The following is a 56,872-nucleotide window of genomic DNA, read 5'->3' on the forward strand; positions in this document are numbered from 1 at the left end:
GGCTGGTAGTAGGCGGTTTCGAAATGCAGGCAGGGGATGTGTTCCATCGCGCCCCAATAGCGGCCGTACAGCGTGTCGCCGGTGTGGACGAGCAGCGAGGATGCGAGCGGCTGGCCATCGCGCTCGGCGAGCACCAGCAGCAGGTTTTGCGGCATGGTACGGGCCAGGCGCAGCCAGAAATCCAGGTTCAGATAGGGCGAGGAGCGGTGCTCGGCGTAGGTGTTGCTGTAGCAGCGGTGGAAGAAGCGCCAGTCTTGCTCGGTCGTTTCGGCTCCGCGCAGCTGGCGCATGGCGATGCCGGCTTCCCTGACCTTGCGGCGCTCGGCGCGGATGTTCTTGCGTTTTTTGTGCTCCAGCGTATCCAGGAACTGGTCGAAGTGCTGGTAGTCCTGGTTCAGCCAGTGGAACTGCACGCCGGTGCGCAGCATGAAGCCCGCCTGGCGCAAGTGTTCCGCTTCCTCCTCCGTCGGGTAGAGGACGTGGGTCGAGGACATGCCGGCGGCGCCTTGTTGCTCGCAAAGGAAGGCCAACAAGGCGCTTCGCGCCGCTGCGTTGCGCGCCATCAGGCGCGGGCCGGTAACGGGCGTAAACGGGATGGCGGAGAGCAGCTTCGGGTAATACTCGATGCCGTTGCGGTGGTAGGCGTCGGCCCAGGCCCAGTCAAAAACATACTCGCCGTAGGAGTGGGATTTGACGTAGAGCGGCATGGCAGCGGCCAGGCTGCCGCCCTGCCAGACGGCCAGGAACTGCGGCTGCCATCCCGTATCAGCGCACGCGCTGCCCGATTCATGCAGGGCATGCAGGAAGGCGTGCGACAGGAAGGGATTGCCCGCCGCCAGCCGGTCCCATTCGGCTGGATCGACATCGGCAAGGGAAGAAAGGACGCTGGTACGGTATTCCATCGGGCCATTCTAGCGAATAACGGCCGAGCCCGTGTCACACCATGGGGTCACACCCCAAGTGTGACACGGGCTTGGCCGTACGCTGGGGCGGGGGCAATGTTAAAATCTTCGCCATCACCTTTGCCTTGCCGAGATATGCCGCATTCCTTCCACAACTTGTACAACCATGACTTTGCCCGGGTGGCGGTTGGCGTGCCGCGCTGCCGGGTGGCCGATCCGCAGTTCAATGCGGCCCAAACAATCGCCTTGGCGGAGGAGGCGGCGGCGAAGGGCGCGGTCCTCGTGGCTTTCCCGGAGCTGGGCCTGTCTGCCTACTCTTGCGATGATTTGTTCCACCAGCGCGCGTTGCTGGACGGGGCTCTGCAGGCGCTGGCTTCCGTGGTCGAGGCTTCGAGCCGCATTCCGACGGCGATGGTCGTGGGCGCGCCGCTGCGCGTGGACCATCAGCTGTTCAATTGCGCGGTCGTGGTGTCGGGCGGCGTGATTCGCGGCGTGGTGCCGAAATCCTATTTGCCGAATTACGGCGAATTCTACGAGGCGCGCCAGTTCAGCGCGGCCGATGAGGCGATTTCCACCGAAATCTCGCTGCTCGGCCAGCAGGTGCCTTTCGGCGCCAACCAGCTGTTCGAGCTCGAAAACCTGCCGCTGTTCAAATTCCATATCGAGATCTGCGAGGACGTCTGGGTCCCGATTCCGCCGTCGTCCTTTGCCGCATTGGCCGGAGCGACCGTGCTGGTCAACCTGTCCGCTTCCAATATCCTCGTCGGCAAGGCCGATTACCGCCGCCAGCTGGTCGGCCAGCAGTCGGCGCGCTGCATTGCGGCTTACCTGTATTCTTCGGCAGGCCGCGGCGAGTCGACCACCGACCTGGCCTGGGATGGCCAGGCGCTGATTTGCGAGAACGGCGAAATGCTGGCCGAGTCCGAGCGCTTCGCCGAAGAATCGCACATCATCTTTGCCGACGTCGACCTGGAGCGCCTGTCGCGCGAACGCATGCGCACCACCACGTTCGGCCATTCGACCCGCCGCCATAAGGTCGAAGTGGCGCAGTTCCGCATCGCGCGCTTTCCGGTCGAGCTGCCGTCGCAGCGCGTGCTGCCGCTGGAGCGCAACGTGGCGCGCTTCCCTTACGTGCCGTCCAACCCGCAACTGCGCGACAAGCGTTGCAACGAGGTCTATCATATCCAGGTCAGCGCGCTGGTGCAGCGCCTGTCCTCGTCCGGCATCAGGAAGGTGGTGATCGGCGTGTCGGGCGGCCTGGATTCAACCCACGCGCTGCTGGTCTGCGCCAAGGCCATGGACCACCTCGGCCTGCCGCGCACCAGTATCATCGCGGCCACGATGCCGGGCTTTGCCACCAGCAGCCGCACGCTGGACCAGGCGAGGGCGCTGATGCAGTTCGTCGGCTGCACTGCGATGGAAGTCGACATCAGGCCAAGCTGCATCCAGATGCTGAAGGACCTGGGCCACCCGTACAGCGAGGGCAAGGAACAATACGACATCACCTTCGAGAACGTGCAGGCCGGCGAACGCACCAACCACTTGTTCCGCATGGCGAACCACCATAACGGCATCGTGATCGGCACCGGCGACCTGAGCGAGCTGGCGCTGGGCTGGTGCACCTACGGCGTGGGCGACCATATGTCGCACTACAACGTGAATGCCAGCGTGCCCAAGACCCTGATCACCCACCTGGTGCGCTGGGTGGCCGAGAGCAAGCAGTTCGGCGACGTCAATTCAAGCGTGCTGCTGGCAGTGGTGAATACCGAAATCAGTCCGGAGCTGGTGCCTGGCAAGGCCGACGACGAAGCACCGGCGCAGATCACGCAGAACGTGATCGGCCCCTACGAGCTGCAGGACTTCAACCTGTACTACACGCTGCGCTTCGGTTTTTCGCCGGCCAAGGTAGCCTTCCTGGCTTACCACGCGTGGCGCGACCGCGATGCCGGACTGTGGCCGGAAGACGAGCACGTGGTGCGCAACCAGTACGAATTGAAAGACATCAAACACAACCTGGGCATCTTCCTCAAGCGCTTCTTCCAGACCTCCCAGTTCAAGCGCACCTGCGTGCCGAACGCGCCGAAAGTCGGATCGGGCGGCTCGCTGTCGCCGCGCGGCGACTGGCGCGCGCCAAGCGACTCGGAGGCTGCAGCCTGGCTGGAAAACCTGAAGACCGTGCCTGACGCTTAAAACCACTATAAGGAGAACGCAATGAAGCAAATTACCGCCATCATCAAGCCATTCAAGCTGGACGAGGTACGCGAATCGCTGGCCGAAGTGAACGTGACCGGGCTGACCGTGACCGAGGTAAAAGGCTTTGGCCGCCAGAAGGGCCACACCGAGCTGTATCGCGGCGCGGAATACGTGGTCGATTTCCTGCCGAAGGTGAAAGTGGAAGTGGTGGTGGACGACAGCGTGGTCGATACCGCTGTCGATGCGATCATCAAGGCGGCCCGCACCGGCAAGATCGGCGACGGCAAGATCTTCGTGCAGAACATCGAGCAGGTGATACGCATCCGTACCGGCGAAACCGGCGCTGACGCGGTTTGATCAGGCCGCAGATCTAACGACCTGCACGCAATCGCGGCCTGCGTGCTTGGCCGCGTACAAAGCCTGGTCGGCACGCGCCAGCAGCGTGTCCGGCCCGCTGTCTCCCGCCTCCAGGCAGGCAATGCCGATGCTCAGCTTGAGCGGCACGGCCCGGCCCTCATGCATAAGCTGCAGCGCCCTGGTGCCGGTGCGCAGGCGCTCCGCCACGACCTGCGCTTCGCTGATTCCTGTCGATGGGAGCACGATTGCAAATTCCTCGCCGCCCAGGCGGGCCGCCAGGTCGCTGCGCCTGCAGGCGGTGGCGCAATGGCGTCCGATGGCGATAATCGCCTGGTCGCCGGTGGGGTGGCCAAAGCTGTCGTTGATTGCCTTGAAGTGATCGATGTCGATCATCAGCAGCGAGAGCTTGTGCCCATAGCGCCGCGAGCGTTCGATTTCCATTTCCGTGCGCGCCATGAACTGGCGCCGGTTGGCGATGCCGGTCAGGAAATCGGTGGTCGCGATCTCGTGCAGTTCACGGTTGCGGTCCTCGATCGTTTTTTCCAGTTGCAGGCTTTCCATTTCCAGCGCTGCGGCCAGGGCCTCGAGCGAAGCGCGTGCATTGTCGCTCTCGATGCGGAACTGGGCTGCGATAACGAGGATGGCCAGGGCCCCGCGCAACAGCTCGCCGGCAACGACGTCTCCGCCCTGGACGGCCAGGGCGGCAAACAGCTGCCATGCAGTGTCGATGCCAAACAGCGCGCACAGCATGGCGCGGCCATTGCGCGGCGCATGGCGCGAAAGGAGCGCGATGGCTGCCAGCGGCAATGGAATGCGTATCGCCGCCGCGAGAACCAGGCGCGCGTGGTCGCTTGCATGGCCGGTCGAGGCGCAAAGGACGGCGGCCGCCAGCAGGAATGCGAGCCAAGGCTGGGGCTTGAGCAGGCATGGCGGCGGGGCAGGCATATAGCGCACGGCGCCGCGCAGCAGCAGCATGGCGTTGGCGGCGGCCAGCACGTTGGGCAGCACCACTGTCAGCGCCACAGGCAAGTCGCCGCGCATGCCGGCCAGTATCCATGCCAGGCCCTGGCAGATCGCCGCCAGGCTCCAGTTGGACCCGGCGGAACGGCCATCGCGTACCGCGTGCAGGCCGATGAAGGCGATGCCGAGTGCCAGGCAGGCAATGCCGAGGGTCAGTTGGCAAGTTCCGATGTGCAGGGTATTCATACTGCCTCCACCCGGTTGCGGCCGCCGTTCTTGGCGCGATACAGGGCAGCGTCGGCGCGAACCACCAGGCTGTCCATCGAGGCATCATGCGACTTGAGTGCGGTGATGCCGAAGCTGGCAGTAACCTGGTGCGGCACGCCGGACAGCGCGGGCGGGATGGCGCTGATGGCACGCCGCAGGCGCTCGGCCGCAAGCCGGGCCGCAATGGCGCTGGTTTCAGGCATCAGCAAGGCAAATTCTTCGCCGCCGAGGCGGCCGGGCAGGTCGACGTTGCGGGCATTGGACTGGCAGGCCTGGGCAATGACTTGCAGCAGCTTGTCGCCTGCCGCATGACCGAAGCGGTCGTTAATCTGCTTGAAGTGGTCGATATCGAGCAACAGCAGCGTGAGCGGCAGGTGGTAGCGGCGGGCCCGTTCGATTTCGTCGTTGCCGCGCTCCATGAAGTGACGGCGATTGGCGATGCCGGTCATGCTGTCGGTGGTCGCTTGCCGGGTCAGTTCCGCGGTGCGTTCGGCGACCACGGCCTTCAGTTTGTTGCGCTTGTCCTGCAGGCGGCCGGCGTGGGCCGCAAGCTCGTCGCGGATCTTTTCGCTCTCCAGCCGGAACTGGAAGGCGTTCACCAGCAGATGCAGGATGCCGCCCACCGAGACCATGACTGCAAACGAGGAGCCGCCGTCCAGAAAATTGTCGACGTGCTCGCCTGAAAGGAGGGCAGTGCCTAGACGCACCACGCTCCAGATGGTGGCCAGCGCCAGGATGTCGACCAGGTAGCGGGTGCCGGCCGGCAGGCCGGGCCGCCTGACCAGCATCAGCAAGGTCGCGCAGTAAAAGGCGGCGCGGCAGGCAGACACCAGCCCGATCCGGGCCTGCACGCTCGGCTGGCCGTAACTGAACCAGGCGAACGCTGCGGCGGCCGCACCGACGCAGAGGGCGTAATAACGGTCGCTGTAGCGTGCGCCGACCAGCATTGCCGTGCCGCGATGAATGAACACCAGGCTGACGACGGACAAGGCGTTGTCGGCGACGGTTCCAATGTAGCCGGGGAGTGTGGCGGAATTGGCAACAAGCAGCGCTGCGACACCGCCGGCCAGGGCGGACATGGCCCACTGGCCGCCGGGCGTGCCCGCCAGGGAGCGGCCGTGCAAGCCCCGGAAGGCGCAGGCAATCAGGATCGACAGGAAGCCGACCAGGCTCGTTGCAGTAGCGACATCAAAGGTAAACACGGACAGGCAAGCGCATCAAGAAAGTTGCGCAATTGTATCAGTTGTTACTTGATGGTAAGTTTTAACTTTCCAATTGAAAGTCTGTTGGCGATAGCCCTACGGCCGGCTGATCTTCAGGTCAAAGCGCCAGGCCAGCAGGCGCATCACGGTGATCAGGCCGGCACTGGACCACAGGGCGACGTCGTCCGAAACCTGGGTATATTGCAGCGCGATATAGAACCAGCAGCCGAAGAAGGCGCAGATCGCGTACGGTTTTCCATCGCGGAAGACCATCGGCACCTCGTTACAGATGATGTCGCGCAGCACGCCGCCGAAAATGCCCGTTACCACGCCCATCATCACGGCGACGAAAATCGGCATGTCGGCCGCAAGCGCTTGGGCCACGCTGGCAACCGCGAACAGGCCGAGGCCCACCGCGTCGGCTATCACGATCAGCCGTTCGGAAACGATATGGCGGATATGCTTGACGAAAGGCGCCGCCACCAGTGCCACCACGAACAGCAGGATCGTATATTCCTGGTGCGCTACCCAGAACAGCGGACGCTTGTCGAGCAGGATGTCGCGTACGGTACCGCCGCCGAAGGCGGTAATGAAGGCGACGATGAACACGCCGACAATGTCCATGCGCTTGCGGCGCGCTTCGATGAAGCCGGAGAATGCCCCAACCAGGATTGCTACGACCTCAATGATGGTGATCAGGGAAACGGCGGGGACTATTTTCATGAGGCGCAGATTAGCATCCTGATAGCAGAACCTGCAAGCCACGCATGCCGTGGCGCCGCCGCGGCGAAAGGAGGCCGGTCAGCGCTGGGGCGCGAGGGCGGAGCGCAGCAGCACCATGATGGCGCCTTCGCCGCCTTCTTCGGCGCGGGCCTGGCAGAAGGCGATTACGCCGTCGGTCTGCACCAGCCAGGAGTGGACCATGGATTTCAGCACCGGCTCGCCGCCGCGCGAGCCGAAGCCGCGGCCGTAGATCACGCACACGCAGCGGTAGTTGCGGCGTTTGGCCTTGAGGAGGAAATCGTCCACCGCCTGGCGCGCCTCGTCGCGGCGCTTGCCGTGCAGGTCCAGTTCATCCTGTACCGGCCAATGGCCCTTGCGCATCTTCTTCATCACGTCCGGGCCGATGCCGGGCGCGCTGTAGTTCAGCGAGGGATCTTCTTCCATGTAATGGTCGACGTCGAACATATCCGACAGCATCGACTCGCGCAGCACGGCTGCGTCGTCCGCCGCCTGCTCCTCGGCCGTCTGCGGCTTGCGCGGGCCGGATGGGGCAGGACGGCCCGAGGCGGCCGGGCCCTTGGAGGGCGGCGGCACATAGCGGTCGGACGGCTTCATCTTCTGCACGCCGGCCATGGAGGACTGGAACACGTTGGCAGCGGCGGCCGCGGCCTTTTCCTGCCTGGCACGCTCCTTCTGCTCGGCCGCGCGCTGCTCTTCCTGCTCCTTGAGCTGCTTGCCCAGTCCCTTCAGGTCGGCGAAGCTTTTCACTCTTGCGCTTCCAGGTAGCGTTGCGCGTCCAGCGCGGCCATGCAGCCGGTGCCGGCGGAAGTGATGGCCTGGCGGTAGATGTGGTCTTGCACGTCGCCGGCTGCAAACACGCCTGGCACGGAGGTGGCGGTGGCCATGCCTTCGGTGCCGGTGCGGGTCTTGATATAGCCATCCTTCATTTCCAGCTGGCCTTCGAAGATGCCGGTGTTCGGCTTGTGGCCGATGGCGATGAACAGGCCGTGCACTGCCACGTCGGACAAGCCGCCGTCATTGTGCTTGATGGTGATGGCGTTGACGCCGGACTGGTCGCCCTTCACTTCGTGCAGGGTGGAGTTCAGTTTCAGCTCGATCTTGCCTTCGGCTACCTTGGCCATCAGGCGGTCCACCAGGATAGGCTCGGCGCGGAACTTCTCGCGGCGGTGCACCAGGGTGACCTTGGTGGCGATGTTCGACAGGTACAGGGCTTCTTCAACGGCGGTATTGCCGCCGCCAACCACGGCCACTTCCTGGCCGCGGTAGAAGAAACCGTCGCAGGTGGCGCAGGCGGACACGCCGCGGCCCATGAATTCCTGCTCGGTCGGCAGGCCCAGGTACTGGGCCGAGGCGCCGGTGGCGATGATCAGGGTGTCGCAGGTGTAGGTGTTGCTGTCGCCCACCAGGCGGATCGGCTTTTCGTTCAGGTGGGTGGTGTGGATGTGGTCAAACACGATTTCGGTCTTGAAGCGCTCGGCGTGCTGCAGGAAGCGCTGCATCAGGTCCGGACCCTGGACGCCCATCGGGTCGGCCGGCCAGTTTTCCACGTCGGTGGTGGTCATCAGCTGGCCGCCTTGCTCGACGCCGGTCACCAGCATCGGATTCAGGTTGGCGCGCGCGGCGTAAATCGCGGCGCTGTAGCCTGCTGGACCGGAGCCGAGAATCAGGACTTTGGCGTGTTTGGTAGTAGTCATATGCGGATTCTTTACCTAGTTGGAGTGTCTGGTATATGGGTGCGGACAGGAATGCGACAAGTCCGGCCCCAAGCAAACCGAAATTATATGCGAAGCGTGCATTTCACATGTACCGTGGGGCCGTTTTACCTTGATATGCCTTAGAATAAGCGCAATTATGGAATTTTTGCCTCCAAGCAATGAGTAAGAAGAGTCAAAAGAGCCAGGAGACTTCTTCTGGTTACACTCGCAATGTCACCGAACGCCAGCCCTTACCCAATCGGCTGGTGCGACTGCTGTCGGAGGCCCGCTTTTTCGCGCTGTTTGTCGTCTGCGTTTATTTCATCCTGATCCTGGCCAGCTACAACCGGCTGGATCCGGGCTGGTCGCACAATAATGTGGTGCCCACGGTGTTCAACCTGGGCGGGCGCGGCGGCGCCTGGCTGTCCGATTTGATGCTGTTCATCTTCGGCTTCTCAGCCTGGTGGTGGTGCGTCTACATGCTGCGCGTGGTGTGGCAGGGCTATCGCCGCCTGACCCGCAAATTCGTGCTGGAGAAGGACGAAGATCCTGAACACAAGCAGGAAGGCCTGATCCGCGTGATCGGTTTCGGCCTGATGCTGGTGGGTTCGATGGGCCTGGAGTTCCTACGCCTCTACACGCTGAAAGTGCAGTTGCCGCGCGCGCCGGGCGGCGTGCTGGGTGAACTGATCGGACACGGCGCGCACGTGGGCCTGGGCTTTACCGGCGCCACGCTGCTGTTGCTGCTGTTGTTCGGCACCGGGTTCAGCCTGTTCTTCCACGTATCGTGGATGTCGGTGGCCGAGAAGATCGGGGAAGTCATCGAGATGGGCATCGACTGGGTCCGCGCCCGCATGGAAGACCGCGAGGATCGCCGCCAGGGCGACGTGGCCGTGGTCAAGCGCGAAGAAAAAGTGGTCAAGGAACGCGTCAAGCACGAGGAGAAGCATCCGAAGCCGGCCGACTTGCCGCCGGATGCGCCGCCGGCGCCTATCGTCAAGATCGAGCCGCAGATCACCCAGGTGGTGCAGTCCGAGCGCGTGATCAAGGAAAAGCAGGGCACCCTGTTCCAGGAAATCGAGAACACCACGCTGCCGCCATTGTCGCTGCTGGACGATGCGCCGCCGCAGCAGGAAACCGTGGCCGTGGAAACGCTGGAATTCACCAGCCGCCTGATCGAGAAAAAACTGTCCGACTTTGGCGTGGAAGCCAAGGTGGTAGCCGCCTATCCGGGTCCGGTCGTGACCCGCTACGAAATCGAGCCTGCCACCGGCGTGAAGGGCAGCCAGATCGTCAACCTGGCGCGCGACCTGGCGCGTTCGCTGTCCCTGACCTCGATCCGCGTGGTGGAAACCATCCCGGGCAAGAACTACATGGCGCTGGAGCTGCCGAATCCCAAGCGCCAGATCGTGCGCCTGACCGAAATCCTCGGCTCCAAGGTCTATAACGACAACCACTCGCCGCTGACCGTGGCGCTTGGCAAGGATATCGCCGGCAAGCCGGTGGTGGCCGACCTGGCCAAGATGCCGCACCTGCTGGTGGCCGGTACCACCGGTTCCGGCAAGTCGGTCGGCATCAACGCCACCATCCTGTCGCTCTTGTACAAGGCCGACCCGCACGACGTGCGCATGATCCTGATCGACCCGAAGATGCTGGAAATGTCGGTGTACGAAGGCATCCCGCACCTGCTGGCGCCGGTGGTTACCGATATGCGCCAGGCCGGCCACGCCCTGAACTGGGCGGTGAACGAGATGGAGCGCCGCTACAAGCTGATGTCGAAGCTGGGCGTGCGCAACCTGGCCGGCTACAACGCCAAGATTGCCGAGGCCGAGAAACGCGAAGAGAAGATCCCGAACCCGTTCTCGATCACGCCGGACGCGCCGGAACCGCTGGAAAAACTGCCAACCATCGTCATCATCATCGACGAGCTGGCCGACCTGATGATGGTGGTCGGCAAGAAGGTGGAAGAGCTGATCGCCCGCATCGCGCAGAAAGCGCGTGCGGCAGGCCTGCACTTGATTCTGGCAACCCAGCGCCCATCTGTAGACGTGATCACGGGCCTGATCAAGGCCAATATCCCGACGCGCATTGCGTTCCAGGTATCGTCCAAGATCGACTCGCGCACCATTCTGGACCAGATGGGCGCCGAAACCCTGCTGGGCATGGGCGACATGCTGTACATGCCGCCGGGTACAGGCTTGCCGATCCGCGTGCACGGCGCTTTCGTGTCGGACGATGAAGTGCACCGCGTCGTGAAGCATCTGAAAGCCCAGGGCGAGCCGAATTACATCGAGGGCATCCTGGAAGGCGGCACGCTGGAAGAAGGCGGCGGCGACGGCGCCGCGGCCGGTGCTGGCGGCGGCGGAGACAGCGAGGCCGATCCGATGTACGACCAGGCCGTGCAGGTCGTGCTGAAGCACCGCAAGGCATCGATTTCGCTGGTGCAGCGCCACCTGCGCATCGGCTACAACCGGGCGGCACGCCTGTTGGAACAGATGGAAAACAGCGGCGTTGTATCGGCCATGCAGTCGAACGGCAACCGCGAAATCATCGCACCTACCGCATCGGCGGAATAAGGATTCTTATGAAGTACACCAAGTTGATGGCGGCCCTGGCCGCCGGCCTGCTGTTCGCAGATGCCGCCAGCGCTGCGGCGCTGGACCAGTTCAAGTCTTTCGTGGCCAGCACCAAGGCAGCCAGGGGCGAATTCACGCAAAAGGTCGTGGCGCAAGGCAGCAAGGACAAGCTGTCCTCCGGCAGCTTCACCTTTGCCCGCCCGGGCAAGTTCATCTGGACCTACACCAAGCCTTACGACCAGGTGCTGCAGGCCGACGGCGAGCAGTTGTATATTTTCGACAAGGACCTGAACCAGGTTACCGTGCGCAAGCTGGGCGACGCTTTGGGTTCCTCGCCAGCCGCCATCCTGTTCGGCTCCAACGACCTGGAAAAGAACTTTGCCCTGGCCGAGGCGGGTTCGCGCGATGGCCTCGAATGGCTGAAAGCCACGCCCAAAGCCAAGGATGCCAGCTTCGAGCAGATCCAGATCGGCCTGAAAAACGGCGTGCCGGAAGCGATGGAACTGAAAGACAGCTTCGGCCAGACTTCCATCCTGTCGTTCAAGAAGTTTGAAAAAAATCCTGCGTTGAATGCAACGTCCTTTAAATTTGTCATGCCCAAGGGCGCCGACGTCATCAACAATTAGGGCATGATGACGCAAGACCTGTTCGCCCCGGAACCCACCCCGCCGCTGGCCGAAGCGCTGCGCCCGCATACCGTTGCGGACGTGATCGGCCAGAGCCATTTGCTGGGCGAGGGCAAGCCTTTGAACCTGCTGTTCAAGTCCGGCAAGCCGCATTCGATGATCCTGTGGGGGCCGCCGGGTGTGGGCAAGACCACGCTGGCGCGCTTGTCGGCGCGCGCCTTCGACTGCGAGTTCATCGCCATTTCGGCCGTGCTGGGCGGGGTCAAGGACATCCGCGCCGCCATCGAACAGGCGGAGCAATTCGTCGCCAATGGCAAGCAGACCATCCTGTTCATCGACGAAATCCACCGCTTCAACAAGGCGCAGCAGGATGCGCTGCTGCCGTATGTCGAATCCGGCCTGGTCACCCTGATCGGCGCCACCACCGAAAACCCCTCGTTCGAAGTCAACTCCGCACTGCTGTCGCGCGCCCAGGTCTATGTACTGAAGGCGCTGACGGAAGAGGAGATGCGCCAGCTGCTGGCGCGGGCGCGCGAACGCTCCATGCCGGACCTGGATTTCGACGAGTTGGCGATCGATACCCTGATCGGCTACGCCGACGGCGATGCGCGCCGCTTCCTGAACCTGCTGGAACAGACCAAGACCGCTGCCGCCACCGCGCGCACCAACAAGGTCACCGGCGAATTCGTGCAAAACGCGCTGACCTTGAATGCGCGCCGCTTCGACAAGGGCGGCGACAATTTTTACGACCAGATATCGGCCCTGCACAAGTCCGTGCGCGGTTCAAACCCGGACGGCGCCTTGTACTGGTTCTGCCGCATGATCGACGGCGGCGCCGATCCGCGCTACCTGGCGCGCCGCATCGTGCGCATGGCGTGGGAAGACATCGGCCTGGCCGACCCGCGCGCCTTGACCATGGTCAACGACGCAGCAGAAACCTATGAGCGGCTCGGCTCTCCGGAAGGGGAGCTGGCGCTGGCGCAGGCCGTGATTTACCTGGCGGTTGCGGCCAAGAGCAATGCCGGCTACAACGCCTATAACGCCGCGATGGCCTTCGTGCGCCGCGACAAATCGCGCGAAGTGCCGGTCCACCTGCGCAATGCGCCGACCAAGTTGATGAAGGAGCTGGGCTACGGCCACGAATACCGCTACGCCCACGACGAGCCGGACGCCTATGCCGCCGGCGAAACCTACCTGCCGGATGGCATGGCGGAACCGGGCTGGTACCAGCCGGTTCCACGCGGCCTGGAATCCAAGATTGCCGACAAGCTGGCCTTCCTGCGGAAACTGGACGAAGAAGCCCGCAAGGGTTAAGTGGCCGGTCTAGAGCGCAAGGGTGATGGTTTTACCTAGTTTGTCGCCTTTGCGGCCGAAGTACGTGATGTTGACGGTGCCCGGCGATGCCTCCATGCGCGCGAAGTTGTCGTCCGAATAAACCGGCGAGGTTCGCTTGATCTGGTAGTTGCCAGGTCCTGCGGTCTGGAATCCAGAAAAGTCGAACTGGTTTTCTTCCATGTGCGGGTAAGGCCAGTAGAACGAGGAAGAGACAATCTGGCTTATCTTCAATGTGGGCGACAGCTGTAGCTGGCAGGTAAAAGAACAGTGAACGTCGCCAGAGACGAAAGCTACCCGGCGTATGCTGTTCTTCTCGATGTGCTGCAAGATGCGGTCCCGGTCCGGTACGAAACCATCCCATTTGTCGTTCCTGTCCGATTTCATGTCGGGGATAAAAGGCACCGACGTGACAATGAACTTGTTGCGGCCCGACCCGTCGGAAAGCCAGTCAAGAAGCGCCTTCATCTGCTCATCCTTGATCATTCGGCGATTTGCCGTCGGTGTCGTGATTCGCTCAGTACGAACATCCATCACGAACCAATCGACGCAACCGTCCTGGAAGGTGTACCAGAAGTGTGTTGGCGTACCTTCTATGCGGCCTTCAGCATTGGATTCGAACAGCGGGCTATGGCTGCACTGGTATATCTGGTAAGCGTGGATGGCGTGCGGATAAAGGTTGATCCGGTCACTGGGCGAGGCATTGCTTGGCCAGTTGTTTTCGATTTCATGATCGTCCAGAATCATGTAGGTTGGTACACGCGACATCAGTTCACGAATCGAGTCCTGTGAAAATGCGGTCCGGTACCGGTCCAGGAAATCGTCGATTGCGCTTGCTGGATCGAGGAAACTCTTATCGTCGGCGTAAATCTGGTCACCTATCATCAACAAGGCATCGACGGGTTGAGGCTGTTTGGCGTCGTCAATCTGCGACAGAATGCTTCTGAAACATTTGTCGCCCCGGCTGTCAAAGATGGCGCCCCCGAACAGGCGCAACACGTAACGGCAAGACCCGACGATATATGACCGGGCGTGGTTGGCGGCTTGGCTGCCGCTATTGAAGACGCGGGGATCGGGCCATTGGAAGAGAGCGCCGTCCATGCGGGCCACATCGGTCAGTTCACTCTCGGCAAAGAACCATCCTGCCTGGTATTCATATGGCGTATTCCGCGCCAGGCCCTTCAGCGCAAATACGCCGGTCATGTCGAAATGTGGCTCGAGTTTGTTGAAAATCGGGTCGGACCATTGCTTGGCTCCCGGCTTGCGATAGCGCACCGCACCGAAGCAACGCCGTGGCTGGCCATTGTCCAGTTTCAAGTCTCCGCGTAACCAGATGCGTGACTCGGCTTCGCTGGTATAGCCCACGATGGGGCCAACTGTCGGCTGCGAAAGTTGCATTTCAACTCCTTTCGTGGCGGGCGTAGGAAAAATCCTACGTCATTATTGGCCTAAAAAAGAGGCAATATTCTCACGGATCGTAACGATGGCTTAAATTCTTGACATCGTAGGACGACTGTCCTACTCTTGTCGGCATGAACAAGCAGGCAATCAGCACCCGCGAACGCATCGTCGAAACGGCCGACCGGCTGTTCTATGAGCGCGGCTACGGCCACACCAGCTTCGCCGACATCGCGGCGGCGGTCGAGCTCTCACGCGGCAATTTCTACTATCACTTCAAGACGAAGGACGAGATCCTGGCGGCCGTGATCGAATTGCGCCGGCAGAAGACGCAAGCCATGCTCGATGCCTGGGCTGCGGAAACCACGCAGCCGGCGGCGCGCATCGGCCGCTTCATCGACATGATGGCGATGAACGCGCCATCGATCCGCCGCAATGGCTGCCCGGTCGGCACGCTGTGCACCGAACTGGCCAAGCTTGAACATCCCGCGCTGCCCCAGGCGAATGTCCTGTTCACGCTCTTCCGCGACTGGCTGCGCGTGCAATTCGCGCAACTGGGCAGGACGGCTGCGGCCGATGCAGATGGCCTGGCCATGCACCTGCTGGCGCGCAGCCAGGGAATTGCCACGCTCGCCAACGCCTTCGACGACGGAGCATTTATCCAGCACGAGGTTTCGCAACTACACAAATGGCTGCGCGCCATTTCCAACTAAAGGAGGAATCATGTTTGTTGTATCGCTCAAACTGACCGGCAGCCGCGAACAGGCCGCGCATTGGATGGCCGCACACAAGGATTGGTTGCAGGCGGGTTTTGACGATGGCGTATTCCTCGCGGCGGGCAACCTGCTGGGGCAGGCGGGCGGCGGCATCCTGGTGCATGGGCTGGAAGAGGGCGCCGTGCGTGAGCGGCTGGCGCTAGACCCGTTCGTTGCAAACGGGCTGGTGGAGGTGGAACTGACCGGCTTCACACCTGCCAAGACAGATTCCCGGCTGCAATTCCTATTGCCTTCATAAGCGGAACCCTTAAGCGAAGCGTTTACATTTCTATTGTCCAACGTTAGGATGTTGCAAATATTTTAACGGAGGGCGGGATGTCGCAGCGTCTGACAGTCGATGGAGTGACCGTCCATGTGGATGGTGTGGGAGATGAAGCCATCATGATGATTCATGGGTGGCCGTATGACCGCAGCCTGTGGGATGCCCAGGTTGCTGCCTTTTCTTCGAGCTATCGCTGTGTGCGGTTCAGCTTCCCCAGCCAAAGCGCCAAGGGCAGCCATACGATCGATGAAGTCGCAAAACTCTACGCCGATACAGTCCAAGCCGTGAATGGCGGCCGCCCCGTGATCCTGATGCTGAGCGACTGGGGCTGCGTGTTCGGCTACCAGTTCGCGCTGCGCTATCCTGAGCTGGTGAGCCGGGTGATCAGCGTTGGCATTGGCGGCTCCAGCCAGATGACTTACCGTGCCTCGCTGGACTGGAAAACCCGCTTGCGCCTGGCCTTTGCGCACCGCCGCCTGAAGGCATCCAGCCGCAATAGCCGGGCGGCGCGCGATGCATGCGACCGCCTGCAATTGCCGCACGCAATTACCTGGCTGCGCGCCGCCACGCCTGCCGCAGGGACGCTGCCATTCAAGCTGCGCTGGCCCATGCTGTACATCTACGGCAAGCGCAAACCGTTCCCGTTCCACACGCGCAGTTTCGAGGCGGCAGTGCAATCCAAGCCGGACAGCCGCGTGATTGCCTTCCGTAGCGGCCACTGGGTCATGCGTGAGCAGCCGGAAGCGTTCAACAGTGCCGTGAAGGGATGGCTGGAGCAGGGCCGTACGGTTTGAAATTTGCATTTCATCCCGTGTTTTTTGCGCTTCGTCGCAAGTGCAAGGCAGGGCAGGGAGGCTTTAGGTACAGTGTAACCATGGAAGCACGGAAGTAGTTCAACACTGACCTGAAGGAGAACATCATGAAAGCCCTGAAACACATGGAAGCGATCTTCGTTATTGCAGCCGCCCTGGCCACCGTTACCAGCTTTGCAACCGCCACCACTCCGGTCCTGCACGTTGCCGCCGACCCGGTTGTAGCCAAGGTGGACACCAGCATTCCAACCGTGGTGGTGGCCGCCAAGCGCCTGACCGCAGCCGAAAAGGCAGCACTGATCTGACAGCACAACGCCGGAGGGCGTAAAACTCGGTTGTTGTGCTGTCATCTTGGTACAATTGCCCCTTTCGATTAAACCTCGTAGCGGCAGCAAAACATGATTGACATCCAACTTCTCCGTAAAGACATTGATACTGTCGCCGCCAAACTGGCGACCCGCAAGTTCCAGCTCGACGTAGCCGGCTTCAATGCCCTGGAAGGCGAACGCAAAGCCATCCAGATGCGCACCGAAGAACTGCAAAGCAAGCGCAATTCGCTGGCCAAACAGATCGGCATGTTGAAGGGCAAAGGGGAAGATGCCTCCGCCGTGATGGCCGAAGCAGCCAGCCTGCCCGAAGAACTGAAGGCCAACGAAAGCAAGCTGGCCGAAGTGCAGGCCAAGATGAATGCTTTCCTGCAGGCTGTACCGAACCTGCCGCACGAATCCGTGCCGGCCGGTGCCGATGAAACGGCCAACGTGGAAGTCCGCAAATTCGGCACTCCGCGCAGCTTCGACTTTGAAGTCAAAGACCACGCAGACGTAGGCGCGGCACTGGGCCTGGATTTCGAAACCGCCGTCAAACTGACCGGCTCCCGCTTCAGCGTCATGAAAGGCGGCATCGCTCGCCTGCACCGCGCACTGGCGCAGTTCATGCTGGACACCCACACCGACAAGCACGGCTACACCGAGTGCTACACCCCGTACATGGTCAACGCGGAATCGCTCCTGGGCACCGGCCAACTGCCGAAGTTCGAAGCGGACCTGTTCTCGGTGAAGAAGGGCGGCGCCGAAGGCGAAGGCCAGAACTTCTACCTGATCCCGACCTCCGAAGTGTCGTTGACCAATATGGTGCGCGACGAGATCGTGGCAGTCGAAACGCTGCCGATCAAGGTCACCGCCCACACTCCATGCTTCCGTTCCGAAGCCGGTTCGGCCGGCCGCGACACCAAAGGCATGATTCGCCAGCACCAGTTCGACAAGGTTGAACTGGTCCAGGTCGTGCATCCGGAGAAGTCGTACGAAGCGCTGGAAGAAATGGTCGGCCATGCCGAAACCATCCTGCAGGCCCTGGGCCTGCCATACCGCGTGATGCAGCTGTGCACCGGCGACATGGGCTTTGGCGCCGCCAAGACCTACGACCTGGAAGTGTGGCTGCCGGCGCAGAACACCTACCGTGAAATTTCTTCGCTGTCGAACTGCGAAGCCTTCCAGGCGCGACGCATGCAGGCCCGCTTCCGTAACGCGCAAGGCAAGCCTGAATTGCTGCACACCCTGAACGGCTCCGGCCTGGCAGTGGGCCGCACCCTGGTCGCCGTGCTGGAAAACTACCAGCAGGCCGACGGTTCCGTGGATATTCCAGCCGTGCTGCAGCCTTATATGGGCGGCCTGACGAAGCTCGTCGCATAAAGTTGAAAATAGCCCTTTCTTTTTTCGGAAGGGCTGCTATAATCTTGGCTCTCAACGGCGACCACCGTTAAATGCAGTACCTGGAGAGGTGGCAGAGTGGTCGAATGTACCTGACTCGAAATCAGGCGTAGGGTGTCCCCCTACCGTGGGTTCGAATCCCACCCTCTCCGCCAGAACACTGAAAAAGCCCTCGAGCGATCGAGGGCTTTTTCTTTTTCTTCGTCCAAATTTGCGCAGGAGGAAGCACAATGCAGGCATTCAAAGGATTTGCGGCACTGGTAAGTGGTGTTGAGAACTTTCCCGATTCCGGTGGGCTTTACACAAAGCCAAAGATCGACCGCAAAACAATTATGGATGCCGAGTTCGTAGTCATTCCGAGCATGGAGATGGAAGAGTGCATGGATGAAGAGGGCGGGTATATTCCGGAGCAGTTGGCAGGGAAAGGCTACGTCGAATGGCTGGAGGCACCGATGGTTCGTGCCGTGGTCAGTAACAAACTTCAGCACTCCCCCTGGCATCGACGGCGGAGATTGTCGATGCCATGTTCTACTATCTTGAATACGACACCTTTAAGGATGCGTAGTTGCCGCGTGCCGCGCAGCAGGATCTTTCAAACTGAGGGACGCAAATTGGCGAAAACCTATCATGGATTTATTGCGCTGAGAAATGCAGTCGATGGCATGCCTCCCGCTGGAGATCGGCTTGAGAGGGACGCGAAGGCTCCACTGCACGATATCGTTGAAGCCGTCTTTCATTTTGAGAAATACGACACCTACAAGGATTCAGAGTACTGAGGATTAACTGTTGAGGAATGACTATGGGTGCCTGGGGCCCTGCGCTGTATTCGGATGACACGACATGCGAAGTGCGCGATGCATACATCGAAAATTTGAAGTTGGGGCGATCCGACACGGAAGCCTATGAGCAAATACTGCACGGTTATGCCGATCTGGCCGACGACCGCGAGGTCATGTGCCTCGTGTATTTCGCATTGGCGGATACAGCATGGAAGTATGGACGCCTCCACGAACATATCAGGGCTCGCGCACTTGATCTGATCGGCCAGGGTGGCGACATATCTGTTTGGGAGCGCGACGCGCCAGGTGAAGTTTCGGCACGACGAAAAGTACTGCGCACCCTGGAGGCGAGGCTGCTGTCTAAGCAACCAGAGCCCCGGCAGATCAAGGTATCAAAGCCCAAGCCGAAGAAGATCCGATGTAGCGCACCTGTCGGCTCGGTGTTTACGCTGGACTTGCCCAGCAAATACAGGGCCTTCCTGGCGTTGGTGGGGTTTATCGATCTCGGGAAAAGCGTAGATCCTGTGTTTTCGATACTGGACTGGCGCAGTCATCACCTGCCATCCGACGCGGAGCTCAATGAGGCGGCGCGAAAAACCCTCCCTGTCAAATCGGGACTTGGCGATCAAGCGCATTGGGGCATTTTCCCCAAGGACGAGCGAAAGAATGTCATGGCCTGCCTCCAGCAGACCAGGCACTCGCTTACCATCAACATGCCATACGACCCCTCGAAGGTAGTGTTTACGTATCCGGAGTCGCTTGCTGATGATATCGATGCCCACTATGCTGCCCATGGCCCGGCAGCGCGAGGAGAACCCTGAAAACTCAGAGCCTTTCGATCTGGCGATTGATGGCGGCTCGCGCCCGTTCGTTTCGTTCGCTGTAACGGTCGGTCAGGTAATCGCTTCGTCCGCGCATCAGTAATGTAAGCTTGAACAGTTCTTCCATCACATCGACGACCCGGTCGTAGTAGGCGGACGGGCGCATCCTGCCCGCATCGTCGAACTCCTTGTAAGCCATTGGCACGGACGACTGGTTCGGGATCGTGAACATGCGCATCCAGCGGCCGAGCAGGCGCAGCGTGTTCACCACATTGAACGACTGCGAGCCGCCACACACCTGCATGACAGCCAGCGTGCGGCCCTGGCTTGGACGCACAGCTCCTTGTTCGGACCTGTCAGGAATTTTGTGTGCCGGGGTCGCGGTTTAGTTAATTGATCGCGTTGGTAAAACGTTCCCCAAACAGGATGGCAAACTGGTTGGCGGCCATCTTCCAAGTCCGCTGCGGCATCTTCCAATCTTTTTCAATATTGCGCAAGGCCAGGTACAGTAATTTCGTCGCTGCCTCGTCGCTCGGGAAGTGTCCGCGGTTCTTGACGATCTTCCGCAAACGCATGTATAGGCTCTCAATGGCGTTCGTTGTGTAGATGATCGAGCGTACTTCCGGCGGGTATGCGAAGAACGGAATCACTTGCTCCCACTGGCGCCGCCACATGGCGACCACGGTGGGGAAACGCTGGCCCCAAGGGCCCTGTGCAAAGGCATCTAGCGCCGCTGCGGCTGCATCAGCGTTGGCAGCCTGGTAGATTGGCTTAAGCGCTGCTGCGAGCTCCTTACGATCCTTCCACGACGCCAGCGTCATCGAGTTGCGGATCAGGTGCACGATGCAGGTCTGGATATGTGCTTGCGGGAACACCGCTTCAATCGCTTCGGGGAAGCCGCGCAGGCCATCAACGACGGCGATCAGGATATCCTCCAGGCCACGGTTGCGCAGTTCGTTAAAGACCTTCAGCCAGAACTTGGCGCCTTCAGTTTGCTCAATCCACAGGCCCAGGACTTCTTTGCGACCATCGGCGCGAATGCCCAGCGCCAGGTACACTGCCTTGTTCTTGACGGTACCCTCGTCGCGGATCTTCAGGCGCAGCGCATCGAAATAGACAATTGGGTACATCGCTTCCAGCGGGCGCTGCTGCCATTGCGTCACTTCCTCCATCACTTCGCTGGTGATCGTGGAGATCAGGTCTGGCGACACCTCGGTGCCGTACAACTCCAGCAAATGGGCCTGGATTTCGCGTACCGTCATGCCACGGGCATACATGCCGATCACATGGTCATCAAAGCCCGGCATACGGCGCTGATGCTTGGCTACCAGCTTGGGTTCAAAGCTGGAAAGGCGGTCGCGCGGGATCTCCAGTTCCAGCTCGCCGCCCGGTGCCATCACGGTCTTGCGGCTCTTACCATTGCGGTGATTTTTGGCGTCGCCTTCGGTGGCGAGATGGTGGGTCAGTTCGGCCGTCAGCATGCGCTCGGCGAGCATCTTCTTCAGCTGGCCGGCAAGGCCCGATTCGCCGAGAATCGACTCGGCATCCTTGTTCTCCACCTGGGCCAGCAACTGGTCAATCAGTTCAACGGGAAACGGGTACTGCTTCTTGGTTTTTGGTTTCTTCGTGGTCATTACGTCGGTCATGGACAATCCCTTTCGGTATTATTTCATGACCCCGGTCTCACACTAAATTTCTGACAGGCTCCCTTGTTCCAACGGTATCCAGTCGATCTGGTTCTTCATCACGGCAGTGATTGCGCCGTGCCTCTCAGGGCTGCACCAGACCTGGCCTTCCGACCAAAGGCAAAGCTCCCTCAGTTCTACCACTTTGGGGTGCGTTTCGGGCACGCTGCCAACCATCGGCAGTTCCATCGGATCGAAGATTCTGACTTCGGCGCCGAAGTGTTCGAGGATGCGCGTGGCTTCGAAGGTCAGGAACCGGCTGAATGAGCGCTCGCGCAACGAGCCGTATAGCATCAGGATGCGCGGCGGATGGTTCATGTCACCTTGCGGCGCCAGCTTGTCCAGGCTGGGAGCGTCGAGAAGCTCTGCTTTGATGTTCGGAAGTTCAGGGATGTTCATGCGTCAGTGCTTTTCGAGAGAGTCTGCAAAATCGCCGGGTGCTACAGTACCGCCAACGGTGGCATCGGCGGGCGGGGCTGGGTAGAGCCAGCAAAACAATGCAGTGGCTGCGACCATGCCCGCCAACTGAGCCAGGATGAAGCCAGGCGCATCGGCGGGGCGAATGCCGGCGAAGGTGTTGCTTGCTGCGCGGGCCAGCGTCACGGCAGGATTGGCGAACGACGTCGAGGACGTGAACCAGTAAGCGGCAGTGATGTACGCGGCCACGGCAAACGGCGTGACGGCGGGGCGGCTGCGGGAGCAGCCGATAATCACGCCGATCAGGCCGAACGTGGCGATAAATTCGCTCCACCATTGCGCGGGACCAGAGCGTACATGTTCGGACGCGAAGAACAGCGCTTCACCGAACATGCCGTGAGCTGCCGCCACGCCTGCGAATGCACCGGCTAGCTGCACCGCGATGTAAGGCAGGACTTCAGCCGCGGGAACATTGCGCTGCCAGGCCTCCGACAACGTCACGACGGGATTGAAGTGCGCGCCGGAGATGGTGCCGAACATCAGGATCAGGGCCACGAGTCCTGCACCGGTCGCAATCGTGTTGGCCAGCAGGGCGATGGCCACATTGCCGCCCGCAAGGCGTTCGGCCATGATGCCGGAACCGACCACCACCGCCAACAGCATGGCTGTGCCGAGTGCCTCGGCGACCAGGCGCCGGGAGAGCGTCATGGCTGCACCTTCCCAATGCGTTCCAGCTCCGCTTTCATGCGTACCGGATCCTTCTTCAGTTCCTCCAGCGGCAGTGCGAAGAAGGTTTCGATGCGGTGGCGCAGGATGCGGTATGCCTTCATGAACGCGGCGTCGATTTCTTCGTCGGTGCCGGTCGCGTGTGCCGGGTCTTCAACCCCCCAATGGGCGCGCATGACTGGGCCAAGGTAGGCCGGGCAGGTTTCGCCTGCGGCGCTGCCACAGACGGTGATCACGATGTCCGGGGTGACCGGCAGGCTGTCCCAGGACTTGCTGTGATAGCCCTTGGTTGAGATGCCTTCGCGCTCCAGCAATGCCAGCGAACGTGGGTGGACGTAACCTGCAGGCTTGCTGCCTGCGCTGATTGCATGCCAGCCAGCTGGAGCGAGGTGGTTGAAGGTGGCTTCGCCGAGGATGGAGCGGCAGGAGTTGCCGGTGCAGAGGATCAGGACGTTCATGGTTTGCAGGATTTGATGGTGGAGGATGGGGCGCAGCTTTGTCCGCCGCAGCAGTTGTCGGTCAAGAAGGAAAGCACGCCGTTCATGGTGTCAAAGTTGGCGCTGTAGATAATGAAGCGGCCTTCCTGTCGCGGCTCGATCAAGCCCGCATTGGTCAGCTCTTTCAGGTGGAACGACAGCGAGGATGGGGCAATATCCAACTGTTCACCGATCTTGCTTGCTGCCAGGCCTTGCGGGCCGGTCCGGACCAGTAGCCGGAAGGTGTTGAGCCTAGACTCTTGCGACAGTGCCCCTAAGGCGGCCAATACAGCTTTCGTTTCCATGGTGTGACTTTCTTTAAAGGGTTGGCCTGATTATGGCACAACGATACGACAATTCAAAGAATATCGAATTATCTTGACAGCTTGATGACATGGGCGCTAACCTTTGTTCGTAGATTGACGAATCGCTTGATGAATATGCTTAGCTGCTGCACCTCCAACCCCAAAACTGACCTGCCCGAGCTGGATGCCGACGAGGTGGCCATGCTGTGCAAGGCGTTGGCGCATCCTGCTCGCGTACAGTTGTTGCGCTACCTGGCAGCGTACGGGGCTTGCTACTTTGGCAGCCTGGCCGATGTGTTGCCATTGGCGCCCTCGACCATTTCGCAGCATGTCACCATCCTCAAGCAGGCGGGGCTGATTCTTGGTTCCGCCGACGAACAGCGCGTCTGTTATTGCGTCAATCCCGAACGGCTGGAGCAGTTCAAGCAGTTGATCGGCAGCTTGTAAAAAATTTGTCTATTTATTCGTAATTCGACGAACTTCGAAAGGAGCGCATCATGGTGCAATTGAATGATCTCCCCGTCGCTGTGCTGGGAGCTGGCCCCGTCGGTTTGGCTGCCGCTTCACACCTCTTTCAGTGCGGCCTGCGCCCGATCATCTTTGAGCGTGGGCTTGAAGCAGGCGCTAACCTGAATACCTACCGGCATGTGCGCTTGTTCTCGCCATGGCAATACAACATCGACAAGGCCGCGCGCCAGCTGCTGGAGCGTCATGGTTGGCGGGCGCCTGCCGAAGATGGCTTGCCGACCGCGGGGGAGTTGCTGGACTCCTATCTTGCGCCGTTGTCGAAAGTGCCTGAATTGGCAGGTGTGTTGAAGCTTGGTCATAAAGTTATCCAGGTAACGCGCCAAGGGTTTGACAAGGTCAAAAGCCGTGGCCGGGAGTTGGCGCCGTTTGTGATCCGCGTGGCGGGGCCAGATGGTGAGGCAGACTACCTGGCGCGGGCAGTCATTGACGCCACTGGCACGTGGTCGAACCCGAATCCGCTCGGCGCCAACGGCATTCCGGCCCTGGGTGAGAAGGAACTGCACGACCGCATCGCCTACGGCATGCCGGATGTGGCGGGCGGGCAGCGATCCGACTACGCAGGCAAACGCACCTTGGTCGTAGGTGCAGGCCACTCTGCAGCCGGCACCTTGCTGGCGCTGGCTGAACTGGCGGAATCCGTTCCCGGCACATCGATTGTCTGGGCGACGCGCGGCGATCAACTGGCTCGCGTCTTCGGCGGTGGGGAAGCTGATGGACTCCCGGCTCGTGGCCAGCTTGGCCTTCGGCTCAAGGCATTGCGCGACTCTGGCAAGCTGGAGCTGCATACCAATTTCCGAATGGTCGCGTTGCAGGAGGGGGCTGGAGCTATCACGGTTGTCGGTGACAAGCCGGATGGCCAGCAACAGGTGATCAACGAAGTCGATCGTATCGTCGCAGCGACAGGCGCGCGCCCGAACCTGGACCTGACCCGTGAAATGCGTGTTCGGCACGATCCTTGGCTGGAAAGCACTGATGCGCTGGCTCCGCTGATCGACCCGAACGAACATAGCTGCGGCACCGTGCGTCCACACGGGCACCGGGAACTGGCCCACCCCGAGGCGGGATACTACGCAGTCGGCGCCAAGAGTTATGGCCGTGCGCCGAACTTCCTGATGGCGACGGGTTATGAGCAGGTGCGTTCGGTCGTGGCGAGCTTGGCAGGCGACATGGCTGCTGCCGATGACGTTCAACTGGACCTGCCGGAAACTGGCGTGTGCAACACGCGCCTCGCGTATGAAGGCGAGGCCGAACCAGGCGACGGCTGCTGTGGTGGTCCGGCCATTGATGCCAGCACGGCGTGCTGCGCGTTGGACGAGGCGGAAAAAGCCAAAGGACAGGCTGGTTGTTCGACGTCGGCCGCTTGCAGCCCACGGCCGAAAGCAAGCGCGTGCTGCGCATCAGTCGCGGAGGTACCGTGATAAAGACTTCGCTCGCACGCTTTTTCCTGCCAATGGCGCTGGCTCTGAATGCCGGAGTGTTCCTGGCCGCCAGGCAATTTGGCGTAAGCCTTGAACTTGCGATCGTGATTCCGAGCGCTCTGATTCTCGCCGCTGCGGGATTTGCAGAGCGGAACATGACATACCGCCCTGATTGGAAGACAGGGCAGGGCGACCTCCGTACGGACATCACCAGCGCGGCGCTGCTGTTTGGCGTAGTCGATCCGCTACTGAAGTGGCTACTGCCGGTACCGGTGCTGGCGCTGGCGGGAGCGCAGGCGATGGAGATTGGTGCTGCAGTCTTCCCCGCCGATTTGCCCTTCGCCACGCAAGTCCTGGTCGCCACCCTGTTGGCCGAGTTCACGAGTTATTGGTCGCACCGCTTGCATCATCGCCTGCCTGCACTGTGGTGGCTGCATGCCCTGCACCATGGCAGCCAGCGCCTGTATTGGCTTAATAACTTCCGCATCCATCCCTTGAACCATGCCATCAACTACATTCTGGGCTTTGCACCGCTTCTGTTAATCGGCACGCCGCCGGACGTTGTGCTTGGCTACCTTGCGCTGACTTATCCCGTCTTGATGACGCAACATGCGAACCTGCCGCTACGGAGCGGATGGTTGAACTATGTGTTCAGCACCAATGAAGTTCATCGTTGGCACCATGCCGATAACGCCAGGGACGGCGACCGGAATTTTGGCCGTGCTTTGGTGCTCTGGGATATGGTGTTTGGCACCTACCGCTATCATGCAAAAGGCAATGATCCTGCTGCGGTAGGCCTGTATCGGCCGACCACGTATCCGGCCAGGTCGTCTTTCGCAAAACAGGTGTGGTCGATGTTCTTGCCTGGCTGCTGCAAGGCTGCGCAGTGAAGGAGGTGAAATGCAAATACGGAAGCCTGTTGCAGTTCTGGCGGTAACGCAGGTAATTTCATGGGGAATGTTGTACTACGCCTTCGGCGTCCTGGCGAGCCGGATCCAGGCTGACCTGGCGCTGACGGCGAGCCAGACTTTTGGTGCATTCTCCTGGAGCGTGCTGGTCGCGGGGCTTGGTGCAACGCCGGTCGGTATTGCGATTGACCGGCATGGCGGTCGCTGGATCATGGTGGCGGGGTCCATGGCCGCTGGTTTGGGCTTGTGGTGCCTTGCGGTTGCCGGGTCGTACGCCACCTATATGGCCGCCTGGACCTTGATTGGCGCTGCAATGTCGCTCACCCTGTACGAGGCAGCCTTTGCAACGCTGAATGGCTCCCTCGCCAATGATGGTGCAAGGGCCATATCGACAGTCACCTTGCTGGGCGGCCTCGCCAGTACGGCATTTTGGCCACTGACCGAGGCCTTGGCGGTGCATTTGGGCTGGCGAGATACATTAACGCTCTACGCGCTTGTGCAATTGCTGGTTTGTGCGCCATTGCATTGCCTTCTTGGCGGCGCGCACCAGCAGAAAGCGTCCGCATCGCGCCACGCCGGTGCGACGCTGCAGCAAGCAATCCGACAGCCACAATTCTGGCTTCTGGCCGCAGCTTTTGCGATTAACGCATTCATCTTTGCTGCGATTTCCGTGCACCTGATCCGCGTCATGCGGGCCTTGGGACATTCGATGGAGCTTGCCTTGATGCTGGCGGCCTTGATTGGACCGATGCAGGTGGCAGGACGGCTCATCGAGCGTACCTGGGGCAACGGAAGGCCGCCGACGATCGTGGGGATCTATACGTTCGCAGCATTGCCGGTGGCGCTGTTCGCGGTTGCTGCATTTGGAAGCCAGGCATGGGGTGTCGCGGCCTTCTGCCTGCTGTATGGACTCAGCAATGGGGTGCTTACCATTCTGCGCGGGACGCTACCGGCAGCGATGTTCGGCCGTCTGCATTACGGGGCGATATCCGGCGCGCTTGCGGCGCCGGCGCTGCTGGCCAAGGCCAGTGGGCCGCTCGTGCTGGCAATGTCGTTTGACGTGATCGGCCCTCGTCAAGTACTGATTCTCCTGCTCGCGATGTCGCTCATTTCCTTCGCAGTGTTCACGCAGGCCATCCGGAAAGGCGTCCGCCATTCAGTGGCAGCGGTGTAGCGCCAGGAGCGTGAAGGCCAATCAGCAAACGTCGCCGGTAACGCGGCGTTCCACCAGCACGACATCGCGCCAGACGCCGTGTAACTGCCCCATCCTTTCCCTTCGGCCGACCTGGCGGAACCCGACGCTTGCATGCACAGCCAGGCTCGCGACATTCTCCGGAAATATGCCAGCTTGCAAAGTCCAGAAACCGTGTTGTTCCGAGGCCGATACCAATTCCCGCATCAGGGCCTTGCCAACCCCTTGTCCGTGGGCAGAGGGTGTTACGTAGACACTGACTTCAGCTACGCCGCGGTAGACCGGGCGAGCCGATATCGCCGCCAGGACTGCCCAGCCGACGATGGAATCGCCTTGCACGGCAACCAGGCGGCAGGCCTGCAAATGGTTGGCGTCCCATTGTTCCCAGTCTGGTGCTTCGGTCTGAAAGGTCGAATTTCCGCTGGCAATACCTTCGAGATAGATGCTGCGGACCGCAGGCCAATCCTCCGGACGCATGGGGCGTAACGTTATTTCTGGCATTTGACCCTCGATCTTTCATCAGGTGCGCTCAGCGCGGCGTGCAAGGTTTGCAAAGCATTGCGCAGCGCGGCCCTTTGTGCAGGTGGAACATCCGCTAGCAAGCCTTCTACATGTTGATTCAGTTGGAGATTCAAGGAAGCAGCGCGAGCTTTGCCTTTGGCTGTGAGCGACAGCATGACACTGCGTCTATCGCGCTGGCTCGGTTCCTTCGACAGGCATCCTTCCATGCAAAGGCCGTCCACAGCTCGGCTGATCCATGCTTTGTCCAGGCCGAGGCGATTGACCAATGCTTGTTGTGGCAGGGGCGTTTCGCGCAGCAATTCGTTGAGTATGTGGCAGCGTACCGTCTGTCCACCGTCCATGCACCCTGCGTTTTCTCTTTGGTCGCGAACGAATAGGCGCACGACGGCGCGGAAAAGCTGAGCAGTGTTTTCGTTGGTACTCATGGCGGATTGGTTGTGTTAGTCAACCAATTTTAGTTTTTGCACCAACTGGTAGTCAAGAACAACTAAATTCCCGGCGCCGGTGCTGGTCACAGGATCATCCGACAGGTATCTTGACTCGCCATTTGCCTTTGCCCCAGGTGGTCTGGACGGCCTGGCGGCAGATCACATCGACACTGTTCCTGGCGCCGTCCCGCCATTCGACGGCGAGGGGGACCGCGCATTTGGGCACCTGGGTCTCATTTGCCGGGTATCCGGCCTTGCGGTTAGATTTGCGCCGCGCGTTTTCGCGGCGTACGAATGTGCTCGCCGCTTTGTGGATATGGTAGTTCAGCTGCTCGCTCTCGCTGTAGATGTCGACCGCGGCCTTCCAGGTGCGCTTGTAGGCCGATGGATCGGTGCGGTCGCAACTCACCGTCACGCTTTTCCGGGCTTCGTATATGGCCCAGGTCGCGCCCAGGGGAACGAGGCAGGGTTCAAACATCATCCTGATATCGGGGCCGAGTGGCCGCCAGTCGGTCTTGTCGCGGATGTTCTGCTGGTCCAGGAATCGCTTTGCGGCCGCCTGGATCGCGCACAGTTCGCGCTCCGGGCCGCCGTTTTCGGGGCGATAGTAGGGCGGCTCGCAAACTACTCCACCTGCCCAGGAGGAAAGGGCCATGAGCAGCACGGCGCCCCCAATCGCTGATCTTAACAGTCCTGGCAAACCTCCTCCTTTGTCGTCGTCCTGCCGCCCGGCGAGAGTTTGGGTATTATTATCAATCCGACCCGCTACCACCAACACTTTTGAGCCTCGACATGACCTCTGCTCCACAATTCGACTCCAGCCTGCCCCTCGACATGATCATCTTTGGCGGGGTGGGCGACCTCGCCATGCGCAAGCTGCTTCCGGCGCTGTATATGGCGCACCTGCATGGCAACCTGCCGCCCGGGACCCACATCATTTCCACCGGCCGCCAGGACTACGACCGCGCGGCCTACCTGGCCTTCGTCGAGGAGCATTCGCGTCCCTTCATCAGCGGGGAGAATTTCACGGACGAGGCCTGGCGCAGTTTTCTGCAGTTGCTGGCGTTTGTGCGGGTCGACGTGGAAAAAGACGGCATGGCGCCGCTGGCCAAGGTCTCGCGTCCTGGTGCAGAACGGGTTTTCTACCTGGCCACGGCGCCGTCGCTGTTTACCACCATCTGCGACAAGTTGGCCGAAGCCGGCCTGGTTGACCGCAACGCGCGCGTGGTGCTCGAAAAGCCGCTTGGCCGCGACCTGGCGTCAGCGGTAGAGATCAACGAAGCGGTCGGCAAGCATTTCGAAGAATCGCAGATTTACCGCATCGACCACTACCTGGGCAAGGAAACCGTGCAGAACCTGATGGTGCTGCGCTTTGGGAATTCGATCCTGGAGCCGCTGTGGCGTGCGCCGAATATCACCAGTGTGCAGATCACGGTTGCCGAAGAAGTAGGCGTGGGCAGCCGCGCCGGCTTCTACGACAGCGCCGGCGCCATGCGCGACATGGTGCAGAACCACTTGCTGCAGCTGCTGTGCATCGTTGCGATGGAACCGCCTGCCTCGCTGGCGCCGGATGCGGTGCGCGACGAGAAGCTCAAGGTCCTGCGCTCGCTGCGCCGCTTCAGCCTTGCCTCGATCGCGCGCGATACCGTCCGGGGCCAGTACGTGCGCGGCGTGAGCGGCAACCAGGAAGTGCCGGGCTACCTGGAGGAGCGCAACGTGCCGGAGGGCAGCAGCACTGAAACCTTCGTGGCGATGCGCGCTTACGTCGATACCTGGCGCTGGTCCAAGGTACCGTTCTACCTGCGTACCGGCAAGCGCATGGCGCGCCGCTCGTCCAAGATCGTGATCGAATTCGCCAACCCGCCGTTCCCGCTGTTCCCTGAGACGCCGGGCGGGGTAGCCAACCGGCTGGTGATCGAACTGCAGCCGGAAGAAGCGATCAAGCTGCAGCTCATGGCAAAGCAGCCCGGCAGCGGCATGCAAATGCAGCAGGTGGCGCTGAACCTGGACCTGCAATCCGCATTCTCGCAGCGCAGGGCCGAAGCTTACGAGCGCCTGCTGATCGACGTGGTGCGCGGCCGCCTGACCCACTTCATGCGCCGCGACGAACTGGAAGCTGCATGGGAATGGGCCGATCCGATCATCAACGGCTGGAGCGCCCTGGCCGAGAAGCCGAATCCTTATGCTGCCGGCACCTGGGGCCCGTCCGAATCGTTCGCGCTGCTGGCGCGCGATGGCTTCAGCTGGGTAGAGTAGGCCGCGCGAGGCCGTCTTTTACCGCCGCGGCATAACGTTCGCTGACCGGCAGTTGCGCACCGCCGGCCAGCGTCAGTTCGTGGCTTCCTTCCTGGATCTGGCGAACGGCCAGCATTTCGCTGCTGCGCACAAGGATGCGGCGGTGAATACGAAGGAATTGCGCCGGGTCCAGGTAGCGCTCCAGCTCCGTCAAGGTGCTGCGGTGCAGGAAGGTACGCTGCGGCAGGTGCAGTTCCACATAATTTCCCGCGGATTCGATCCACAGCACTTCCGACAGGTTGACCCGGTCTATCCTGCCGACTGAGCGCACAGCCAGTTCGGTCCAGTAGCCGGGGCGGGGATCGACGAAGCCGCGCAGGGCTTGCGTGTATGCGGCGCGCTGGTCGAGCAGCTTGGCGGCGCGTTCCAGGGCCTGCTGCAGCCGGCGTTCATCCACTGGCTTGACGATGTAGTCGAGCGCGTGGACGTCGAATGCTTCCAGGGCGTGACCCCGGTGTGCCGTCACGAACACGATCAAGGGCGGCAGTTCGCGCCGGCTCAGTTCAAGCGCAAAGTCGAGTCCCGACTCCACCGGCATTTGCACGTCGAGCAGCACGATATCCGCACCGCCGGTTTCCAGGAAGGTGCGTGCGGCCGAGGCGCTGGCGCATTCCGCCACGATCTCCCATCCCGGCAATGCCTCCAGGGCAAAGCGGAGGTTGGTGCGGGCGTGCGCCTCATCGTCCACGATCAGCGCTTTCACGGCTGCGACCTCCAGGGAAGGGAAAGCTCCGCGAGGAAGCGGCCGCCGGCGCGCGACGTCGCCAGGGTGGCTGCATCGCCGTAGGCCAGCTGGAGGCGCGCGCGAATGCCGCGCAGGCCAATGCCAAGGCCTGCCGAAGGTGCAGCGTGCATGCGGGCCGGATTCGATACTTGTACCGTGAGCCGGTCACCATGCCGCGTGAACGCCATGTCGATATCGCTGTCGCCTTCATGGCATTCAAGGTCGTGGCGCAAGGCATTTTCGATCAGCGGCTGCAGTAGCATCGGAGGGCAATCGATGCCGTCGTCCAGCAAATGCGCGCCTGCAATGCGTACTTTCAGGCGCTCGCCGAAACGCAGGCGCTGCAAGTCCAGGTAGCTGCGGACAAATTCCAGTTCCTTGCCGGCCGCCACCCAATCGCTTTCGCTGCTCGTCAAGGCATATTCCAGCAGGTCGCCCAGCCGGGCCAGGCCGTCCAGTGCGAGCGCCTTGTCGTCCATGCGCACCAGGGCGCCGATCGCGCTCAAGGTGTTGAAGATGAAGTGCGGTTCAAGCTGGCCGCGCACGGCGGCCAAGCGCTGGCGTTCAAGCGAAAGCAGGGCCTGGGCCAGTTGCCGGTCTTGCTGCCGGCGCTGGCGCCACAGCAGTAGCGCCACCACGATGCCAAAAGCCATCGTCAGCAGCACGTACTCGATAAACCACTCGAGTTTGTCCATCGTGGCCACGTAGGTCCAGGCGTTTCCAAAGGTCGGGTCGATGTCGAATTTGACGCAGCGGCGGAATGCCAGACCAAGCATTGCAGTGGGCCAGCCTACTGCGAGATAGGCAAGGTAGCCAAGGCCGACGCGGCGCATGCTGGCGAGCCATTCCGGATGGCGGCGGTAGACCATGTACAGCATATAGCTTTGCAACATCATCGCCGAGTAGCCAAACCACCAGCCGGCGGTCATCTGCCAGTAGCTGCGGGTGTCGCCACTTTCGATACGGTCGCCGTAGGTGGTGATGCCCGCCAGCGCGCAGACCAGCGTCCACAGCGCGAAGTTGGCCAGCAAGGCGCGCAGCCAGGATGGCATTGAATGTAGTCGGTCCATGGCGCGGCAGTATAGCAGCCGCATTCGGGCGTTCGTCCCGGTGGGCCGGGTGTTCGTCACACTCCGTATCGGCTTCCCCAAGGTTTCGCCAACAATGCGCATCGTTCTTTTACAACCGGGTCTTTACGATGCGAATATTGCTTTCCTTGTTCCTGTTTCCCCTTTGCGCCAGCGCCGAAAGCGAGATGGTGAGTGTCGAGGTCAAAGCGGCCAGCACCTTGCAGCAACGCCGCGATGACGGCGCGGGCCGGGTTATCGTTTCACGCGATGAGCTGTTACGCTACGGCGATTCCACCTTGTCCGAGGCCCTGCAGCGCCAGCCGGGAGTTACGGTAAACGGGGGGCAGGTGCAGTTGCGGGGGCTGGGCGGCGGGCGTACGCAATTCTTGCTGAATGGCGAACCGGCGCCGCCCGGGTTCTCGCTGGAGAGCCTGGCGCCGGAGCTCGTCGAACGTATCGAGATCCTGCGCAGTGCAACTGCCGACAGCAGCACCCAAGGCATCGCCGGCAGCATCAATATCGTTTTGCGCCGAAGCACTGGGCGGGCCCGGTCGCTGGCCTCGCTGGCCGGCAAGGACGCTGGCGCCGGCTTGTCTCCAGAAGCGTCGTTCGACCTGTCGCGTCCCGGCGAGGACTATTCCGGCAACGTGGCGATACAGGCCGCACGCGGAAAGAGCGCGCCGGCAAGCCGCATTTTCGAGAGCACCTTGTCGGCCCGGCGACTGACTGCCGAAGCGAACTTCTTGGCCACGGAGCGCATCGGCCTGGCGCCGCGCCTGACCTGGAAATTCGACGGCGGAACGAAGGTAGCCTGGCAAGGCCTGCTGGACCATGTCCGCAATCGCAACCGTGGCAGTAGCGGGGAAACTGCGCTGCTCGGCGCATCGAGCGATTTCCCGGTGAGCGCATACATGGCCGATGCCCGCATCGGCATCGCGCGTAGCGATATCGAGGCCAGTCATCGTCTTGGGGACGCAAACCGCATCGATTGGAAGGCTGGCCTGGCGCATAACCGGCGCAACAGCGACTATCTTTTCACCGGAAGTGACGCGTCAGGCGATGCGGTCTGGCTGCGCCGCGTGATTTCCAGCGCCTCGGACGATACCGCCAGCAGCAGCGGAAAATTGCGTCTTGGAGGCAGCAGCGGACATGTACTGGCGGCAGGGTGGGATGGTTCGGTGGCGCGGCGTTCGGAATGGCGGCGACAGGAGGACGCCAGTGCGGCAGGCGAGCCGCTTGGCGAGATTGACCAGCGTTACACCGCCCGCGTGCGGCGCTTTGCCGTGTACGCCCAGGATGAATGGAGGGTATCGCCCGGACTTGAGGCGTACATCGGCCTGCGCTGGGAAGGGCTGCGCACGATGACCAATGGACGCGACCTGGCGGACGTGAGCAGCAGCACTGCCGTCTGGAGCCCGGTGGCGCATTTGCTCTGGCGCCTGCCCGGTTCGCGCGACCAGCTGCGGCTTGGCCTTGCACGCAGCTACAAGGCGCCCAATACGCGCGACCTGGTGCCGCGCCGTTTCACCGTCAATAATGGCAACGGTCCGGCAAATCCCGATGTGCAGGGCAACCCCGCATTGCGCCCGGAGCTGGCATGGGGTATCGATGCCGCGTACGAAAGCTATTTCGGCCAGGACAGCATGGCCAGCGTGGCGGCATATCATCGGCGCATCGCCAATGTCATCGAGCCGGTTCTTTTCGAGGACAATGGCAAATGGGTGGCGGCACCGGGCAATATCGGCGGCGCCGTGACCCGCGGCCTGGAGTTTGACGGGCGCCTGGCTTTGGCGGCGGGGACGATGGCGCGACTGAACGTGGCACGCAATTGGTCGAAGGTGGATTCCGTGCCGTCGCAGGGCAACCGCCTTGGCGAGCAAGTGCCGCTTACCATCAACGCGGGTTTCGATTTTCGCTTTGCAGCGGGAGTGACGGCGGGCTTCAACTGGAACCTGCAGAAGGGCGGCCTGGCGCATATATCTGCCTCGCAATGGACCGGGCGAAGCACCGAGCGCCGGCTTGACTTGAACGCCGCCTGGCAATTGCGGCCAGGCCTGACCTTGCGCGCCACGGCAAGCAATGCATTGAGTCTCGACACCTGCAATACGCAAATTTTCGAGGACGGCCGCCACGATTCCTTGCGAAGCGTGACAAGCAGTGGGCAGCGCACGTTCAAGCTCGCTGCGGAAGTCGCGCTATGACGCTACAATTGCGCCCGTCTAAACAAGTGGAGTAGGGAAATTAAGAAGCTTGCACTGATCTTTGCACTGATTTGCACTCATTCATACGCAGACACCGTCATCGGCGTTTCCGATGGCGATACCCTGACTGTGCTGAGCAAAGGCCGTCCGGTCAAGGTTCGCCTGGCGAATATCGATGCGCCGGAAAAGAAACAGTCTTTCGGCGCGCGTTCGAAGCAGTCGCTGTCGGACCTTTGCTTTGGCCGCGACGCGACGCTCGACTCGGGGAAACAGGATCGTTACGGACGCACCGTGGCCGTGGTCCATTGCGGCGACGTCAACGCCAACGTGGCGCAGGTGCGCAAAGGCATGGCCTGGGTCTACCCCCAGTACAACCATGATCCTTCGCTGCCGGCAATCCAGGCCGCAGCGCGCAGCTCCCGGGTCGGTTTATGGGCGGAACGCGAGCCGCTCGAACCCTGGTTGTTCCGCAAGGAGCGCAAGGCGCGCAGCAGCTACCTGAACTAGTGGACTGTGCCCTGAACGCCGCCCTGCAGCCGCCGTCAATCTGTTTTACTATTATCCGCCTGACGACACCCAACTCAAGAGGACCAAGATGGCGGAATTCAAATTGCACTGCTTTGCTGCTTCCGGCAACTCGTACAAGGCAGCCCTTTTCCTGGCGCTGGCCAACGCGGACTGGGAGCCTGTGGTAGTGGACTATTTCGGCGGCGAGACGCGCACGGAAGGCTGGCGTGACAATCTCAATGAAATGGGAGAGATTCCGGTGCTCGAGCACAAGGGGCTGAAGATCAGCCAGTCCGGCGTGATCCTCGACTACTTGGCCGAGGTGACCGGCAAATTCGGTCCTCGCACCGATGAAGAGAAGCGCGAAATCTGGCGCTGGATCCTGTTCGACAACCACAAGTTCACCAGCTATTACGCGACCTTGCGCTTCATGTACGGCCTGCAGAAGACCGGCGACACGCCCGTCACCCAGTTCCTGCGAGATCGTGCGATCGGCGCTTATCGCATCGTCGACAAGCACCTGGCCGCCAACAAGTTCCTGGTTGGCGACCGCCTGACCATCGCGGACCTGTCGCTGATTGGCTATGTCTACATGCCGGAGGAGACCGGGATCGACCTGGCTGAATTCCCGCACATCGAAGCGTGGAAACAGCGCATCAGCGACTTGCCTGGCTGGCGCCACCCGCACGAACTGATGCCTGGCAAGAAGGCTTTCTAAGCCCAGGCGGTTTATTGCCCACTACAGCAGGAAGGAATGAACTTTTTCGCGGCATGCCGGTATTAACCTGCATTGTGATTATTTGAGGATCCCGACATGCCACAACATTCCCGCCTGCTCATTCTCGGTTCAGGTCCTGCCGGTTACACGGCCGCCGTCTACGCTGCCCGCGCCAATCTGCAGCCAACCCTGATTACTGGCCTCGAGCAGGGCGGCCAGTTGATGACCACGACCGACGTGGAAAACTGGCCGGCCGACCCGCTGGGCGTGCAGGGGCCGGATTTGATGCATCGCTTCCGCGACCATGCCGAGCGCTTCGGCACCCGCTTCATTTTCGACCATATCCACACCACCCACCTTGATGAGCGCCCGATCCGGCTGGTCGGCGATGCCGGTGAGTACACTTGCGATGCCTTGATCATCGCCACCGGCGCCTCGGCCCAGTACCTGGGGCTCCCCTCGGAGCAGGCATTCATGGGACGCGGTGTGTCGGCCTGCGCCACTTGCGACGGTTTCTTTTACCGTGGCCGCGAAGTGCTGGTGGTGGGCGGCGGCAATACCGCGGTGGAGGAGGCGCTTTATCTGTCGAATATTGTGGCGCGCGTGACCCTGGTCCACCGGCGCAGCCGGTTCCGCGCAGAACCAATCCTGGTCGACCGCTTGATGTCGAAGGTTGCCGAGGGAAAGGTTGTCCTGAAACTCGACACGACGCTGCACGAAGTCCGGGGCGACGATGCCGGAGTAAGCGGCGCGGTACTGCGCGACGCCAGCGGTGAACTGGAAGCGCTGGCGGTGCACGGCGTCTTCATCGCCATCGGGCACAAGCCCAATACCGGCATCTTCGAAGGCCAGCTGGCGATGCGGGACGGCTACATCAGGACGAAGTCCGGCCTCGACGGCATGGCAACCCTGACCTCGATCGACGGCGTGTTTGCGGCGGGAGATGTGCAGGATCACATCTACAGGCAAGCAATTACGAGCGCGGGGACAGGCTGCATGGCGGCACTGGATGCACAGCGCTACCTGGAGCAGCTTTCCAGATAGGCCGGGAGGGGCGTCAGGGTTCTTCTGCCAGGAAGGCTTGCATCGCCCTGGTCGGCCTGCCGTCGTCGCCCCAGGCGCTGAGCGGGTATTTGCTCCAGCTGCGCGCGCCCAATGGTTCCCAGTAGATCACGCCCAGGCCCTTCTGGTTGGGCACCGCCTTGACCTTGCGCTGCACGGCGACCAGCATCTCATACGTGTTTTGCGGGCGCTTGTCTTCGCCGCCCACCTCCACGATCATGACCTCTTTGCCGTAGCGCGCGGCCATGCCGTTCATATTGCGGGCAAGGGCGTCGATCGACTTTTTATAATCCGGCTTGCCGGGCAACCAGTAGGGGTAGTACGACATGCCGATCACATCGTAGCGTGCGCCGTTGGCCCTTGCATTGTCGAACCAGGTCCTGAAACGCTTGCTGTCATTGCCGCGGTCCAGGTGCAGGATCACCTTGGATGCAGGGCTGACGGCCTTGATGGCATCGTAGCCCTTGTTGATCAGTTGCGCCAGTTGCGGCCAGTTCCTGGTGCTGCCTTCGGGATAAATCATCCCTCCCGGCGTTTCATTCCCAACCTGCACCCATTCCGGCGCGACGCCAGCCGCCTGTAGGGCGGACATGACGTCATAGGTATAGCTGTAGACGTCTTCCAGCAGGCGCGGGAAGTCGTGGCCTGCCCAGGCAGCGGGCTTGTTCTGCTTCGACGGATCGGCCCAGCTATCGCTGTAATGGAAGTCGATCATCACCCGCATGCCCATCTTCTGCGCGCGAACGGCCATGGCCACGGTTTCGTCCTTGCTGTTGTGGCCATTCGTCCTGTCGTCCGAAGGATTGACCCAGGTGCGCAGTCGCACCGTATTGATGCCGTGGTCCTTGAGGATTTGCAAGGCGTCTTCCTGCTTGCCCTGTTCGTCATGGAACTTGTAGCCGGTGGCTTCCATTTGCTGGAGCCAGCCGATGTCGGCTCCCTTGGCAAATTCCCCGGCTCCGGCAGGCGTCGCGATTGCAAGGAGCAAGGCAAGCAGCGCACCAATCTTCTTCATCATCCTCTTTCGCTAATTTTGGTGGCACAATGCTAGACCAAGGACAGGCTTCGCAGGTATGACGAAACTGGTGCGGGCCATGCAGGATTGATATGAGACTTTGATCGAGGTTTCAAGATGAAGACATCCCATCAGTTGAGCGAACTCCTCGAACAGCGCTTTCTCAAGAACATGGAGCGCCACCAGGAACTGGCATGGAGCGCAGTGCAGGCACGCCTGGATGCGCATCCAGGCAAGCTTCGCGTACTCGAGGAAATGGAGCGTACCGGCGGCGAGCCCGATGTCGTGGGCGTGGACGCCGCGACGGGTGAAGTCGTGTTCTGCGACTGTTCGCCGGAAAGCCCGGCAGGGCGGCGCAGCCTGTGTTTCGACCGGGCCGCACTGGATGGCCGCAAGGAAAACAAGCCTTCAGGCAGCGCGCTGGAAGCGGCAAAGGCGATCGGCATCACGCTGCTGACCGAGGCCGAGTACCGCCACCTGCAAACGCTGGGTGAATTCGACCGCAAGAGTTCAAGCTGGGTGCAGACGCCAGCCGACATCCGCAAGCAGGGCGGCGCCCTGTTCTGCGACCGGCGCTACGGCCATGTCTTCCTGTACCACAATGGCGCCGAGTCGTATTACGCGGCGCGCGGCTTCCGCGGCATCCTGAGGGTTTAAGGCGGCAGGTAGCGTTCCAGTGTTTGCATCATCTCGTCGATATCGAGGGGCTTGGGAATGAAGTCGTCCATTCCCGCAGCCAGGCAATCGGCGCGTTCGGATTCCATGACGCCTGCCGTCATCGCCACGATGGGCAGCTTCAGGCCCAGTTCCTGGCGGATGATGCGGGTCGCCGTGTAACCGTCCATGACCGGCATCTGCACGTCCATCAGGACCAGGCGGTAGGCCTCGGGCGAGGCGCGCAGGATGCGCACCGCTTCCTCGCCGTTGCCGGCGACATCGATGGTAGCGCCGGCGCGCTCCAGGATGCCGACTGCGACAAGCTGGTTCATCGCGTTGTCCTCCACCAGCAGCAGGCGGCCGCTGATGCGCAAGGCCGGCGCTGCATCCGCCTGCACCTCATGCAGGTCGGCCTTGTCCAGCACCTCGTGCACGGTATCGTACAGGGCGGACGCGGTAATCGGCTTGGTGAGCAGGCCTTCTCGATCGGCATCGTCTTCGAGCATTTTGCTGCGCTCGTAGGCGCTCACCATGAGTATCACGGGAACTGCCGGTCCTTGCGCATGGCGCAGCGATTCGATATAACGCTGGTCTTCGCCGGGCACGCTCCAATCGGCGAGTATCACGTCATAAGGCAAGTTGCGCTGGGCGGCGAGGGCGAGCATCTTCTCCACCTCTGCCCCGGAGGAGGCAACGTCGACGCCCCAGCCCCAGGCTTGCAGCGTCTTGGACAGGTAGACGCGGCTGGTGAAGTGGTCGTCCAGCACCAGCACGCGCAGCGGCCGTGCGCCCGCGCCGCTTGGCGCCTGCTGCTGGCCGGCCGGTACGGCGCCGAAGGGCAGGGTGACGGTGAAGGTGCTGCCTTCGCCCGGCCGGCTTTCAAGCGCGATGCTGCCGCCTTGCAGTTCGACCAGGCGCTGGCAGATCACCAGCCCGAGCCCGGTGCCGCCAAATTTGCGGGTGACGGATTCGTCGGCCTGGGCAAAGGGCGCAAACAGGTTGGCCTTTTGTTCCGCCGAGATGCCGATACCGGTATCGCACACGATAAAGCGCATGACGGAGCGCTGCTCGTCGCACTCCGCGCATTCGACCTTCAGGCTGACTTCACCCCTTGCCGTGAACTTGATGGCATTGCTGGTGAGGTTGACCAGCACCTGTTGCAGGCGCAGGGGATCGCCGAGCAGCATGCGCGGAACGTCCGGTTCGACGCCGATGGCCAGTTCCAGCTCCTTCTCGCCGGCGTTCACGCTCATGATGGTGGATACCGCGTGCAGTACCGCGTCAAGTTCGAAGCGGGTCGTATTGAGCTGGACCTTGCCGGCTTCGATCTTGGAGAAGTCGAGGATGTCGTTCAGCAGTGCCAGCAGGGACTGCCCCGAAGTGCGCAGCATCGTCAGGTAGCGCCGCTGCTCCAGCGACAACGGGGTGGTGGTCATCAGATGCGCCATCCCCAGCACGGCATTCATCGGCGTGCGCAGTTCGTGGCTCATGTTGGCGAGGAAGGAACTCTTGGCCGCATTGGCTGCCTGCGCTTCCTTGACCGCCTCGCGCAAGGCTTCCTGCGACTTCTTCAGCTCCGTCACGTCGCGCAGGACGCCGACGAAACGATATTTGCCTTCGTCGCGGATGGCGCTGATGGTCAGTTCAACGGTGAACTGGGTGCCGTCCTTGCGCAATGCGGGCAGTTCGACGGCGCCTTTACCGATCACGTGCGGATCGCCGCCCGACAGGAATCGCCGCATGCCATGCTGGTGCGCGGCGCGTATCGGCTCCGGCATCAGCATCTGGATGCCGGCGCCGACGGCTTCTTGCGCTGAGTAGCCGAAGATTTCGCTGGCCGCACGGTTGAAGGTTTCGATCCGGCCTTGCTCGTCGATGGTGACGATGCCTTCCCCGACGCTGTCGACAACAGTGCTGATGCGCACGTTGGCGTCCTCGAGCTGGTCGGTGCGTTCGTGGATCAGGCTTTCAAGCTGCCGGATCTTGCCGCTGATGAACCAGGCCAGGCCGAAGCCCGCCAGCAGGAGCGCCAGCACGATCCAGGTAAGCCAGGTGACGGAGGCCAGCAGCTCCTGCAAGATGGTGGCGCGCGGCACGCCGACCGCGACGGCCCAGCCGCTGCGGCTGGAGCGGGTGAAAATCGTGTACACCGGGATGCCTTCCAGCGTCGTGGACTCGAACACGGCTTCATCGGTCTCGCCCAGCCGCTTGACCAGGGCGTCCGAGCCGGGCTTGCCGACAAAGCGCTCCGGTTCGTGGGTGCGTGCAATGATCACGCCTTTACGGTCGAAAATGGCAAGCACCCGATCCCTGGGCAGGGTTCCGGAAGCGAGGACGCGCCCCAGGTTGCCGGGCTGGTAGCCAACCGAAAGGCAATAGACGACCTGGCCGCCCCGTATGACCGGCACATGGACCGCGACCAGGGGCTTGCCGGTAACGCCGCCAATAAAGACGTCCGACACCACGACTTGCCCCGTTTCGAACACGCGCTGGATACGTTCGCGGCTGCCGGGGTCGGGAATCTGCTGGCCGAAGGGGAGCAGCGTGTTGAGGAGCTGGACCGAGTCGCGCGTGCTGAGCACGATGTTCGAACCGGGAAAGCTGGCATTGACGATATTGACCGCTTTGCGGTGAAAGCCGGCCAGGTCGCCCTGGTCGAGTTCCGCCGACATGGCCAGCGCCCTGGCCGCAGTGATGCCGAGGTCGAGATCGCGGTCGACCGCCTGCATCATCGAGCGCACGACGAACAGGGAATCGCGCTCGACCTGGGCCCGTTCGCGGGTATAGAAGTGCTGGATCAGCAGGCCGAAGCCCAGGGCCGCGGGGAGGGCGCATGCCAGCACGAGTGCAAACAGCATGCGGCGAATGGTGGGCCTTCTTGGTTGCCGAATTTGAGCCAAGTTGCTTCTTCCTTCGGATGGGCAAGTTGTAAGCTGGTCATGGCATTGTACAGTTGTAGGCCTCGACTGGGCGCTGGATTCCCACTGTGCGCATCGCCCGCTCGGCAACGTCGGCAATACTGGGATGGGCATCGCCCCAGCGGTCGAAGGGTGTGCGCAAAATGGCAATGATCTCGGGATCGGCTACCCCTGCCATGGCAAGATAGGCCCAGGCATATACACCGCCGTAGACGAAATCAATGCAGTGGGCATTCAGGATAAGGGAAGATGTGGGCGTGCGCATGCAGTTTCATGGTGAAGCTAGCGCACAAGAGTGGGGTGCAGCGGATATCAGGGCGGCGGCAGGCGGGATCGGGCATGCCGGAGCGTAGTGCTGCACTGTAGCACGCGGCAAGGCTTCATATCAAGTTTTGCCGCCCGCACCCGGCCCTCGGTCAGGATTGCCTGTAGCCGTGTGCGTGAAGCCATCAACGGAAGCGGTGAGCTGATTCACGAACGGCTTCAGGACGTTTCGGGCGGCGGCAGGAAAAAGCTGCGCGGCGCCTGGCGGAAGCGCTGCCATACCATGCCGGCCAGGGCCCGGCCGCGGCCGAAACTGACGCGGCGCGAACGCAACGCAACCATCAGGGCCAGCGAGAAGCTGACCGCCAGGTTGGTCAGCGCGATCAGCACAATGCCCGACAGCGACAGCAGCCATTGCTCGGTGCTGAGCTGGTAGTCCAGTCCAACCAGCGCGAAAGCGAAATTGGCGCTCGAGAAGGTCACATGGCGGATGTCGATCGGCAGTCCCAGCACGTATCCGATGGTGCCGATCGTACCGAGCATGATGCCGAAGAAGAAATTACCTGCAAGTGCGCCAAGGTTGCGGCCGATGTAATCGGTGACGCGCCCCAGCCGCTTTTCGCCCAGCAGCCAGCGCAACCAGTGCAGCTGCCGCAGGCGCGCGGCGATATCGTTATAAGCCGCCTTGTTGTCGTAGTAGCCCGAGATCAGTCCGGCCAGGAACAGGCACACGCCGGCGATTGCCGCATGCGGCAAGGCCAGGCTATGCAGCGGGTCGATATCGTGCAGCAGGTGCTGGGCCTTTTCCGCGCCGGCCAGGTGCTGGCCGAACGCCGCCTGCCATCCCACGGCGATGGCGAAGGCGGTGGGCATGGCAAGCGCCACATTGCCGACGATCGCCACGAATTGCGAGCGCAGCACCCTGACCACCAGCTCGGCCAGTTCATCGAGCTTCTTCTGGCCTTCGTCGATTGCCGCGGCGATGCGCGCCGCCGTCATTGCCGGCTGCTTGGTGGCCACCGTGAAGTGCAGCACGTGGATCAGCATGAAGCCGAGCGAGTAGTTCAGGCTATACAGCGCGGCGTAGCCGATCGGGGCAAGCAGCAGGCGGGCCATTAATATCTTGAGCGTCGCCATGAAGCCGACGATGAATCCCGCGCCGGCGGCGGAGCGCATCATGGACAGCCATTCGGCGCGCGTGCTGGCGACATAATGTTCGCCCGAACGCCCGGCGTGCTCCGTCACCTGCAAGGCCAGCAACTCGGTATTGGTCTGGAACAGGTCGGTCAGGCTCAGTTTACGATTGTCGGCTTCCACCAGTTGCTGGAACAGGCCGAGCGCGCTGGGCAGGGATTCCTGCAAGGTGGGCGCTTCCAGCAGGTCCAGCAGGATGCGCAGGCGGCCGATGCTTTGCGTCAGGCGCAGGAACAGGCGGGTCAGGCTGACCGACACCCCTTGCACCGATGCCGCCTTGCGCGCACGGCCGATGATTTCTTCGCACTGGCTGAGAAGCACGTCGAGGTGGCGGGCATCCGGCACTGCGGCCTGGGCGTCGACCAGGCGGGCGCGCCAGGCTTCGGTCAGCTGCACCACTTCGGCATTCTGGCGCAGGAAGGGCGATTCGAAGCGTTCGATGTCCGGATGGACGCGCACCAGTTCAGGCTCCAGGCCGATGGCGCTGATGCGGTAGGAGAGCACCTGGATGGCTTCCAGCAGTTCACTCAGCGCCTGCCCCTGCAGCCAGCCATGCTGCGGCAACTGGAGCGTATTGAGCAAGTCCAGCCAGACCGTGGGTTCGACGCCGTTGACCCACTTGTAGTCATCCTGGCGATTGAAGATCTGGCCGAAGACGTCTTTCAGGTAGGCGTCGTTGACGGTCGGCGGCAGCCATTTGTGATTCAGGCGGCGCCATAGCTCGCCGAAGAAGCCCTGGTTCTGCAACACGCCGGTATCGGTGAGCAGGTGCACCAGCTTGCGCTGTCCGATTACTTCGGCCAGGTATTCGCGCAGGGCTTGCGCCCACTCTGGCCGCGTAGCAAGCAGGTGCGCCAGGGCGCGCAGGCGGTTGGTAGCCTGTTGCAGGTCATTTGCATGGCGGGGACGTACAGTGCCGACCAGTTCCTGCAGCAGGGATGTATCGCGCGACGGGGCCGTGGCCTGGATGCGCGCCAGTATGCTGTCCATCATCATTCGCGACAGCATACTGGCGATCGCGCTGCTTGTCCAATCAGGCGCTTAGGGTAGCCTTAAGGACCTTGCCGCCGATCCTGACGTTTTCCAGCGCGAGGCCGGCCACGTTATACAGCCAGACCGGCTGCGCAGCATTGACCGGGTTGCCGAAGTCGCAGTTGCTGATGGTGACCCGGCGTACCGGCAGCACAGGCGGTGCGGGCTGCGGGCCGTTGTAATCGCTGGCGACGGGGCCGAGGATCGCAATGGCCTGGTAGCAGGAGCCGGAGGTGCCGCCTTTGGTCACGTTGCCGACGGTGAGGTTCTCGATGTGTACATCGGAGACCTCGGGCGGCCGGATGCGAACGCTGTCGGCGCCTGGCTGGTAGTCGCAGTCGAAGGAAACGACGGCGCCGGCGGCGGTGGCCAGCCCCCTGGTGTCGATCGGCGACCCGGGCAGCAGGGCGTAGTGCGAAGGGCTGAGCTGGACGCCATTCGGGATCTTCACATTCTTCACGTAGAAGTGGCGCAGGTAGCCGCCGCGGTTCATATTGGTCTTGAGCCGGATGGCGATATTCAGCGGATCGGTCTCCCAGTGCACGTTCTCGAATACCAGGTCGCGGGCGTAGACGTGCTCGATGCCGCCGGCCATTTCGGAGCCCAGCGTCACGGCGCCGTGGCCGCTGTGCATGGTGCAGCCCTGGATCACGATATTGCGCGTCGGGCCGTACTGGACGTCGCGGTTCTTGCCGGCCTTGATGGCAATGCAGTCGTCGCCGGAATCGAAGACGCAGTCTTCCACCAGCACATGGTCGCAGGCTTCAGGATCGAAGCCGTCGCTGTTCGGGCCGCGGCTTTCGGCGTGGACCTTGCGGATCACGAGGTTGCGGCAGTTGACCGGGTGGTGCTGCCAGAAAGGGGTGTTCTGCACATGGTAGCCCTGCAGCAGGACGTTGCTGCAGTTGATGAAGTGGATCATCGGCGGGCGCAGGTAGTGGCCTTTGCCGAACACGCGCTGTTCAACCGGCAGGCCTGCTTCGGACAAGGCAGGCAGGTAGCGCTCGTCGCTGCGCCATTTGTCGCCTTCGCCTTCGATCAGCTTGCGCTGGGCGGCGTTCAGGCCCGGGGCGATTTCCGCCAGCGGCTTGTTGAGCGGGTTGGGGACCACTTGCGTCGGCTGGCCTTCCTTGTAGCCGGGCGCCGTGGTCTGAGAGACCGCATTCATGGTGCGGTTGCGGCCCTTCCAGGACCACCAGCAATCGCCGGCTTCGTTGAAGGCGACGCCGCCCTGGCCGTCCAGTTTCGACGTCCAGTCTTCGCCGGTCAGCGCTATATTCCTGGCGTTGACGGCGTACACCATGGGCGAGTAGTTCAGGCAATCGTTGCTTTGCCAGCGCGAGAGCACCAGCTTGCCGTTTGCGTCGCAGTCGAAGTCGCCGTGGCGGGCGTAATCGTCGGGGTACTGCGAGAACAGGATATGGGCTCCGGCTTGCAGGTGGACGTGGACGTTGGAGCGCAGCACCAGCGGGCCGGCGCAGTACCAGTGCCCTTTGGGAATGACGACCCGTCCGCCGCCGGCGGCAGCGCAGGCGTCGATGGCCGCCTTGAAGCCTGCGTAGCAGTCATGGGCGTCGTCGGCCTGGGTCGGGACCAGCTCCTGGTCGTCGTGGGTAACCCAGGCCTTGACCGTCTTGGTACCGCAAGGCCTGGCGCCAAAATCCGTGACCAGGAAATCCTCGTTGCGGAAACTGACGGGAGCGCGCAGTGCAGCGGCGATGGCGTCGGCACGGCGCCAGGCATTGGCGCGGCTGGGCGGGGAGGCCGCCAGCGCGGGCAGCCATTGCGGTGCGAGCAGGGCGGCGGCGCCGGCTTGCAGCAGTTTGCGGCGGCGTAGTTGTCGTGGTGCGTTCAAATCAAGTCTCCTAAGCAGAGAAAGTGCGTGTCACGCGGCCAAGGTGCACCCGCATGGCCTTGCGGGCGGCGCCCGCGTCGTGGCTGGCGATGGCCTGCAGGATGGCGCGGTGATCGCCCAGGGTTTCCTTGCGCAGTTCTTCGGTCTGGAAGTGTTCCTTGAGCTTGTGCCACAGGTGGCCGCGCTGGTCCCACAGGTGGTTCATCACGCCCACCAGCGCGCTGTTGCCGGTGGCATTGGCAATCGCCATGTGAAAGTTGCGGTCAGCCTGTTCATTGGTGGCCACGTCGTCGTGGTCGCGCTCCATGGCTTCCACCGCGAAGAGGATGGCGTCGATCGCACGGTCGGTGGCCACTTGCGCGGCGATGGCGGCAATCTCGGCCTCGATCACGCGCCGCGCCGACAGCACTTCAAACGGTCCCGGGCCGGCTTCGGGCAGGGCGGGCGCGTGCCCTGGACGGTCGCATATATAGACGCCGGAATTGCTGCGCACCTCGATCACCCCGCCCAGCTCCAGCGCAATCAACCCTTCGCGCAGGGACGCCCGGCTCACCTCCAGCTTGGCCGAAAGTTCGCGCTCCGACGGGAGGCGATCGCCGCTTCCATATCCCTCGGTGGCGATCATCGCCTGGATCTTGTCCGCCACCTGTCTATATAGTCTGGTCTCCATGTGCGCAATTCTAATGTGGTCAGGCCAAAACAACAATCTGGACTGGCCAATAGTGGCTTTTTTGCACAAGCTTGCAATTTCTTCTTGTGAAATTGGCCTAACCACTTTAGTCTGTGGTTATACCAAAATCGAAAATCGATCAAACCAATTTGATCATACAACTGGAGGAGACTCATGAATTACGTTGCAGGCCCTCAAACCAAACGCGCCGTGCTGGCAGCAGCCGTAGCAGCGGCCGTTCTTCAGATGGCGAACCAGGCAGCCGCACAGACCGCGGCCCCGGCGGAAGAGCCGGTGGCCTCGGTGGTGGTGACCGGCTCCCTGATCCGCCGTGTAGCCAATGAGGGCGCCACCCCGCTGGTCACCATCAAGTCCAGCGAACTCCAGGCGCGCGGCAACACCGAGTTGAAAGACCTGGTGCTGGAAATGCCGCAGTCGCTGTCGCTGGGCACCAATAGCGGCGCGGCCGGGCCGATCATCAACCTGCGCGGCCTGGGGCCGATGCGCACCCTGACGCTGCTGAACGGCCGCCGCCTGGCCAACGAGCCTTTGCAGGACCAGTATGTCTCGGTCAACGTGATGCCGCGCATGGCGCTGGACCGCGTGGAAACCCTGAACGGCGGCGCCGCGTCGATCTACGGCGCGGATGCCATCGGCGGCGTGCAGAACTTCATCACCAAGCGCGGCTTCGAAGGCGCTTCGGTCAAGGCCGAATACGCGCCGACGGAAAAGGGCGGCGCCGATACGAAGAGCTTCGGCATGATCCTGGGCGCCGGCAACCTGTCGCGCGACGGCTGGAACGCCTATATTGCGATCGACCACCAGAAGAAGGATGCGCTGTTCCAGAGCGACCGCCCGGAGCAGCACGACCCTGCCATCCTGCGCACGCTGGGCCTGGGCATCACGCCGGACGCCCGCAACGCGACCCCGGCCGCCAACTTCGGCTTCGCGCGCAACGCCAACTCGAACTACAACCCGACTTTCGCCACCGGCTGCCTGTCGCCATACGCCACACCGACCCTGGGCAACAACAGCACCGCCACGCCGCCAGTGTATGCGCCGGGCTGCGCCCGTAATCCGCTGTACTGGAATGCGGTGACCGACGGCAGCGAGATCACCAACATCAGCGGCCGCGCCAGCATGAACCTGCCGGGCGGCCACAAGGTGGACCTGGACATCCTGCACTCCGAATTCACGGTCCAGAAATACCGCGGCATGCAGGCGCCGGGATCGACCAACCCGTTCACCACATATTCGCTGCCGGCTTCCAGCAAATACTATCCGGGCAAGGGCATCACGCCGGCCGTTCAGGTGGTGGGCAGCAATACCGGCAGCAACACGCCGACCATGTTCATCGACCCGGCCAAGACGCCGGGCACGGTCAGTAACCTGAACATGAACAACCGGACCATCTACTTCCAGTGGGGTCCTGCCGAACTTGGCCCGGCATACCGTAACGACGAACAGACCAACGACCGCATCGTGCTGACTGCCGAAGGCGAGGTGCTGGGCTGGGACTACCGCGCCGGCCTGAATTACGGTGAGTCGAAGCGCGACACGCGTGCCGGCGCAGGCTATATCTCGTACACCAAGGCGCAGGAAGGCTTCAATAACGGCACCCTGAACCCGTTCGGCCTGCAGGACGCGGCCGGCCTGGCTTACCTGCAGAGCATCCAGGCGGACGACTATACCTATCGCCTTAACAAGGCCTTCAACCAGAGTGTCGACGTGACCCTGTCCAAGGGCGTGTGGGACCTGAAGGGCGGCCCGCTGACCCTGGCCGTTTCGGGCGAGTTGCGCCGCGACGGCGCGCAGACCTTCAATGCGCCGCTGGACTACGTGCTGAAGAAAGCCGACGGCAGCTACAACATCGATGCGGCAGGCAACGTGGTGCAATCGGACCTGGTGGGCGAGACCCCGCAAGGCGTCGCCAAGAAGATCCACCGTACCATCGCTTCGCTGCTGATGGAGGCCGATGCGCCGATTACCGACAAGTTCCTGCTGAATGCAGCGGTGCGCGCCGACCGTTACTATGACCTGAAGCAAACCACCGTCAACCCCAAGCTGGCCGCGCGCTGGCAGCCGTTCCAGCAGCTGGTCCTGCGCGGCAACGTGAATACCGGCTTCCGCGCGCCGTCGATCATCGACATCCAGAACCCGACGCCGGAAGTGCGCAACCAGGTGATGGACGATCCGGTCCTGTGCCCAAGCTCGCAGCCGCTGGTGGCGGGCACCGGCACGCCAAAGGCCGGCTACACCTATGACCAGGTGTGTAACGTCGCCACCAACTACTGGACCAAGTCGCCGAACAACGATTTCCTGAAACCGGAAAAATCGCGCGGTTTCTCGCTCGGCTTCGCGCTGGAGCCGGTGAAAGACCTGTCGATCACCGTCGACTACTGGGGCCTGAAGCTGCGCGACGTGCTGGGCGCGGTGACCATCGCCGAGATCCAGCAGAATCCAGCCAAGTACGACGTGAACTTCGTGCGTAATGCGGACGGCACCATCGACCACATCGTGGCGAGCCAGGCCAACCGCGGCCAGACCCGCATCCGCGGCCTGGACCTGTCGGCCAGCTACCGCTTCCCGAAAACCAGCTTCGGCACCTTCGACGCGAAACTGGACGGCACTTATATGGACAAGTATGAGTTCCAGTCCGAGAAAAACGGTGCTTGGCTGAGCAACGTGGGCATCATCACCAACGATGGCCGCTACGGCGGCTCGGGTCCGAACGCCGGCCTGGCCGGCCTGCCGCAGATCAACCCGCGCTGGAAGCATACCGCCTCGGTGACCTACACCAACGGCGCCTGGGCCAGCACGCTGTCGCAGCGCTATAACTCGAGCGTGACCGACGTCACCCCGCGTGCCGGGTCCACCCTGACCGAAGTGGAGGCCTACAAGCAGTACAACCTGAACGTGAACTACACTGGCTTCAAGAACACGACCCTCAGCTTCGGCGTCAACAACCTGACCGAGGAATGGCCGCCACTGACCTCCAACAGCACTTATAGCGGCGGGTACGTGACTTCGATGGCCGACATGCTGGGCCGTGTGTATCGCTTCTCGGTGGAGTTCAAGTTCTAAGATGCTGCTGCGTTGCCTGCTGCTGGCCTGCGTCCTGCTGTTGTCGGCAGCGGCGCAAGCCGATCCCGTGGAACAGTGGGGCACGGCCGAGATCGAGCTGGCCGGGCCCCGCGACGGCAACCCTTTCCTGGACGTGCAACTGGCGGCCACGTTCAGGCAAGGGGGCCGCAGCGTCCCCGTGGCAGGCTTTTACGACGGCAACGGCAGGTACAAGGTCCGCTTCATGCCGGACAGCGTCGGCACCTGGGAGTATGAAACGCGCAGCAACCGGGACGCCTTGTCCGGCAAGACGGGCAAGATCCAGGTGGTTGCGCCGAGGCCGGGCAACCGCGGGCCGGTGCGCGTGCACAACACCTGGCATTTCGCCTATGCCGATGGAACGCCGTTCTGGCAGGTCGGCACCACGTCCTATTCCTGGACCAACCAGCCGGCGGCCTTGCAGGAGCAGACCTTGCGCACGCTGGCCACGGCACCGTTCAACAAGCTGCGCATGGGTGTGTTCCCCAAGCGCTATGAATTCAACAAGAACGAGCCGCCGCTGTATCCATTCGAGGGCAAGGCGCCTTCGCAGTGGAATTTCAGCCGCTTCAATCCGGCCTTCTTCCGCAATCTGGAGCAGCGCGTCGGACAGTTGCGCGATCTCGGGATCGAAGCGGACATCATCCTGTTCCACCCTTACGACAAGGGGCATTGGGGCTTCGACGCCATGCCGCAGGAGGCCAATGAGCGCTATCTGCGCTACATCGTGGCGCGCCTGGCGGCCTACCGCAACGTGTGGTGGTCGATGGCGAACGAGTTCGATTTCATCAAGTCGAAGTCGATGGCGGACTGGGACCGCTACTTCCAGCTCGTGCAGGCGAGCGATCCCTACCAGCACCTGCGCTCCATCCACAATGCATTCGAGTTCTATAACCATGGCAAGCCCTGGGTGACGCATGTCAGCGTGCAAAGCGGTTCTCTGGCCACGGATTACGAACGTGCGGTGCTGTTGCGCGATGTCTACAACAAGCCGGTGGTGTACGACGAAGTCAAATACGAGGGCAACTTCCCTCAGCGCTGGGGCAACCTGACGCCGCAGGAAATGGTGCTGCGCTTCTGGGAAGGGGCGATTGCCGGCACCTACGTCGGACACAGCGAAACCTACACTTCGCCGGACGAGGTGGTGTGGTGGGCCAAGGGCGGCGTGCTGCGTGGCCAGAGCCCGGCACGGCTGGAGTTCTTCCGCAAGATCCTGGCGGAAAGCCCGGCGCAGGGCCTGGAGCCAATCGACAAATGGCAGGGCTTCCCGTTCGCCGGGCGGCAGGGGCAGTACTACCTTGGCTACTTCGGCCGCGAGGCGCCGGTTTCCTGGCCGGTGGTCCTGCACAACAAGGGACTTGCCGAAGGCACGAGATTGCGGGCGGAGGTGATCGATACCTGGAACATGACCGTCTCGCCGGTGCCGGGAGTGTTTGAAATGCGCAAGCGCGATACGTACAACTTCGCCGACAAGGACGGGCGCAGCATTGCACTTCCGGGACGGCCCTACATGGCTGTGCGGCTGGTGCGCGTTGGCGAAGGGGCTGCTTGCGCCGGCGGAGCGGCGTGGTGCCGCGGCGAACCCTGGCTGGTTTCGCCTGCCGCGCCGACGGCTGCCGCGGCGCTGGTGCCGGCTGCGGAAACCGCGGCGGCGACCAGCGCTTCCTACTATGTCGAGGCGCGCCTGAGGCCTGCGCCGGGATCGGCGGCGACCGACGCGAAACGCAGCGGCTACGTCATTGCGCGCTACGCCGACGACCGTAACTGGCTTGGCTTCGGCCTGGAAGCCGCACCGGGCGGCAGGATGGCGGTCAATATTCTCCGCATGATCGACGGCCAGCCGAAATTCCTGAAGCAGGTGCGCATCGAGCCGGATGCAGGCGAGGCGTTCTACACGATCCGCGTCGACGTCGACGGTGCGGCGCTTACTGCCTACCTGAACGGCACGCGCCTGATCGGTGTCGACGAAGCCAATTCGCTGCCGCCGCGCATCGGCGTGCTGGCGCAGGGCGGCCGGTTCGAGATCGATGGCTTGCGTGCGGGAAGCATGGCGCAGCCGCCGGCCAGCATCGGCCTGGCCCATCGGCACAAGCAGCTTGCCTTGCAGGCCGGTGATCCGCCCCAGCGCTTTGCGGTACGCGCCGCGAGCCGCGGCGGCCTTCGTGCCCTGCGCTTTGCCGCCAGCTCGAGCGATGCCTCGGTGCTTGATGCCAGCGTGGACGGCGATGAGCTCGTGCTGGCGCCCCGCAGCGCCGGCTTTGCGGCAGTCACGCTCGCCAGTGCGGAAGATCCGAACGTGGCAGCGACGCTGGCGGTCCGCGTGGGGGCGGCGTTTGCAGCCTCTTCGCGCAGCGGCGCACTGGCTACGGGCAGAGCTTCGCCGGCGGCCGGTGAGCGCGACGTCCCGGTCGACACGCGGCTGCAGCTTCGTTTCGACCAGGCGCCGGCTCTCGGCGACAGCGGTTCGGTCCGCATCGTCCGCGCCAAAGACAATGTGACGGTCGACGTCATCCGCCCCGGCCTGGAACTGGACGAAATCGGCGCCAGCCGGGACGGCGTGCAGCGCGTCGTCCGCTACAAGGCGATCACGCTCGATGGGGCTACTGCCACGATCCGTCCACATGACGGCAAGCTGGCATACGGCACCGACTACTACGTGCTGGTGGACGGCAAGGTGTTCACAGGCGCAACCCTGGCCGAGGTCCCGTTCGAAGGCATCGCGAAACCGGCCGGATGGACCTTCCGCACCCGCGACCGCGCGCCGCAAGGCACGGCGCTGCGCGTGGCGCCGGCAGGCAATGCCGACTTCCGTACCGTGCAGGGCGCGCTGGACCACGCAATGCAGAACATCCCGCGCGCGACTCCGGTTACCATCAGCCTCGCCAACGGCAAGCACGACGGCCTGCTTTACCTGCGCGGCAAGGACAATGTCACGTTGCGTGGTGACAGCCGCCATGGCGCCATCATCGCCGGCGAAAACAGCGACGGCGTCAATCCTGGCAGCGGCAACGGCCAGCTGCCGCTGGCACCCGGGGCCGGCGGAGGCCGTTCAGTGTTCCTGGTCGAGGATGCGGACCTGCTGCGCCTCGACAGGCTGACATTGGTCAACACGACATGGCGCAGCAAGACCATTGGGGCGCAGGCGGAAGCGCTCAACTTCAACAGCGAAGGGCGCCTGATCGCCAACGAGGCCGATTTCCTCAGCGAGCAGGATACGATCCAGGTCAAGGGCTACGCCTGGTTCTACCGCAGCCTGGTGGCGGGCAACGTGGACTTTGTGTGGGGCTATAACCGTGCCGCCCTGTTCGAAGAATCCGAGATCCGCTCGGTAGGCGACAGCGCCAACCCCTCGAGCGGCGGCTACCTGGTGCAAGCGCGCACCGTGGCTGAAGACGATCCCGGCTTCGTCTTCCTGAACAGCCGCCTGACGCATGGACCCGGGCCGGCCGGCAACGACGTGCCGCCCGCTGCGACCTTCCTGGCGCGGCCGGGCGTGGCCACGGCCTGGGACAATGTGCGCTTTATCAATTGCAGCGTCGGGCCGCACGTCAATGCCGCAGGCTGGCATGGCAAGCCGCGCGCCGGCAAGGGCTGGGAAGAGGGCGGCAGCACCGATCTGGCGGGCAGGCCGCTCGACCTTTCGCAGCGCGCAGCAGGGCGCGTGCTGGCGCCCGCCGGCGCCGCCCGTTATGACAGCCGCGCCAAGGTCTTCGCCCAATACGCAAACGGGAAAGGATGGAACCCTCAGCCATGAGTAAAAATGTCCGGCATTCGGCGCGCCGCCGCAGGCTGTTGCAAGGTGCCGCCGCCGCGGGCACGCTCGGTTTTGCCAGCGCCGCATCGGCCGTTGCGGCGTCCGATCCGTGGTCGCGGGCGCAGGATATCCGGCGCCGCTTCGCCGTGCCGCTCCGCTTTCCTCAGCGCGACTACCTGGTGAGCGACTTTGGCGCCAGGCCCTGCGAACTGGCGAAGGTACACGGCTATCCCACTATCCACGCCAAGGGCGAACTGGAGACGCAGGCGCCGGGATCGCATGACAGCCACGCCGCGGTCAAGGCTGCCATCGCAGCTGCGCACAAGGCGGGCGGCGGCCGTGTCGTCATCCCGGCGGGGAACTGGTACCTGAGAGGCCCGATCACGCTGCTGTCGAACGTTCACGTCCACCTGCAGGCCGGCGCGCATATCCTGTTCAGCGCCAACCCTGCCGACTTTGCGCGCGATGGCGACTATGACTGCGGCGGCAACGGCAAGCTGGTGCTCACGCGCTGGCAAGGCAACGACTGCCTGAACTTCAGCCCCATGGTCTATGCGCGCGGCCAGCAGAACATCGCCCTCACCGGCGAAGACTGGAGCTGCATCCTGAACGGCCAGGCCGGCGTTCCCTTCGAGGACGGCGGCGGCAACTGCTGGTGGGGCATGAACCCGAAAGGCGCCTTGCCCGGCGCCGTGCACCAGTCCGTTCCGAACCCGGCCAATCCGGCTTCGCTGGCGGAAGTGGCGCCCCAGCTCGATGCCGCGGCGCGGGCCCGGATACAGGGAGCGGGCGAGGGCTGGCGCGCAGACGCAAGCCTGTTGCCGGCGCTTTCCGAAGCCGGCGTTGCGCCGGGAAAGCGGGTATTTGGCCTTGGCCATTTCCTGCGTCCTTCGATGATCCAGTTCGTCGACTGCACCAATGTACTGATGCAGGGCTATATGGTCGTCAACACGCCGATGTGGATCCACCATCCGCTCAACTCGCGCAACGTGCACATCAAGCGCGTACGCATGGACAGCATCGGTCCCAACTCTGACGGCATCGACCCGGAGGCCTGCGACACGGTGCTGGTCGAAGGCTGCGAATTCAATACCGGCGACGACTGCATCGCCATCAAATCCGGCAAGAACCGCGACACCCAATACGGCCCGACACGCAATATGCTGATCCAGGATTGCGTGATGAACAGCGGCCATGGCGGCATCACGCTGGGCAGCGAAATGTCGGCCGGCATCGAGCATATCTATGCGCAGGACATCGAGTTCCGCAACGCGCACTGGGCCAGCGACCCGCTGTGGACCGCGATCCGCCTGAAGACCAATATGAACCGCGGCGGCTACCTGCGCCACCTTCACGTGCGCAACATCACGCTGCCAAATGGCGTGCAGACCACGCCACGGCCGTACAAGCCCCTGCCGGGCAACAGCCTGGGCGGAAAAATGCCCTCGACCGGCGGCGGCGCGGTGCTGACAATCGACTGCGACTACGCTCCCGCGGACGATATCGTGCGCAGCCGGCCGCCCAGGGTGTCCGACGTCCACCTCAGCGGCATCCGCGCCAGCAACGTGCAAGGCCCGGACGGGGCCTTCTCCTGCAACCAGGTCATGGTGGTGCTGGGCCCTGTGCCGGGCAGCTATAACGGGCCGCCCGGCACCCCCGTGCTGCCGCTACGCGATATCTCCATCACCGATGCTGATTTCGGCACGCCGCGCAATGCCGCCGATCCCTGGTTCGTTTTCAACGCCAGGCGCATCAGGCTTGCCAATGTACGGATAGCCGGGAAAACCATCAACACGGAGCTGAACGCATGAAGAACATCCTCGCGCTGCTGGCGGCAGCCCTGTTCGCAGCAGCGGGGGCGCAGGCACAGGACGCCGGCCTGGTCGAGCGCTGGGCCAGCAAGGAAGTTTCCCTGAGCGGGCCATGCGACGGCAATCCCTTCACCGAAGTGGAAATTTCAGCCACCTTCCGCCAAGGGACGCGCCAATTGACCGTGGAGGGTTTTTACGACGGCGATGGCCAGTACAAAGTGCGCTTCATGCCGGATACTGTCGGCGAATGGGAGTACGAAACCCACAGCAATCGCGCGGCGCTCGACGGCAAGCGCGGCAAGTTCACGGTCGTTGCCGCGAAGGCCGGCAACCACGGTCCGGTGCGGGTGAAGGGCGTGCATCATTTCGGCTATGAGGACGGCACGCCGTTCTGGCAAGTCGGCACCACCAGTTACGGCTGGACCCACCAGCCGGAATCCATCGAGCGCCAGACCCTGGCGACCCTGGCGGCGGGGCCGTTCAACAAGATCCGCATGCTGGTATTTCCGAACCAGGACGTCAGGCACCAGCCGCCGCGCTTCCCCTTCGAAGGCACGCCGCCGAAAGAGTGGGACTTCACGCGCTTCAATCCCGAATTCTTCCGCCACCTGGAGCAGCGCATCGGCGACTTGCGTGCTCTCGGCATCGAGGCTGACGTCATCCTGTTCCATCCCTATGACAAGGGCTTCTGGGGCTTCGACCAGATGCCGGCCGAAGTCAATGAGCGCTACCTGCGTTATGTGGTCGCGCGGCTGGCTTCCTACCGCAACGTCTGGTGGTCGATGGCGAATGAATTCGACTACCTGGTGAAGAAGCAGATGCCGGAGTGGGACCGCTACTTCGAAATCGTCCAGCAGCGCGATCCCTACCGGCACCTGCGCTCGATCCACAATGCCATGGTGCTGTACAACCACACCAAGCCCTGGGTAACGCACGTCAGCGTGCAAAGCGGCGCCATTGCGGAGGACTTCGAGCGCGCCGTGCTGCTGCGCGACGTGTACTCGAAGCCCGTGGTCTACGACGAGGTGAAATACGAGGGCAATATCGAGCGCCGCTGGGGGCAGCTGTCCGGGCAGGAAATGGTGCTGCGATTCTGGATGGGGGCGATTGCGGGCACTTATGTCGGTCATGGCGAAATCTTCAAGGACCCTGGCGACATGTCCTGGCTGGGCAAGGGCGGGACCATGCGCGGTGAAAGCCCGCCGCGGCTGGCGTTCTTCCGCAAGATCCTTTCCGGCAGCCCGGCCGAAGGGCTGGAGCCGATCGACAAATGGCAGGAGTATCCGTTTGCCGGCAAGCCTGGCCAGTACTACCTGGGCTATTTCGGCCGCCAGGCGCCTGTTGCCTGGCCTTTCGTGCTGGCCAAGCCAGGCCTGGCGGATGGCATGAAATTCAAGGCCGAGGTGATCGATACCTGGAACATGCTGGTCACGCCGGTGGAGGGCACGTTCGAAATCCGCAAGCGCGACAACTACAGCTTCGCCGACAAGGACGGCCGCAGCATCGCGCTGCCCGGCCGTCCCTACATGGCCTTGCGCATCACGAGGCTGCCGTGAAGCGCGGCGCCGTCGCCTCGTGGCCGCTGCCGGCGGAAGCCACAGGCGGGGAAAGTGCAGCCGCAGTTCGGGCAGGGCCAATTAGTTAAAATGTCTGCCATCTTTGTTATGGGGAGACATTCTTGGAAAGCTCGAAGGGACATAAGATCGCGGCCGGCGCCGGCCTGACGCTGGCTGGGTTACTGGCCTACCTGCTGCTGTGGCCAGTGCCCGCTGAACCGGTTTCGTGGACGCCACAACAGGCGCCGGGATACCTTGGTGCGCATGCGCCAAACACGAGGCTCGCCGGCCTGCAGAAAATCGACATCGGCGCCGAGCAAGGCCCTGAGCATCTGGCCATGGGACCGGACGGCAAGCTGTACGCCGCCGTCGCCAGTGGAAAAATCCTGCGCATGGCGCCTGATGGCAGCCAGCGCGAAGTCTTCGCCAACACCGGCGGACGGGTGCTTGGCTTC

At 62.5% G+C, this 56,872-nt stretch carries 49 protein-coding genes, 1 tRNA gene and 2 pseudogenes (2 of these 52 running past the window's edge); 28 read left to right on the plus strand and 24 right to left on the minus strand.

Translation table 11 applies throughout. The features are described 5' to 3' along the window. On the minus strand, nt 1–902 hold the 5' portion of the coding sequence (locus ACN9MW_RS12520; RefSeq protein WP_426171122.1) for a GNAT family N-acetyltransferase. Its footprint begins 220 nt before the window's first position; only the first 902 of its 1,122 coding nucleotides appear in the window; it begins with the start codon at nt 900–902; its stop codon lies beyond the left edge, outside the window. A 135-nt stretch (nt 903–1,037) separates the two neighbouring features. On the opposite strand from ACN9MW_RS12520, the gene ACN9MW_RS12525 reads away from it, so the two are divergent. Both ACN9MW_RS12525 and ACN9MW_RS12530 read left to right on the plus strand, forming a co-directional pair. Beyond that, entirely contained in the window at nt 1,038–3,092 is a 2,055-nt protein-coding gene (locus ACN9MW_RS12525) for an NAD(+) synthase (RefSeq protein ID WP_426171125.1), read from the plus strand. A 21-nt stretch (nt 3,093–3,113) separates the two neighbouring features. Further along, nucleotides 3,114–3,452, plus strand: a complete 339-nt coding sequence (locus tag ACN9MW_RS12530) for a P-II family nitrogen regulator (RefSeq protein ID WP_028103924.1) — start codon at nt 3,114–3,116, stop codon at nt 3,450–3,452. Here the strand turns inward: ACN9MW_RS12530 and ACN9MW_RS12535 are convergent, their stop codons facing one another. The 5 genes from ACN9MW_RS12535 to trxB (ACN9MW_RS12555) form a co-directional block, all read right to left on the minus strand. After that, entirely contained in the window at nt 3,453–4,658 is a 1,206-nt protein-coding gene (locus tag ACN9MW_RS12535) for a GGDEF domain-containing protein (RefSeq protein ID WP_426171126.1), read from the minus strand. After that, complete coding sequence (locus ACN9MW_RS12540; protein WP_426171128.1) at nt 4,655–5,881, minus strand: GGDEF domain-containing protein; 1,227 nt, start codon at nt 5,879–5,881, stop codon at nt 4,655–4,657. Before ACN9MW_RS12540 ends, ACN9MW_RS12535 begins: the two co-directional genes overlap by 4 nt. Before the next feature lie 96 nt (nt 5,882–5,977). Beyond that, entirely contained in the window at nt 5,978–6,604 is a 627-nt protein-coding gene (locus tag ACN9MW_RS12545) for a trimeric intracellular cation channel family protein (protein ID WP_426171129.1), read from the minus strand. Nucleotides 6,605–6,682: 78 nt separating this feature from the next. Beyond that, complete coding sequence (locus ACN9MW_RS12550) at nt 6,683–7,372, minus strand: Smr/MutS family protein (protein WP_426171131.1); 690 nt, start codon at nt 7,370–7,372, stop codon at nt 6,683–6,685. After that, nucleotides 7,369–8,319, minus strand: a complete 951-nt coding sequence (trxB, locus tag ACN9MW_RS12555; protein WP_426171133.1) for a thioredoxin-disulfide reductase — start codon at nt 8,317–8,319, stop codon at nt 7,369–7,371. Before trxB (ACN9MW_RS12555) ends, ACN9MW_RS12550 begins: the two co-directional genes overlap by 4 nt. A 179-nt stretch (nt 8,320–8,498) precedes the next feature. Between trxB (ACN9MW_RS12555) and ACN9MW_RS12560 the strand changes: the two genes are divergently transcribed. From ACN9MW_RS12560 to ACN9MW_RS12570, 3 genes are read left to right on the plus strand one after another with little or no spacing between them, the layout of a single operon-like run. Further along, nucleotides 8,499–10,895 (plus strand): DNA translocase FtsK, encoded by a 2,397-nt coding sequence (locus tag ACN9MW_RS12560; protein ID WP_426171134.1) that lies wholly within the window; start codon nt 8,499–8,501, stop codon nt 10,893–10,895. Between the two features lie 8 nt (nt 10,896–10,903). Then, the gene (gene lolA / locus ACN9MW_RS12565) at nt 10,904–11,521 is read left to right on the plus strand and encodes an outer membrane lipoprotein chaperone LolA (protein ID WP_426171135.1); all 618 of its coding nucleotides are present in this window, start codon (nt 10,904–10,906) and stop codon (nt 11,519–11,521) included. Between the two features lie 3 nt (nt 11,522–11,524). Further along, nucleotides 11,525–12,835, plus strand: a complete 1,311-nt coding sequence (locus tag ACN9MW_RS12570) for a replication-associated recombination protein A (protein WP_426171136.1) — start codon at nt 11,525–11,527, stop codon at nt 12,833–12,835. A 9-nt stretch (nt 12,836–12,844) separates the two neighbouring features. Here the strand turns inward: ACN9MW_RS12570 and ACN9MW_RS12575 are convergent, their stop codons facing one another. Beyond that, nucleotides 12,845–14,251: an alkaline phosphatase D family protein gene (locus ACN9MW_RS12575; RefSeq protein ID WP_426171137.1), complete on the minus strand. Its 1,407-nt coding sequence runs from the start codon at nt 14,249–14,251 to the stop codon at nt 12,845–12,847. A gap of 134 nt (nt 14,252–14,385) precedes the next feature. Between ACN9MW_RS12575 and ACN9MW_RS12580 the strand changes: the two genes are divergently transcribed. The 8 genes from ACN9MW_RS12580 (at nt 14,386) to ACN9MW_RS12615 (ending at nt 19,407) form a co-directional block, all read left to right on the plus strand. Continuing rightward, the gene (locus ACN9MW_RS12580; RefSeq protein WP_426171139.1) at nt 14,386–14,964 is read left to right on the plus strand and encodes a TetR/AcrR family transcriptional regulator; all 579 of its coding nucleotides are present in this window, start codon (nt 14,386–14,388) and stop codon (nt 14,962–14,964) included. Between the two features lie 10 nt (nt 14,965–14,974). Further along, nucleotides 14,975–15,265 carry a YciI family protein gene (locus ACN9MW_RS12585; protein WP_426171141.1) on the plus strand — a complete coding sequence of 97 codons (291 nt, stop codon included), beginning with the start codon at nt 14,975–14,977 and terminating at the stop codon, nt 15,263–15,265. Nucleotides 15,266–15,342: 77 nt separating this feature from the next. Beyond that, nucleotides 15,343–16,083 (plus strand): alpha/beta fold hydrolase, encoded by a 741-nt coding sequence (locus tag ACN9MW_RS12590; protein ID WP_426171143.1) that lies wholly within the window; start codon nt 15,343–15,345, stop codon nt 16,081–16,083. A 125-nt stretch (nt 16,084–16,208) separates the two neighbouring features. Beyond that, nucleotides 16,209–16,406: a hypothetical protein gene (locus tag ACN9MW_RS12595; protein ID WP_426171144.1), complete on the plus strand. Its 198-nt coding sequence runs from the start codon at nt 16,209–16,211 to the stop codon at nt 16,404–16,406. Between the two features lie 93 nt (nt 16,407–16,499). Then, complete coding sequence (gene serS, locus ACN9MW_RS12600) at nt 16,500–17,789, plus strand: serine--tRNA ligase (protein WP_426171146.1); 1,290 nt, start codon at nt 16,500–16,502, stop codon at nt 17,787–17,789. Nucleotides 17,790–17,871: 82 nt separating this feature from the next. Further along, nucleotides 17,872–17,962: transfer RNA gene (locus tag ACN9MW_RS12605), tRNA-Ser, on the plus strand. Nucleotides 17,963–18,037: 75 nt separating this feature from the next. After that, a complete protein-coding gene (locus tag ACN9MW_RS12610; protein WP_426171148.1) occupies nt 18,038–18,583 on the plus strand; it encodes a hypothetical protein in 546 nt (181 codons plus the stop codon). Between the two features lie 23 nt (nt 18,584–18,606). Further along, on the plus strand, nt 18,607–19,407 hold the full coding sequence (locus ACN9MW_RS12615; protein WP_426171150.1) for a hypothetical protein: 801 nt from the start codon (nt 18,607–18,609) through the stop codon (nt 19,405–19,407). Nucleotides 19,408–19,411: 4 nt separating this feature from the next. Here ACN9MW_RS12615 and ACN9MW_RS12620 read toward each other — a convergent pair. The 6 genes and pseudogenes from ACN9MW_RS12620 to ACN9MW_RS12645 form a co-directional block, all read right to left on the minus strand. Further along, nucleotides 19,412–19,756 (minus strand): annotated as a pseudogene (locus ACN9MW_RS12620) (arsenical resistance protein ArsH); the annotation flags it as partial. Nucleotides 19,757–19,796: 40 nt separating this feature from the next. Further along, nucleotides 19,797–21,041, minus strand: a complete 1,245-nt coding sequence (locus ACN9MW_RS12625) for an IS256 family transposase (protein ID WP_426172185.1) — start codon at nt 21,039–21,041, stop codon at nt 19,797–19,799. Between the two features lie 66 nt (nt 21,042–21,107). Then, nucleotides 21,108–21,491 (minus strand): annotated as a pseudogene (locus tag ACN9MW_RS12630) (NAD(P)H-dependent oxidoreductase); the annotation flags it as partial. A 3-nt stretch (nt 21,492–21,494) separates the two neighbouring features. Continuing rightward, complete coding sequence (locus ACN9MW_RS12635) at nt 21,495–22,217, minus strand: aquaporin (RefSeq protein ID WP_426171152.1); 723 nt, start codon at nt 22,215–22,217, stop codon at nt 21,495–21,497. Continuing rightward, a complete protein-coding gene (locus ACN9MW_RS12640; protein ID WP_426171154.1) occupies nt 22,214–22,693 on the minus strand; it encodes an arsenate reductase ArsC in 480 nt (159 codons plus the stop codon). Before ACN9MW_RS12640 ends, ACN9MW_RS12635 begins: the two co-directional genes overlap by 4 nt. After that, on the minus strand, nt 22,690–23,016 hold the full coding sequence (locus ACN9MW_RS12645; RefSeq protein ID WP_426171156.1) for an ArsR/SmtB family transcription factor: 327 nt from the start codon (nt 23,014–23,016) through the stop codon (nt 22,690–22,692). Before ACN9MW_RS12645 ends, ACN9MW_RS12640 begins: the two co-directional genes overlap by 4 nt. Nucleotides 23,017–23,145: 129 nt before the next feature. Between ACN9MW_RS12645 and ACN9MW_RS12650 the strand changes: the two genes are divergently transcribed. From ACN9MW_RS12650 to ACN9MW_RS12665, 4 genes are read left to right on the plus strand one after another with little or no spacing between them, the layout of a single operon-like run. Continuing rightward, nucleotides 23,146–23,463: an ArsR/SmtB family transcription factor gene (locus ACN9MW_RS12650; protein ID WP_426171158.1), complete on the plus strand. Its 318-nt coding sequence runs from the start codon at nt 23,146–23,148 to the stop codon at nt 23,461–23,463. A 50-nt stretch (nt 23,464–23,513) separates the two neighbouring features. After that, complete coding sequence (locus ACN9MW_RS12655; protein ID WP_426171159.1) at nt 23,514–24,962, plus strand: NAD(P)-binding domain-containing protein; 1,449 nt, start codon at nt 23,514–23,516, stop codon at nt 24,960–24,962. Continuing rightward, nucleotides 24,887–25,852, plus strand: coding sequence for a sterol desaturase family protein (locus tag ACN9MW_RS12660; protein ID WP_426171161.1), 966 nt, complete (start codon nt 24,887–24,889; stop codon nt 25,850–25,852). The genes ACN9MW_RS12655 and ACN9MW_RS12660 overlap by 76 nt, the downstream gene beginning before the upstream one ends. A gap of 10 nt (nt 25,853–25,862) precedes the next feature. Further along, nucleotides 25,863–27,044, plus strand: a complete 1,182-nt coding sequence (locus tag ACN9MW_RS12665; RefSeq protein WP_426171163.1) for an MFS transporter — start codon at nt 25,863–25,865, stop codon at nt 27,042–27,044. A gap of 21 nt (nt 27,045–27,065) precedes the next feature. Here the strand turns inward: ACN9MW_RS12665 and ACN9MW_RS12670 are convergent, their stop codons facing one another. The 3 genes from ACN9MW_RS12670 to ACN9MW_RS12680 form a co-directional block, all read right to left on the minus strand. Beyond that, nucleotides 27,066–27,563: a GNAT family N-acetyltransferase gene (locus ACN9MW_RS12670; RefSeq protein ID WP_426171164.1), complete on the minus strand. Its 498-nt coding sequence runs from the start codon at nt 27,561–27,563 to the stop codon at nt 27,066–27,068. After that, a complete protein-coding gene (locus ACN9MW_RS12675) occupies nt 27,551–28,009 on the minus strand; it encodes a MarR family winged helix-turn-helix transcriptional regulator (RefSeq protein WP_426171165.1) in 459 nt (152 codons plus the stop codon). The genes ACN9MW_RS12670 and ACN9MW_RS12675 overlap by 13 nt, the downstream gene beginning before the upstream one ends. A gap of 94 nt (nt 28,010–28,103) precedes the next feature. Next, nucleotides 28,104–28,676 (minus strand): hypothetical protein, encoded by a 573-nt coding sequence (locus ACN9MW_RS12680; protein ID WP_426171166.1) that lies wholly within the window; start codon nt 28,674–28,676, stop codon nt 28,104–28,106. Between the two features lie 128 nt (nt 28,677–28,804). Here ACN9MW_RS12680 and zwf point away from each other — a divergent pair, with 128 nt between their 5' ends. Next, complete coding sequence (gene zwf, locus ACN9MW_RS12685; RefSeq protein WP_426171167.1) at nt 28,805–30,268, plus strand: glucose-6-phosphate dehydrogenase; 1,464 nt, start codon at nt 28,805–28,807, stop codon at nt 30,266–30,268. On the opposite strand, the gene ACN9MW_RS12690 is transcribed toward zwf, so the two are convergent. Together ACN9MW_RS12690 and ACN9MW_RS12695 are read right to left on the minus strand one after the other, a co-directional pair. After that, nucleotides 30,252–31,010, minus strand: coding sequence for a LytR/AlgR family response regulator transcription factor (locus ACN9MW_RS12690; protein WP_426171169.1), 759 nt, complete (start codon nt 31,008–31,010; stop codon nt 30,252–30,254). The two genes, zwf and ACN9MW_RS12690, sit on opposite strands and share 17 nt — an antisense overlap. Beyond that, nucleotides 31,007–32,083 (minus strand): sensor histidine kinase, encoded by a 1,077-nt coding sequence (locus ACN9MW_RS12695; protein ID WP_426171171.1) that lies wholly within the window; start codon nt 32,081–32,083, stop codon nt 31,007–31,009. The genes ACN9MW_RS12690 and ACN9MW_RS12695 overlap by 4 nt, the downstream gene beginning before the upstream one ends. A 155-nt stretch (nt 32,084–32,238) precedes the next feature. On the opposite strand from ACN9MW_RS12695, the gene ACN9MW_RS12700 reads away from it, so the two are divergent. The 4 genes from ACN9MW_RS12700 (at nt 32,239) to trxB (ACN9MW_RS12715) (ending at nt 36,571) form a co-directional block, all read left to right on the plus strand. Beyond that, nucleotides 32,239–34,302, plus strand: a complete 2,064-nt coding sequence (locus tag ACN9MW_RS12700; RefSeq protein WP_426171173.1) for a TonB-dependent receptor plug domain-containing protein — start codon at nt 32,239–32,241, stop codon at nt 34,300–34,302. Nucleotides 34,303–34,431: 129 nt separating this feature from the next. Next, complete coding sequence (locus ACN9MW_RS12705) at nt 34,432–34,809, plus strand: thermonuclease family protein (RefSeq protein ID WP_426171174.1); 378 nt, start codon at nt 34,432–34,434, stop codon at nt 34,807–34,809. Between the two features lie 88 nt (nt 34,810–34,897). After that, nucleotides 34,898–35,527 (plus strand): glutathione S-transferase family protein, encoded by a 630-nt coding sequence (locus tag ACN9MW_RS12710; RefSeq protein WP_426171176.1) that lies wholly within the window; start codon nt 34,898–34,900, stop codon nt 35,525–35,527. A gap of 96 nt (nt 35,528–35,623) precedes the next feature. Further along, a complete protein-coding gene (gene trxB, locus ACN9MW_RS12715) occupies nt 35,624–36,571 on the plus strand; it encodes a thioredoxin-disulfide reductase (RefSeq protein WP_426171177.1) in 948 nt (315 codons plus the stop codon). A gap of 13 nt (nt 36,572–36,584) precedes the next feature. Here the strand turns inward: trxB (ACN9MW_RS12715) and ACN9MW_RS12720 are convergent, their stop codons facing one another. After that, entirely contained in the window at nt 36,585–37,607 is a 1,023-nt protein-coding gene (locus tag ACN9MW_RS12720) for a glycoside hydrolase family 53 protein (RefSeq protein ID WP_426171179.1), read from the minus strand. A gap of 114 nt (nt 37,608–37,721) precedes the next feature. Between ACN9MW_RS12720 and ACN9MW_RS12725 the strand changes: the two genes are divergently transcribed. Beyond that, on the plus strand, nt 37,722–38,261 hold the full coding sequence (locus tag ACN9MW_RS12725) for a DUF4256 domain-containing protein (RefSeq protein ID WP_426171180.1): 540 nt from the start codon (nt 37,722–37,724) through the stop codon (nt 38,259–38,261). Here the strand turns inward: ACN9MW_RS12725 and ACN9MW_RS12730 are convergent. The 5 genes from ACN9MW_RS12730 to ACN9MW_RS12750 form a co-directional block, all read right to left on the minus strand. Next, complete coding sequence (locus ACN9MW_RS12730; RefSeq protein WP_426171181.1) at nt 38,258–41,119, minus strand: response regulator; 2,862 nt, start codon at nt 41,117–41,119, stop codon at nt 38,258–38,260. The two genes, ACN9MW_RS12725 and ACN9MW_RS12730, sit on opposite strands and share 4 nt — an antisense overlap. Nucleotides 41,120–41,198: 79 nt before the next feature. Further along, the gene (locus ACN9MW_RS12735; protein WP_426171183.1) at nt 41,199–41,444 is read right to left on the minus strand and encodes a hypothetical protein; all 246 of its coding nucleotides are present in this window, start codon (nt 41,442–41,444) and stop codon (nt 41,199–41,201) included. Nucleotides 41,445–41,662: 218 nt separating this feature from the next. After that, nucleotides 41,663–43,645 (minus strand): site-specific recombinase, encoded by a 1,983-nt coding sequence (locus tag ACN9MW_RS12740; protein ID WP_426171185.1) that lies wholly within the window; start codon nt 43,643–43,645, stop codon nt 41,663–41,665. Nucleotides 43,646–43,670: 25 nt separating this feature from the next. Further along, nucleotides 43,671–45,524, minus strand: a complete 1,854-nt coding sequence (locus tag ACN9MW_RS12745) for a glycoside hydrolase family 28 protein (protein ID WP_426171187.1) — start codon at nt 45,522–45,524, stop codon at nt 43,671–43,673. 10 nt (nt 45,525–45,534) lie between these two features. Continuing rightward, on the minus strand, nt 45,535–46,194 hold the full coding sequence (locus ACN9MW_RS12750) for a FadR/GntR family transcriptional regulator (RefSeq protein WP_426171188.1): 660 nt from the start codon (nt 46,192–46,194) through the stop codon (nt 45,535–45,537). Nucleotides 46,195–46,368: 174 nt separating this feature from the next. Between ACN9MW_RS12750 and ACN9MW_RS12755 the strand changes: the two genes are divergently transcribed. The 5 genes from ACN9MW_RS12755 to ACN9MW_RS12775 form a co-directional block, all read left to right on the plus strand. Then, nucleotides 46,369–49,278: a TonB-dependent receptor domain-containing protein gene (locus ACN9MW_RS12755; protein WP_426171189.1), complete on the plus strand. Its 2,910-nt coding sequence runs from the start codon at nt 46,369–46,371 to the stop codon at nt 49,276–49,278. A 1-nt stretch (nt 49,279) separates the two neighbouring features. Beyond that, a complete protein-coding gene (locus tag ACN9MW_RS12760) occupies nt 49,280–53,050 on the plus strand; it encodes a pectinesterase family protein (protein ID WP_426171191.1) in 3,771 nt (1,256 codons plus the stop codon). Next, nucleotides 53,047–54,861, plus strand: coding sequence for a glycoside hydrolase family 28 protein (locus ACN9MW_RS12765; RefSeq protein WP_426171192.1), 1,815 nt, complete (start codon nt 53,047–53,049; stop codon nt 54,859–54,861). The genes ACN9MW_RS12760 and ACN9MW_RS12765 overlap by 4 nt, the downstream gene beginning before the upstream one ends. After that, on the plus strand, nt 54,858–56,417 hold the full coding sequence (locus tag ACN9MW_RS12770; protein ID WP_426171194.1) for a DUF5060 domain-containing protein: 1,560 nt from the start codon (nt 54,858–54,860) through the stop codon (nt 56,415–56,417). Before ACN9MW_RS12765 ends, ACN9MW_RS12770 begins: the two co-directional genes overlap by 4 nt. 122 nt (nt 56,418–56,539) lie before the next feature. After that, nucleotides 56,540–56,872 carry the 5' portion of an SMP-30/gluconolactonase/LRE family protein gene (locus tag ACN9MW_RS12775; RefSeq protein WP_426171195.1) on the plus strand. Its footprint extends 759 nt past the window's final position, so the window shows 333 of its 1,092 coding nt (coding positions 1–333); it begins with the start codon at nt 56,540–56,542; its stop codon lies off the right edge, out of view.

Source organism: Pseudoduganella sp. R-34 (assembly GCF_049904655.1).
Classification (GTDB): Bacteria; Pseudomonadota; Gammaproteobacteria; order Burkholderiales; family Burkholderiaceae_D; genus Rugamonas.

Excerpts from the sequence above, each read along its gene's own strand:
- ACN9MW_RS12740 (WP_426171185.1), bottom strand. The coding sequence starts at position 43,645 with ATGCTGTCGCGAATGATGATGGACAGCATACTGGCGCGCATCCAGGCC.
- ACN9MW_RS12530 (WP_028103924.1), top strand. The coding sequence starts at position 3,114 with ATGAAGCAAATTACCGCCATCATCAAGCCATTCAAGCTGGACGAGGTA.
- ACN9MW_RS12585 (WP_426171141.1), top strand. The coding sequence starts at position 14,975 with ATGTTTGTTGTATCGCTCAAACTGACCGGCAGCCGCGAACAGGCCGCG.
- ACN9MW_RS12590 (WP_426171143.1), top strand. The coding sequence starts at position 15,343 with ATGTCGCAGCGTCTGACAGTCGATGGAGTGACCGTCCATGTGGATGGT.
- ACN9MW_RS12635 (WP_426171152.1), bottom strand. The coding sequence starts at position 22,217 with ATGACGCTCTCCCGGCGCCTGGTCGCCGAGGCACTCGGCACAGCCATG.
- lolA (WP_426171135.1), top strand. The coding sequence starts at position 10,904 with ATGAAGTACACCAAGTTGATGGCGGCCCTGGCCGCCGGCCTGCTGTTC.
- ACN9MW_RS12765 (WP_426171192.1), top strand. The coding sequence starts at position 53,047 with ATGAGTAAAAATGTCCGGCATTCGGCGCGCCGCCGCAGGCTGTTGCAA.
- ACN9MW_RS12580 (WP_426171139.1), top strand. The coding sequence starts at position 14,386 with ATGAACAAGCAGGCAATCAGCACCCGCGAACGCATCGTCGAAACGGCC.
- ACN9MW_RS12730 (WP_426171181.1), bottom strand. The coding sequence starts at position 41,119 with ATGCTGTTTGCACTCGTGCTGGCATGCGCCCTCCCCGCGGCCCTGGGC.
- ACN9MW_RS12535 (WP_426171126.1), bottom strand. The coding sequence starts at position 4,658 with ATGAATACCCTGCACATCGGAACTTGCCAACTGACCCTCGGCATTGCC.
- ACN9MW_RS12655 (WP_426171159.1), top strand. The coding sequence starts at position 23,514 with ATGGTGCAATTGAATGATCTCCCCGTCGCTGTGCTGGGAGCTGGCCCC.
- ACN9MW_RS12645 (WP_426171156.1), bottom strand. The coding sequence starts at position 23,016 with ATGGAAACGAAAGCTGTATTGGCCGCCTTAGGGGCACTGTCGCAAGAG.
- ACN9MW_RS12710 (WP_426171176.1), top strand. The coding sequence starts at position 34,898 with ATGGCGGAATTCAAATTGCACTGCTTTGCTGCTTCCGGCAACTCGTAC.
- zwf (WP_426171167.1), top strand. The coding sequence starts at position 28,805 with ATGACCTCTGCTCCACAATTCGACTCCAGCCTGCCCCTCGACATGATC.
- ACN9MW_RS12560 (WP_426171134.1), top strand. The coding sequence starts at position 8,499 with ATGAGTAAGAAGAGTCAAAAGAGCCAGGAGACTTCTTCTGGTTACACT.
- trxB (WP_426171177.1), top strand. The coding sequence starts at position 35,624 with ATGCCACAACATTCCCGCCTGCTCATTCTCGGTTCAGGTCCTGCCGGT.
- trxB (WP_426171133.1), bottom strand. The coding sequence starts at position 8,319 with ATGACTACTACCAAACACGCCAAAGTCCTGATTCTCGGCTCCGGTCCA.
- ACN9MW_RS12640 (WP_426171154.1), bottom strand. The coding sequence starts at position 22,693 with ATGAACGTCCTGATCCTCTGCACCGGCAACTCCTGCCGCTCCATCCTC.
- ACN9MW_RS12575 (WP_426171137.1), bottom strand. The coding sequence starts at position 14,251 with ATGCAACTTTCGCAGCCGACAGTTGGCCCCATCGTGGGCTATACCAGC.
- ACN9MW_RS12735 (WP_426171183.1), bottom strand. The coding sequence starts at position 41,444 with ATGCGCACGCCCACATCTTCCCTTATCCTGAATGCCCACTGCATTGAT.
- ACN9MW_RS12595 (WP_426171144.1), top strand. The coding sequence starts at position 16,209 with ATGAAAGCCCTGAAACACATGGAAGCGATCTTCGTTATTGCAGCCGCC.
- ACN9MW_RS12750 (WP_426171188.1), bottom strand. The coding sequence starts at position 46,194 with ATGGAGACCAGACTATATAGACAGGTGGCGGACAAGATCCAGGCGATG.
- ACN9MW_RS12610 (WP_426171148.1), top strand. The coding sequence starts at position 18,038 with ATGCAGGCATTCAAAGGATTTGCGGCACTGGTAAGTGGTGTTGAGAAC.
- ACN9MW_RS12755 (WP_426171189.1), top strand. The coding sequence starts at position 46,369 with ATGAATTACGTTGCAGGCCCTCAAACCAAACGCGCCGTGCTGGCAGCA.
- ACN9MW_RS12525 (WP_426171125.1), top strand. The coding sequence starts at position 1,038 with ATGCCGCATTCCTTCCACAACTTGTACAACCATGACTTTGCCCGGGTG.
- ACN9MW_RS12725 (WP_426171180.1), top strand. The coding sequence starts at position 37,722 with ATGAAGACATCCCATCAGTTGAGCGAACTCCTCGAACAGCGCTTTCTC.
- ACN9MW_RS12670 (WP_426171164.1), bottom strand. The coding sequence starts at position 27,563 with ATGCCAGAAATAACGTTACGCCCCATGCGTCCGGAGGATTGGCCTGCG.
- ACN9MW_RS12675 (WP_426171165.1), bottom strand. The coding sequence starts at position 28,009 with ATGAGTACCAACGAAAACACTGCTCAGCTTTTCCGCGCCGTCGTGCGC.
- ACN9MW_RS12760 (WP_426171191.1), top strand. The coding sequence starts at position 49,280 with ATGCTGCTGCGTTGCCTGCTGCTGGCCTGCGTCCTGCTGTTGTCGGCA.
- ACN9MW_RS12720 (WP_426171179.1), bottom strand. The coding sequence starts at position 37,607 with ATGATGAAGAAGATTGGTGCGCTGCTTGCCTTGCTCCTTGCAATCGCG.
- ACN9MW_RS12695 (WP_426171171.1), bottom strand. The coding sequence starts at position 32,083 with ATGCCATCCTGGCTGCGCGCCTTGCTGGCCAACTTCGCGCTGTGGACG.
- ACN9MW_RS12545 (WP_426171129.1), bottom strand. The coding sequence starts at position 6,604 with ATGAAAATAGTCCCCGCCGTTTCCCTGATCACCATCATTGAGGTCGTA.
- ACN9MW_RS12650 (WP_426171158.1), top strand. The coding sequence starts at position 23,146 with ATGAATATGCTTAGCTGCTGCACCTCCAACCCCAAAACTGACCTGCCC.
- ACN9MW_RS12570 (WP_426171136.1), top strand. The coding sequence starts at position 11,525 with ATGATGACGCAAGACCTGTTCGCCCCGGAACCCACCCCGCCGCTGGCC.
- ACN9MW_RS12625 (WP_426172185.1), bottom strand. The coding sequence starts at position 21,041 with ATGACCACGAAGAAACCAAAAACCAAGAAGCAGTACCCGTTTCCCGTT.
- ACN9MW_RS12665 (WP_426171163.1), top strand. The coding sequence starts at position 25,863 with ATGCAAATACGGAAGCCTGTTGCAGTTCTGGCGGTAACGCAGGTAATT.
- ACN9MW_RS12770 (WP_426171194.1), top strand. The coding sequence starts at position 54,858 with ATGAAGAACATCCTCGCGCTGCTGGCGGCAGCCCTGTTCGCAGCAGCG.
- serS (WP_426171146.1), top strand. The coding sequence starts at position 16,500 with ATGATTGACATCCAACTTCTCCGTAAAGACATTGATACTGTCGCCGCC.
- ACN9MW_RS12615 (WP_426171150.1), top strand. The coding sequence starts at position 18,607 with ATGGGTGCCTGGGGCCCTGCGCTGTATTCGGATGACACGACATGCGAA.